General features: G+C 57.8%; 49 protein-coding genes and 3 tRNA genes (1 of these 52 running past the window's edge). 15 read left to right on the top strand and 37 right to left on the bottom strand.

What is annotated here, in order from left to right; all coding sequences use genetic code 11:
- Positions 1–1,199: 1,199 nt before the first annotated feature.
- The 5 genes from GJV78_RS12375 to tamA form a co-directional block, all read right to left on the bottom strand.
- Positions 1,200–1,844 (bottom strand): helix-turn-helix transcriptional regulator, encoded by a 645-nt coding sequence (locus GJV78_RS12375; protein WP_155108650.1) that lies wholly within the window; start codon positions 1,842–1,844, stop codon positions 1,200–1,202.
- 504 nt (positions 1,845–2,348) lie between these two features.
- The gene (locus GJV78_RS23615) at positions 2,349–2,762 is read right to left on the bottom strand and encodes a hypothetical protein (RefSeq protein WP_230979126.1); all 414 of its coding nucleotides are present in this window, start codon (positions 2,760–2,762) and stop codon (positions 2,349–2,351) included.
- 1,602 nt (positions 2,763–4,364) lie between these two features.
- Positions 4,365–4,709 carry a gamma-glutamylcyclotransferase family protein gene (locus GJV78_RS12385; protein ID WP_155108651.1) on the bottom strand — a complete coding sequence of 115 codons (345 nt, stop codon included), beginning with the start codon at positions 4,707–4,709 and terminating at the stop codon, positions 4,365–4,367.
- A gap of 2 nt (positions 4,710–4,711) precedes the next feature.
- Positions 4,712–8,488 carry an autotransporter assembly complex protein TamB gene (gene tamB / locus GJV78_RS12390; RefSeq protein ID WP_155108652.1) on the bottom strand — a complete coding sequence of 1,259 codons (3,777 nt, stop codon included), beginning with the start codon at positions 8,486–8,488 and terminating at the stop codon, positions 4,712–4,714.
- Positions 8,485–10,218: an autotransporter assembly complex protein TamA gene (tamA, locus tag GJV78_RS12395; protein WP_167519538.1), complete on the bottom strand. Its 1,734-nt coding sequence runs from the start codon at positions 10,216–10,218 to the stop codon at positions 8,485–8,487. Before tamA ends, tamB begins: the two co-directional genes overlap by 4 nt.
- Before the next feature lie 660 nt (positions 10,219–10,878).
- Between tamA and msrA the strand changes: the two genes are divergently transcribed.
- Together msrA and GJV78_RS12405 are read left to right on the top strand one after the other, a co-directional pair.
- Positions 10,879–11,517, top strand: coding sequence for a peptide-methionine (S)-S-oxide reductase MsrA (msrA, locus tag GJV78_RS12400; RefSeq protein WP_155108654.1), 639 nt, complete (start codon positions 10,879–10,881; stop codon positions 11,515–11,517).
- A 323-nt stretch (positions 11,518–11,840) separates the two neighbouring features.
- Positions 11,841–13,178 carry a hemolysin family protein gene (locus GJV78_RS12405; RefSeq protein WP_155108655.1) on the top strand — a complete coding sequence of 446 codons (1,338 nt, stop codon included), beginning with the start codon at positions 11,841–11,843 and terminating at the stop codon, positions 13,176–13,178.
- A gap of 71 nt (positions 13,179–13,249) precedes the next feature.
- Here GJV78_RS12405 and GJV78_RS12410 read toward each other — a convergent pair whose 3' ends face one another.
- On the bottom strand, positions 13,250–13,456 hold the full coding sequence (locus tag GJV78_RS12410; protein WP_003856054.1) for a DUF1107 domain-containing protein: 207 nt from the start codon (positions 13,454–13,456) through the stop codon (positions 13,250–13,252).
- 323 nt (positions 13,457–13,779) lie between these two features.
- On the opposite strand from GJV78_RS12410, the gene GJV78_RS12415 reads away from it, so the two are divergent.
- Both GJV78_RS12415 and GJV78_RS12420 read left to right on the top strand, forming a co-directional pair.
- Positions 13,780–14,334, top strand: coding sequence for a YtfJ family protein (locus GJV78_RS12415; protein WP_155108656.1), 555 nt, complete (start codon positions 13,780–13,782; stop codon positions 14,332–14,334).
- 603 nt (positions 14,335–14,937) lie between these two features.
- The gene (locus GJV78_RS12420; RefSeq protein ID WP_155108657.1) at positions 14,938–16,350 is read left to right on the top strand and encodes a sodium:solute symporter family protein; all 1,413 of its coding nucleotides are present in this window, start codon (positions 14,938–14,940) and stop codon (positions 16,348–16,350) included.
- A 65-nt stretch (positions 16,351–16,415) separates the two neighbouring features.
- On the opposite strand, the gene cysQ is transcribed toward GJV78_RS12420, so the two are convergent.
- Positions 16,416–17,159: a 3'(2'),5'-bisphosphate nucleotidase CysQ gene (gene cysQ, locus GJV78_RS12425; RefSeq protein WP_155108658.1), complete on the bottom strand. Its 744-nt coding sequence runs from the start codon at positions 17,157–17,159 to the stop codon at positions 16,416–16,418.
- A 233-nt stretch (positions 17,160–17,392) separates the two neighbouring features.
- On the bottom strand, positions 17,393–17,773 hold the full coding sequence (locus tag GJV78_RS12430) for a winged helix-turn-helix transcriptional regulator (protein ID WP_155108659.1): 381 nt from the start codon (positions 17,771–17,773) through the stop codon (positions 17,393–17,395).
- A gap of 90 nt (positions 17,774–17,863) precedes the next feature.
- On the opposite strand from GJV78_RS12430, the gene GJV78_RS12435 reads away from it, so the two are divergent.
- The 3 genes from GJV78_RS12435 (at position 17,864) to ytfE (ending at position 20,739) form a co-directional block, all read left to right on the top strand.
- A complete protein-coding gene (locus GJV78_RS12435) occupies positions 17,864–18,718 on the top strand; it encodes an SDR family oxidoreductase (RefSeq protein WP_155108660.1) in 855 nt (284 codons plus the stop codon).
- A gap of 260 nt (positions 18,719–18,978) precedes the next feature.
- Positions 18,979–19,944: a DMT family transporter gene (locus tag GJV78_RS12440; protein WP_155108661.1), complete on the top strand. Its 966-nt coding sequence runs from the start codon at positions 18,979–18,981 to the stop codon at positions 19,942–19,944.
- A gap of 132 nt (positions 19,945–20,076) precedes the next feature.
- Positions 20,077–20,739: an iron-sulfur cluster repair protein YtfE gene (gene ytfE / locus GJV78_RS12445; protein ID WP_155108662.1), complete on the top strand. Its 663-nt coding sequence runs from the start codon at positions 20,077–20,079 to the stop codon at positions 20,737–20,739.
- A 127-nt stretch (positions 20,740–20,866) separates the two neighbouring features.
- On the opposite strand, the gene cycA is transcribed toward ytfE, so the two are convergent.
- Together cycA and fklB are read right to left on the bottom strand one after the other, a co-directional pair.
- Positions 20,867–22,279, bottom strand: coding sequence for a D-serine/D-alanine/glycine transporter (cycA, locus tag GJV78_RS12450; protein ID WP_155108663.1), 1,413 nt, complete (start codon positions 22,277–22,279; stop codon positions 20,867–20,869).
- 312 nt (positions 22,280–22,591) lie between these two features.
- Complete coding sequence (gene fklB, locus GJV78_RS12455) at positions 22,592–23,212, bottom strand: FKBP-type peptidyl-prolyl cis-trans isomerase (RefSeq protein WP_167519539.1); 621 nt, start codon at positions 23,210–23,212, stop codon at positions 22,592–22,594.
- 214 nt (positions 23,213–23,426) lie between these two features.
- Between fklB and GJV78_RS12460 the strand changes: the two genes are divergently transcribed.
- Positions 23,427–24,059, top strand: a complete 633-nt coding sequence (locus GJV78_RS12460; RefSeq protein WP_155108665.1) for a LysM-like peptidoglycan-binding domain-containing protein — start codon at positions 23,427–23,429, stop codon at positions 24,057–24,059.
- 59 nt (positions 24,060–24,118) lie between these two features.
- On the opposite strand, the gene GJV78_RS12465 is transcribed toward GJV78_RS12460, so the two are convergent.
- The 6 genes from GJV78_RS12465 to yjfP form a co-directional block, all read right to left on the bottom strand.
- Complete coding sequence (locus GJV78_RS12465) at positions 24,119–25,051, bottom strand: DMT family transporter (protein ID WP_155108666.1); 933 nt, start codon at positions 25,049–25,051, stop codon at positions 24,119–24,121.
- Between the two features lie 148 nt (positions 25,052–25,199).
- Positions 25,200–25,649, bottom strand: a complete 450-nt coding sequence (rplI, locus tag GJV78_RS12470) for a 50S ribosomal protein L9 (RefSeq protein WP_155108667.1) — start codon at positions 25,647–25,649, stop codon at positions 25,200–25,202.
- Positions 25,650–25,690: 41 nt separating this feature from the next.
- Positions 25,691–25,918: a 30S ribosomal protein S18 gene (gene rpsR, locus GJV78_RS12475; protein WP_000135199.1), complete on the bottom strand. Its 228-nt coding sequence runs from the start codon at positions 25,916–25,918 to the stop codon at positions 25,691–25,693.
- Positions 25,919–25,922: 4 nt separating this feature from the next.
- Positions 25,923–26,237, bottom strand: coding sequence for a primosomal replication protein N (gene priB / locus GJV78_RS12480; protein WP_155108668.1), 315 nt, complete (start codon positions 26,235–26,237; stop codon positions 25,923–25,925).
- A gap of 5 nt (positions 26,238–26,242) precedes the next feature.
- Complete coding sequence (gene rpsF, locus GJV78_RS12485) at positions 26,243–26,638, bottom strand: 30S ribosomal protein S6 (RefSeq protein ID WP_155108669.1); 396 nt, start codon at positions 26,636–26,638, stop codon at positions 26,243–26,245.
- Positions 26,639–26,888: 250 nt separating this feature from the next.
- Positions 26,889–27,638: an esterase gene (yjfP, locus tag GJV78_RS12490; RefSeq protein ID WP_155108670.1), complete on the bottom strand. Its 750-nt coding sequence runs from the start codon at positions 27,636–27,638 to the stop codon at positions 26,889–26,891.
- A 217-nt stretch (positions 27,639–27,855) separates the two neighbouring features.
- On the opposite strand from yjfP, the gene bsmA reads away from it, so the two are divergent.
- Both bsmA and yjfN read left to right on the top strand, forming a co-directional pair.
- A complete protein-coding gene (gene bsmA / locus GJV78_RS12495) occupies positions 27,856–28,158 on the top strand; it encodes a biofilm peroxide resistance protein BsmA (protein WP_155108671.1) in 303 nt (100 codons plus the stop codon).
- A 251-nt stretch (positions 28,159–28,409) separates the two neighbouring features.
- Positions 28,410–28,685, top strand: coding sequence for a DUF1471 family protease activator YjfN (yjfN, locus tag GJV78_RS12500; protein WP_155108672.1), 276 nt, complete (start codon positions 28,410–28,412; stop codon positions 28,683–28,685).
- Between the two features lie 162 nt (positions 28,686–28,847).
- Here yjfN and GJV78_RS12505 read toward each other — a convergent pair whose 3' ends face one another.
- From GJV78_RS12505 to nnr, 15 genes are all read right to left on the bottom strand, one after another.
- Positions 28,848–30,467, bottom strand: a complete 1,620-nt coding sequence (locus tag GJV78_RS12505; RefSeq protein WP_155108744.1) for an isovaleryl-CoA dehydrogenase — start codon at positions 30,465–30,467, stop codon at positions 28,848–28,850.
- Positions 30,468–30,685: 218 nt separating this feature from the next.
- A complete protein-coding gene (gene rlmB / locus GJV78_RS12510; RefSeq protein ID WP_155108673.1) occupies positions 30,686–31,417 on the bottom strand; it encodes a 23S rRNA (guanosine(2251)-2'-O)-methyltransferase RlmB in 732 nt (243 codons plus the stop codon).
- A 67-nt stretch (positions 31,418–31,484) separates the two neighbouring features.
- Complete coding sequence (rnr, locus tag GJV78_RS12515; RefSeq protein WP_155108674.1) at positions 31,485–33,935, bottom strand: ribonuclease R; 2,451 nt, start codon at positions 33,933–33,935, stop codon at positions 31,485–31,487.
- Between the two features lie 142 nt (positions 33,936–34,077).
- Positions 34,078–34,545, bottom strand: a complete 468-nt coding sequence (gene nsrR / locus GJV78_RS12520; RefSeq protein ID WP_167519540.1) for a nitric oxide-sensing transcriptional repressor NsrR — start codon at positions 34,543–34,545, stop codon at positions 34,078–34,080.
- 170 nt (positions 34,546–34,715) lie between these two features.
- Positions 34,716–36,014, bottom strand: a complete 1,299-nt coding sequence (gene purA / locus GJV78_RS12525) for an adenylosuccinate synthase (RefSeq protein WP_155108675.1) — start codon at positions 36,012–36,014, stop codon at positions 34,716–34,718.
- Positions 36,015–36,117: 103 nt separating this feature from the next.
- A complete protein-coding gene (locus tag GJV78_RS12530; protein ID WP_155108676.1) occupies positions 36,118–36,315 on the bottom strand; it encodes a DUF2065 domain-containing protein in 198 nt (65 codons plus the stop codon).
- Between the two features lie 74 nt (positions 36,316–36,389).
- The gene (gene hflC / locus GJV78_RS12535; RefSeq protein ID WP_155108677.1) at positions 36,390–37,394 is read right to left on the bottom strand and encodes a protease modulator HflC; all 1,005 of its coding nucleotides are present in this window, start codon (positions 37,392–37,394) and stop codon (positions 36,390–36,392) included.
- Between the two features lie 2 nt (positions 37,395–37,396).
- Positions 37,397–38,653 (bottom strand): FtsH protease activity modulator HflK, encoded by a 1,257-nt coding sequence (gene hflK, locus GJV78_RS12540; protein ID WP_155108678.1) that lies wholly within the window; start codon positions 38,651–38,653, stop codon positions 37,397–37,399.
- A gap of 137 nt (positions 38,654–38,790) precedes the next feature.
- Entirely contained in the window at positions 38,791–40,071 is a 1,281-nt protein-coding gene (hflX, locus tag GJV78_RS12545; protein ID WP_155108679.1) for a ribosome rescue GTPase HflX, read from the bottom strand.
- A 74-nt stretch (positions 40,072–40,145) separates the two neighbouring features.
- Positions 40,146–40,448 (bottom strand): RNA chaperone Hfq, encoded by a 303-nt coding sequence (gene hfq / locus GJV78_RS12550; protein WP_155108680.1) that lies wholly within the window; start codon positions 40,446–40,448, stop codon positions 40,146–40,148.
- A gap of 137 nt (positions 40,449–40,585) precedes the next feature.
- Complete coding sequence (gene miaA, locus GJV78_RS12555; RefSeq protein ID WP_155108681.1) at positions 40,586–41,536, bottom strand: tRNA (adenosine(37)-N6)-dimethylallyltransferase MiaA; 951 nt, start codon at positions 41,534–41,536, stop codon at positions 40,586–40,588.
- Positions 41,529–43,394 carry a DNA mismatch repair endonuclease MutL gene (gene mutL / locus GJV78_RS12560; RefSeq protein ID WP_155108682.1) on the bottom strand — a complete coding sequence of 622 codons (1,866 nt, stop codon included), beginning with the start codon at positions 43,392–43,394 and terminating at the stop codon, positions 41,529–41,531. The genes miaA and mutL overlap by 8 nt, the downstream gene beginning before the upstream one ends.
- A 9-nt stretch (positions 43,395–43,403) precedes the next feature.
- Entirely contained in the window at positions 43,404–44,714 is a 1,311-nt protein-coding gene (gene amiB / locus GJV78_RS12565; protein ID WP_155108683.1) for an N-acetylmuramoyl-L-alanine amidase AmiB, read from the bottom strand.
- A 16-nt stretch (positions 44,715–44,730) separates the two neighbouring features.
- Positions 44,731–45,192 (bottom strand): tRNA (adenosine(37)-N6)-threonylcarbamoyltransferase complex ATPase subunit type 1 TsaE, encoded by a 462-nt coding sequence (gene tsaE / locus GJV78_RS12570; protein WP_155108684.1) that lies wholly within the window; start codon positions 45,190–45,192, stop codon positions 44,731–44,733.
- A 124-nt stretch (positions 45,193–45,316) separates the two neighbouring features.
- Entirely contained in the window at positions 45,317–46,834 is a 1,518-nt protein-coding gene (gene nnr, locus GJV78_RS12575) for a bifunctional ADP-dependent NAD(P)H-hydrate dehydratase/NAD(P)H-hydrate epimerase (protein ID WP_155108685.1), read from the bottom strand.
- Here nnr and queG point away from each other — a divergent pair.
- A complete protein-coding gene (queG, locus tag GJV78_RS12580; protein WP_155108686.1) occupies positions 46,833–47,972 on the top strand; it encodes a tRNA epoxyqueuosine(34) reductase QueG in 1,140 nt (379 codons plus the stop codon). The two genes, nnr and queG, sit on opposite strands and share 2 nt — an antisense overlap.
- Before the next feature lie 269 nt (positions 47,973–48,241).
- On the opposite strand, the gene GJV78_RS12585 is transcribed toward queG, so the two are convergent.
- The 3 genes from GJV78_RS12585 to GJV78_RS12595 form a co-directional block, all read right to left on the bottom strand.
- Positions 48,242–48,317, bottom strand: a tRNA-Gly gene (locus GJV78_RS12585).
- Positions 48,318–48,482: 165 nt separating this feature from the next.
- Positions 48,483–48,558, bottom strand: a tRNA-Gly gene (locus GJV78_RS12590).
- Positions 48,559–48,658: 100 nt separating this feature from the next.
- A tRNA-Gly gene (locus tag GJV78_RS12595) sits at positions 48,659–48,734 on the bottom strand.
- 411 nt (positions 48,735–49,145) lie between these two features.
- Between GJV78_RS12595 and GJV78_RS12600 the strand changes: the two genes are divergently transcribed.
- Entirely contained in the window at positions 49,146–49,886 is a 741-nt protein-coding gene (locus tag GJV78_RS12600) for an arginine ABC transporter substrate-binding protein (protein WP_167519541.1), read from the top strand.
- A 181-nt stretch (positions 49,887–50,067) separates the two neighbouring features.
- On the opposite strand, the gene orn is transcribed toward GJV78_RS12600, so the two are convergent.
- Positions 50,068–50,613: an oligoribonuclease gene (gene orn / locus GJV78_RS12605; RefSeq protein WP_155108687.1), complete on the bottom strand. Its 546-nt coding sequence runs from the start codon at positions 50,611–50,613 to the stop codon at positions 50,068–50,070.
- A 360-nt stretch (positions 50,614–50,973) separates the two neighbouring features.
- Here orn and rsgA point away from each other — a divergent pair, with 360 nt between their 5' ends.
- The 3 genes from rsgA (at position 50,974) to mscM (ending at position 56,845) form a co-directional block, all read left to right on the top strand.
- Complete coding sequence (gene rsgA, locus GJV78_RS12610) at positions 50,974–52,026, top strand: small ribosomal subunit biogenesis GTPase RsgA (RefSeq protein ID WP_167519542.1); 1,053 nt, start codon at positions 50,974–50,976, stop codon at positions 52,024–52,026.
- A gap of 434 nt (positions 52,027–52,460) precedes the next feature.
- Entirely contained in the window at positions 52,461–53,429 is a 969-nt protein-coding gene (asd, locus tag GJV78_RS12615; protein ID WP_155108689.1) for an archaetidylserine decarboxylase, read from the top strand.
- A gap of 89 nt (positions 53,430–53,518) precedes the next feature.
- A complete protein-coding gene (gene mscM / locus GJV78_RS12620) occupies positions 53,519–56,845 on the top strand; it encodes a miniconductance mechanosensitive channel MscM (protein ID WP_167519543.1) in 3,327 nt (1,108 codons plus the stop codon).
- A 19-nt stretch (positions 56,846–56,864) separates the two neighbouring features.
- On the opposite strand, the gene GJV78_RS23620 is transcribed toward mscM, so the two are convergent.
- Together GJV78_RS23620 and epmA are read right to left on the bottom strand one after the other, a co-directional pair.
- Entirely contained in the window at positions 56,865–56,969 is a 105-nt protein-coding gene (locus tag GJV78_RS23620) for a hypothetical protein (protein ID WP_230979127.1), read from the bottom strand.
- Between the two features lie 103 nt (positions 56,970–57,072).
- A protein-coding gene (gene epmA, locus GJV78_RS12625) for an elongation factor P--(R)-beta-lysine ligase (protein WP_155108690.1) crosses the window boundary here: on the bottom strand, positions 57,073–57,671 show its 3' portion. Its footprint extends 379 nt past the window's final position; the window shows 599 of its 978 coding nt (coding positions 380–978); its start codon lies beyond the right edge, outside the window; its stop codon occupies positions 57,073–57,075.

Here is a 57,671-nt window from a genome sequence, read left to right on the forward strand (position 1 = left end):
TTTTTCCGGTATCACTCGCATAGTTTCATCCTTAAAATTAAAGCCAGACCATCAGAGTTTTATTTACCTGCTGTTATTATTCCGGGCAGCCCTCAATAAAACAGGCAACGAAGTTGAATGTAGTAAGAGTGCATTTATTGGTTCACTCCTTACGGGTTCTCTTCCGCACCATCTATGCTCAGAGATATCTGGCCAATACCAGATATCTCTGACAGACCAGGCACTTAATCCATAGAAGCCTGGTTAAAATTAAAGTAGAGGGCTTAAATATTATAAGACGCATTATTTATACTAACCAGCCTGTAAGATTTCCGGAGCAATGGTGAAAGGTCCGCACACAGACAAAAACAGATTATTTAACCTTCGTCTGCCATCCTGAAAAACAGTATTTTTATCCATAAAAAAGATGATAACAGAATAAACCACCACACAATAAAAAAGCAAATTACAAACATAGTAATAAAGTATGTTTAAGAAGAGGCGTAAAATACACAATCTTAATAAGAACACCACATCTTATATGTTAAAAATCTCATACAAATAAAACTTTGCAAGTCGTAAAGCCAACCTTCTGAGAAGGCTCTTTTAACCCTCCCACAACAATCCGATAGCCATCATCCCCAGAACGTAAAAACACATTTCCCGGTCAATTGTTAAGCACAGCACATCAATTCTACGTTTATCAAAATTGCAATCAACTGCCTCATTACAAATAACTCATGGTGATACGCTTTAGTTCATTAATATGCACTTCAAACTTCAATTAATTACTTTGACAAATAATTATCGTTCAGAATGCAGATACAGAAAAAAGCGCAAAGATCATAAATTTATTTCGATATTGTGGAACTAATAGAGTAATTTCATGACGCTGTCAGGCCCGCCGTTGCCCTCGGCGATCCTATAAACCAGCGTCATCGGCAGACATAAGCTCTCTGGCTATAATATTTTACAAATATGTAACTTGAATAATTGTGTCTTCGTTTGTAGGAATCTCAGGATAAAGCTAATGGCCTCATTAAGACAGAAAACGACGACAAATCTGTTCTAAAACAGATTTGATCGCCGCCGGGCGGTAGCCCGAAAAATGAGAAGGATGGAAGAATCGGAAACTCCTGTCGCCAGTATACCTGCCACCTGAAGTATAACGGATATTTTTAGCCATGATAGCGTTACAGAAGATAGTAGAGCGGCAGTAGTCAAGTACTACCTGCGCGGGGCAATCTTTTTATCGAGCAATTAAACTTTTTTTCTATTTTACTTTTATTCGCATAGATGACATTAACGCTGGTCTGAAAGAAAGCAGCCATTCGCTTTGGCGAAACACCACGATAGAGTAGTCGTAGTATGGCAAACTCATTAATGGTAATTCGGGGCTTATTACTATTGGGAAGAATAATACTACCACCAACAATAGATATAATCTTCCTGATTATCTGCGTTATCGTATCGTCTGCGTAAATTATCCCTCCAGAAATTTCCAACGTTCTCATTTGGTCGAACCAGTAATTAGCAAAAGGTGCCATCGGCGTATCTACAATGAAAATAACCGTTGAATTCTTAAAAGACCAAAGCCAGCCGTCTGAAATAAAGTACTCAAAATTATTCATTGAAAAATCGATAAAAACGATTTGTTGTCCTGCCATATTCCGCGTTTTTTGCGGAGAAAGTTTCTCAATGAGCGTACTGACGCCCAGGCATAGCCAGGTATTTGTTGCGGGCCAGACGCAGTAAGGCGTTGTTGAACAAGCTTGCCATTCAGAAAGGCAGTGATGGTCTTTACCATAGGTGCATTTTTTTTCACTTCCGAAGTAATACTCTGTATTGGAATCGCGATCTAGCATTTTGACTTCTCCATTATCAGCCATCCTTTTATTCGCGTATATTTATGCGGCTATCCCGTCATATTACAGGCCACATACATACTGACTACCTGACTATCCGGCTCATTCATGAGCCTCGCCCTTGCGGCTCATAATACGGAGGCGTTCCAGGCGGTTCCCCAGCGATTTAACGCGCCTCCCAGCCATAGCGTTAGCTATACCCGTCATACTTCAGATTTCATCTGCGCTGACCCTACGGGCCACCCCCTGAAGGGCCGCCGCCAGCGGCGTTCAGGTCAGCCAGGCCGGCTTGCCCGGTCACTGACGCCGGAAAGCTCCCGGTGATTCATGAGGGGCATCCTTGCCCCTCACCAGAGACGACCTGTGGCTGTTCAAATTCGTTCCTGACGAATTTGTCACCTCCGCCACTTTCCTGCAGCCCGACTCATTCAGGACATATCTATTTTTGCTGACGACTCATTAACCGGAATATGTTTCGCCCTGTTGTAAGTCCAGCGCATCAGTTCAGATTTTTGAAATCGTATTCATCCGGTTACGGATTTCAATAAATGTCTGACTTTTTACCCGATCGCAGATCAGGTTCAGCTTATCGTTAAGGGTCAGGGTCATCACCTCTTTGGGATCTTTTTCCATTAGATCTTCATTTTCACTGTAATAACTATAGGAGGCGTTAATAGAATCAAACTGCGACCGGTATATTGAAAATGCCGTAGGGTTAAGTTTTTTGAGCAGATCAAAATTATCCGTACACTGCCGACTCTCAGTTTTAGCGATAGAGGCTCCCTGCACCGCCGCGGGCGAAGGCTTGTTGGCTGTTGCTTTCTTGCCCATTGAGGTTGTACAACCGGAGAGCGATACCACAGTAGCAATAAGGGTTGCGGAAAAAAAGACGGATTTTTTGCTGAGAATTGTGAACATATTTCATCCTTAAAATTTATAAATTGACTGCAGGACAGAGTGTATCCCGCCCCGACAGCTTCGGTGCTTACCATCTGGCAAGCCGACGTGAGAAAAGTTAATACAAGGGATATTCCCGCTATCTTTCAATTTGCAGATGTGTAGTTTTACCCAATCTTTGATCTTACCCCTTCAGGATCACGTTCAAGCCGTCCCCTGATAATTTCTCCAGACAATAACCAGTTTCCGGGAATCCATAAAGGGTGACGCTGCCTAAGGCAAAGGCTGCCTGGGGCTACTCAAATTCACTTCTGACGAATTTCTTTCTACTGCCATTGTTCCTCTACCGTTCAAATAACGTCAAACTGCATGTGCGTTGGCTTTTGTGTTACTCGTCTCACTTCATGAAACTCAACCTGACGAACCACTGCCATACGGTGTTCAAGAATGGTTTTCGGCCAGGTTGCCGTCCCTCCGATCGGAAACTCCCAGGGATGAAATGAGATACATCCTTATCCATCACTAAAGGGGGCATACGATTATGCAAGTTCGTAACCTGACGAATTTACCGCTCGCTTGCCGGGTGATTCGGCCCTTAGCGCCTTCCGCCTTCGGGATCCACTCTATGGCTGTTCAAAACAGCTTTGCGTTTTGTCATGCAACTCAAATTATTTAGGATATATATTCTATATCTACCTATAATTTGGGTAATAAATCATAAGTAAAATAGCGGAATTAATATAAACTAAATTATTCACCTGAGACAATCGGGTATTTTTCTTACGGGATACGAATCACTGTCCGGAATCAGACAAAAGAAATTTAGTTTTTGTTTTATTTATTGATAATAAAGCACAAGTCCCTGGATACATAAAAAAAACAGGATTTAACAGTAGGCAATCACAAATGAATAGTGAAAAAGTCAGTAGACGGCTGATGCGATACAAGCGTTATGCCCCCTCAACAATTTAGGATTGCACCGGGTTTAGCAATGAGATTCTTACATACAAACACGATAAACACTTAGCTACAGGATGTACTGTAAATCTGGCAGCTTATAACGGACACGCCCTTCTACAAAGCACAATGAAGCGATTTAAATAAAACAACCAGCAGCACCAGTAAATGTTATTGTTCATTCAATAGAATCTTCTCATGCCGACAAAAACAACAATAGCGCCGGGGTGCCCCCGCTAACGGGGTTATCCATCCTCCGATCGAGCGGCGTCTCTTAACCGGACGTGGCGTCGACGCTGAGCCAGAAGTCGCGCAGGTCCTTATGAAAAGCGGCGGCCCGTGCGCCGGAGCGTAAAACCTCGCCCCGGCGGTAACCGTGCGATTAAAAAACGGTATCTTCTGAATGCGGTGATGATGACCCGACGCGGGTCGTGAGATCGGATGAACGATACGCGCGACCCGCGACGGCGCGATAGCCGCCCGCCGGATCGCCGGGTAAAAAGGTATAGGGTAGCGTCGTCAGCGCCTGGCAGAGGCCAATTTCCGACGCCCGACGCTCAGGGCGCGCATTACCGGCTCAACGTAAGCGGCCACGCCCAGCGGAGCTGCTTTCCCACAGCGCTTTCCGGGCCGCTAACGCGGCCCCACGGGCGGGAAACGCCGGTTTCAGAAGCGGTCCCTGTCAAGCCAGTTGCCGGTTTCAATCCGCGTTAATCCCGCTACCGAACGCTGGTAGACGTACATCCAGGCGCTGCCGTAGGGCGTCTGGATTAACTGACGGGCGTATTCGCCACCCCTGGTGCGCAGGGCATCAAGTTCGGCCAGCGTGGCGTTATCAATACGATAAACTTCCCCCTGTACCGTTCCGTTACCCGGAACCGCGCCTGGATAGTGGCCCAGACTGTACAGCTGATAATTATCAATACTGTAATTCCCCAGCAGCTGGGCGTTGGTCATCCAGTGGCTGTTGCCTTGATTGATTCGTAAACTGCCATAGACAAATATTCGCATCGCTAAAACTCGAACTGATAGAGCAAATCCAGTGCCTGATCTACGCCAGACACGGCTTCCAGATACAGCTTAGGCATCAGGCGATAACGTAACGTGAGCGTCGCCAGGGAGTCAAATATACCTACGCCATATTTTACCTGCAGACCGGGCAGAACATAGCCGCTGACCACCACCTGGGACGAATCACCGACCCCCTGCGTGTCCAGCGCCAGGTTGCTGACGCCAAAGGTTTCCCCGATTTTACCCACAACCTGGCCACTTTGTGCAACGCCCAGACCAATCAGCATCGAGGTCATCGCCTCGCTGTCGCTTTGGTTGCTGTCCAGCCCCTGGCCGCGCAGCAAATAGGAGAGCGCCTCCTGCTGCGACATCGCCGGATCGGAGAAGATCTCCGCCTTCGGCTCATCGGCGGAACCGGTGACGCGCACCCCAGCGATAACGTCATTTTCCGTCGACTCCGGATTACGAATGGCCTCAATGTTCAGCAGCGGCTGATCCGGCGGACCGGAGAACAGCAGCTCGCCTTTACGCACCAGCAGATCCTGGCCATAGGCGTGGAACCGGCCTTCCGGGATGGTAATCTGCCCGTTCAGCCCCAGCCCCTGTTTATCCTGGGCGACCTTCAGATCGCCGGTCAGCCGCGCCTTCAGACCAAACGCATCTATCCGCACGTTATTGCCGACGTGCACAGTCAGATTGCTGTTGATGGGAATAGCGGCGGTCCGGGCCTCCTCCGGCTGGAGATCGCGGTTCAGCATCACCTCATCGCTGGAGACCCCGACCGCGCTTTCCGGCAGCTCTTTCACCTGAATGCGCGCCCAGGGCACGTCCACGCGCCCGTCAAGGGTGAACAGGGCCGGCGTCGCCTCAAAGACCACGTCCGGCGAAACATCCAGACGCACCATCGGCGGCACGGTTATCCGCACCCGGCTGCCTTTCGCCGCCACCCGCGCCCGCCAGTTGTCGATCTGGCTCCAGTCGGCATCGCCGCTCAGATCGATCTGCCCCTGAACGGTACGCACCACGCCCGTCAGCGTGGAGCGCGTGCCGTTGAAGTTCATGGCAAGCTGGCTCGGCTGCATATCAAACGGCATAAAATTCCCGTCGATATCAAGACCGTTAAGCTGCAGCTGGCCAAACAGCTGCGGGCTTTGCAGGTTGCCGCCCAGACGCAGACCCGCGTTCAGCGCTCCCGCCGCCTTCTCACCGCGCTCGAAGATGGGGTTGATCATCGCCAGATTAACGTTGCGGATCGTGACGTTGCCGCCAAGATTGCGCCGCCCCTGCGGATCGGTGACCTGCACCTGGCCGTCCAGCTCACCGCTGTTAGCCAGGCGGATCGTCCAGCCCAGCTGCGCCCGGTTATTATGCAGGTCGGCGCTCAGGTTCAGGGTGTCGAAAGCCAGCGGCAGCGGCGCGTTATTGACCGTCTGAGTGACCTTCACGTTACGCCCGGAAAGGGTGACGCTGCCCTGGGGAAGCCCCTCTTTCCCGGCGTCCCACGCGAGGTCCGCTTTGCCGCTGAAAACGCCGCTGGCGCGGGTGGCTTCCGGCATAAACGGCCGCAGCATCGCCAGATCGAAACGGTTAAGATTAACCACCGCCCGCCCTTCGGCGCCGGCGTCGATAGTCTGCGGCACGCACAGCTCCGCGTTCGGGTTTGTCCAGCAGTGCGGGCCGATGCTGATTTTCTGCAGCCGGCTGCGGTAATCAAGGGCCACGTCGCGGGTCTGGGACCACGGGCCAACCGGCGTCCGGAAGCGGGCGTTGCTCAGGGCTCCCTTCCAGCGCCCCTCCTGCCGATCGAAGCTGCCCGCCAGATCCAGCTGGCCGGAGACCGGCTCGCCCGTCACGCGCAGCTGCAGCTGGTGCTGCTGCTCGCTGCCCTTCACGTTCAGAGTCACAAGGCTAATATCGACGTCGGGCTGCGCGATCCGCTCCACGCGGACGCTGAGATCGCCGGCGATCCGATCGGTGGACTTAATATCGCCCTGGACGCGCACCTGGGCCACGGAGAGTTCCTGCCAGCGCAGGCCGTGCGCGGTAATATCCGCCAGCAGCTGCGGCGCTTCCACCGTCCCACGCACGTTAATGCGCCCCTTCGCCGTTCCGCCAAGCCCCGGCAGCGCGTTGTCCAGCCCCGGCGCGTCGATAACGGCGTCGAGATTGAGATCCTTCACGCCCAGCTCGCCCTTCACGTCGGCGCGGTTGGCACCCAGCGCCAGCTGCAGCCCCGGAATAGTCCACTGCATATAACTGTTGCCCTTCAGGGCTCCGTCCACGCTAACCTTATTCTGCTTAACGTTACCGGCCAGCTTCAGCTCCGGCACCTCCATCTGCCAGCTGCCGCCGTACAGGCTGCCCCGCGTTTTCACCAGGCCGTTAAGTTTCGACGGCCATTCGGGAAAGGCCTTTGCGGTGTTGATACCGTTCAGCGTCAGCTCGCCGCGCCAGCTAATCGCCTGCTGCCAGTCGAGCAGCGCCTTCAGCTCGGTTTTCCCTTCCAGAGCCGCCACCGTCAGCTTGTCGAGATTAAGCTGCAGCTCGTTGCCCTTCGCATCAAGGGTGATGGCGGCAGGCGGCAGATCCTGCCCCTTCACCGCCGCGCGCAGCGACAGCGTATAGTCGGTCATCCTGCCGCTCATTTTGAGCTTCAGATCGTCGGCCTGAAACTGCTTCGCACCGCTGAAGGGCCAGGAGATCCGTTTGCTGGCCACCTCAAGGTTCAGCGGCAGCCCGGCCTCCGCTAGCCGGGTCTGAGCGCGCAGATCGACGTCCAGCGGGCCGGAGAGGTTAATCCCCATCTCCAGCCGATCGCGCAGCGCCCCGCCCACCTTGAGTTTCACCTTCTCGCCCTTCAGCGGATCGATATTCAGCGTGCCGTTCAGAGTGATATCCAGCGGCCAGCTGTTGGTCAACTGCGCCGTTCCCGTCGCCTTGATGGCTCCCTCATTGGCGTCGATATCCAGCGTCTCCAGCTTCATGTTGCCGTCGATGCTGCTGACCTTCAGCAGCATACTGCGCACCGTCAGCTCGGTGTCGCCGGTCAGGCGCAGCTGCTCGCCCTTAAAGGCTTCAATATTAAGGTTCAGCGGCAGATGCACGTCGGTCATCTCCGGCAGCACCGGCCTGGAGAAGAGATCCTTCAGCGTTTCGCCAAGCGGCTTTTCATCCGGCTGCGGGTTCTGGATCTTCGGCTCCACCACCTCTTCCTGGGCAACTTCCGCCACCTTCGGCAGGGCGATCAGCAGCCCCTGCAGCGAGGTCGGCTTCAGGGTCAGATTTTTCTCCTGCCAGCTCAGGCCGGAGGTGAAATCCATTATGGAAACGGTGGTGTCATCAATCCTGATATTGACGTTATTCAGCGCCACCCTGGAGAGGGTTACGGGCCAGGGCGTCGAGAGATCCAGCGGACCGCTCTCCTCTTCTTCCTCCTGGGCGGCGGGGGGCATTTTTTTACTGTCGATGACAACGTTAATATCCTTCAGCGCCAGGTCGTTAACGCACAGGCTGCTGTGCCACAGGCAGTTAAGCCCAACCGCCAGATGAACATCGCCCGCGCTGACCGCCACGCCGGGCTGGGTATAGCGAATATTTTTCAGCGACAGATCGCGCCAGCCGCCGGTGACCTGACCAATCTCCAGCCCTGGCACCCAGCGATTTGCCGCGCCAAACAGCAGATGCAGACCGCTGGTGGTGCCCACCAGAAACGCCGCTGCGCCCAGCAGCAGCAGAAGAAAAATCAGCACGCCGAGGCTTACTTTCCGCCATAAACTCATAATTCCGGCCCCAGACCGATATAAAACTGTAAACCGTGTTTATCTTTATCGCCGAGCGGCACGGCGAGATCGAACTTGATCGGGCCGACCGGAGACTGCCAGCGTACGCCCACCCCGGTGCCGGTTTTAACGTCGCTTTTACGGATGTCGCTGACCGCTTCGCCGCCGTCGACGAATACCGCCCCCCACCATTTACCGCTGACGTTGTACTGATACTCCAGCGAGCCGGTCGCCAGCTTCGAGGCCCCTTTCAGATCGCCGTTGCTGTCCTTCGGAGCAATAGATTTGTACTTATAGCCGCGTATGCTGCGATCGCCGCCGGCGAAGAAGCGCAGGTCCGGCGGCACCCGGTCGAAATCGCCGGTCTCAATCCAGCCCAGGTTGCCGCGCACCACGAAACGGTGGCGATCGTACAGCGTACGGATCCAGACGTTTTGCGCCTGCAGCACTGAGAAATCAACGTCAGAACCCCAGGCGGTGTTGGAATAGTCAACGGAATAGCGCTGGGAGTCGCCCCAGGTCGGCATCAGCCCGCCGCGCGAGCGGGTGCGGCTGACCGATACGCCGGGATAGAACAGCATGGTGGTATGGGTGACCTCCCCCTGGGTAAAATGGTCGAAGCTCCAGCGCAGATTGATGGCCCGCTGCCAGCCGCTGGAGAGATCCCAGTAGCGCGAAACCGCCAGGGTGGTGGAATCGGCTTCGGTATCGTTCAGATCGGTACGCTTAAATCCGCCCTGCACCAGGTAGTATTGCTCCAGCGGATTTTTTAACAGCGGAATTTTATAGCTGAAGTCGAGGATCTGCTCCGGGGCCGAAACGCTGGTGCTGGTCACCAGACTGTGGCCGTAAGCGTTGACCCACGGCTTCTTCCACGTCGCCTTCACCCGCGGCCCGACGTCGGTAGAGTAGCCGACCCCGGTCTCAATGGTGTTTTCGGCGCGCGGCGATACCACCCCCTTCAGCGGCAGCACCCTGGTCTGGCGGGCCTTCTCAAATTCCGGGGCCACCACCACCGAATTAAACCAGCCGGTCGCGGAGAGACGCCGGTTCAGCTCCGCCATCTCTTTTGAGGTGTATTCATCGCCTTCGTCGAACGGCACCAGATGCTGCAGGTATTCGTCGCGGATCTGCGAGCCTTCAAAGGTGACGTGGCCGAAGCGATAGCGCTCGCCGCTGTTATAGTCAATGTCCCAGAAAGCCTGGCGGCGGTCGAGGGCGACCCCAAGCTGGCTTTTATTGAATTCACTGTCGAAATAGCCTTTCCGCAGCGCTATCCGGGTTAACGACTTTTTAAAATCATCGTACTCCCCATGATTAAGCACCTTCCCGTTAGCCGGCCGCATTTTCAGCAGATCGAGGTAATCCCTGTCGCTCCGCGCGCCGCCGCGTAAAATCACCGTCGTGCCAGCGATGCGCACCGGCTCCCCTGGCCTGACGCTGACGCGCAGCTCCTGGCGTCCCTTCGCCGGAGGCGGACGTAAATCAAAATCGATAGTTGGCTCGTAATAGCCCAACGCCTTCAACCCCTCGCGGATAGCGTCATCAACGCGCGCGCGAAAACGCCGGTCGGGCGTTACCTCGTCGCTTTCAATGGTGGAGAGCTGGGCGCGTACGTTTTTCTCCAGCTCGCCCGACAGCCCTTCGACCTTCAGGCGGATGTTCGCGGCCAGGGCTGAGCCGCTTAAGCACAACAGGCCGACCCAGCATAACTGACGGATATATGCCACTTTTACTCCTGTCTGTCCCCTATTCCCACCCCAGGAAAGAGATGATAATGCCGCTCCACGGCTTAACAAAAACCCAATAATTGGGATTAAAAAAAGTACGACTACCCAAATATTTCTTATGTTTAATGTAGACGCATTATTTTTCGTTATTGTGTGCAAATATGCGCCTTGATACAACCTGTACCCATTAGTTTTCACGTTGTATTACGGCGACAAACCGGCGTATACCCTAAATAATTCGAGTTGCAGGACAAAACGCAGCGCGTTTTGAACAGCCCAGAGCTGGCCCCGAAGGGGTGAGGTCCCTGGGCTGAATAAAGCCAACGCACATACAACCTGAAGTATGACGGGTATAGTTCGCTGAAACTTACCGTAATAAGAGGCCAGGCGGTCTTCTTTCACCGTCCGTGAGCGTCCCCAGGGGACATTCAGGCGCGCGGCGTACAGATAAGATCGACGAATGATTCGCGACGCTCCCCCCAACGGGGCCGCCCCCGCGAACGTTCACAACGCGATGCGTTTTGTGTAAGCGCAATCCGACTTCAGATGGCAGGTAAAACGGGCCGACGGGACAGCCTCTGCGCCGTTCGGATAAGCAAAGGCGGGCCGCACCGGCAAGACGACGCCTGGCCCCATGACCCTTTTCGGGAGAGCGATACCATGAGTTTATTTGATAAGAACCACCTGATTTCACAGGCCGATGCCCTGCCGGGACGCAATACGCCGATGCCCGTGGCGACGCTTCACGCGGTTAACCAGCACTCCATGACCAACGTGCCTGACGGTATGGAGATCGCCCTGTTCGCAATGGGCTGCTTCTGGGGCGTGGAGCGGCTGTTCTGGCAGCTCCCCGGCGTTTACAGTACCGCCGCGGGCTACGCCGGAGGCTATACGCCTAATCCCACCTACCGGGAGGTCTGCTCCGGCGAAACCGGCCACGCCGAGGCGGTGCGGGTGGTTTACGATCCGGCGGTTATCCGCTATGAACAGCTGCTGCAGGTCTTCTGGGAAAACCACGACCCGGCGCAGGGCATGCGCCAGGGCAACGATCGCGGTACTCAGTATCGCTCGGCGATCTATCCGCTGACGCCCGAACAGGAGAGCGCCGCCCGCGCCACGCTTTCACGCTTCCAGACGGCGATGGCCGCCGCCGGAGACCAACGTGCTGTCACCACAGAAATCTGCCCCGCCATGCCGTTCTACTATGCCGAGGACGAGCATCAGCAGTATCTGCATAAAAATCCGTACGGCTACTGCGGCATCGGCGGCATTGGCGTCTGCCTGCCGCCGGAGGCTTAACGCCCCTGCGGCCGGACGCGACGGGCCTGCCCTGCGCCATCATACCTGGCTCACGACGCGCTCCTGGGCAGGCGCTAAGCCTCTGGCGGCGTTACAGCGCCTTACGCTATACTAGCGTCGCTGGCGACTATTCGGGCCTGGTGCAAGGCGCAAGCCGTGAACGTCTGGTAATGCCAGACGCACAGCGAGTCACGCGGCAGCGGTCCTGAATGGCCCTGGCCCCTGAACTTACCGGCTCACTGCTACGGGCCGGTTTTCACTGTGTTTTCACACAAATGGTATCAACTTCCCTTCCGAGGATCTGGCAATAGGCCGGATAAACTATGTTAAACAGTATCTTAGTAATACTTTGTCTTATTGCGGTCAGTGCATTTTTTTCAATATCGGAAATCTCGCTGGCCGCATCCCGTAAAATTAAGCTGAAGCTGCTGGCCGATGAAGGCAACCTTAACGCGCAGCGGGTCCTGAAGATGCAGGAAAACCCCGGCATGTTCTTTACCGTGGTGCAGATCGGCCTGAACGCGGTGGCGATTCTTGGCGGTATCGTCGGCGATGCGGCCTTTTCTCCGGCGTTTTACTCCCTTTTCTCGCGCTATCTGTCGCCTGAGCTTTCCGAACAGCTGAGCTTTATTCTCTCCTTCTCGCTGGTCACCGGCCTGTTTATTCTCTTTGCGGACCTTACCCCGAAACGCATCGGTATGATTGCGCCAGAAGTCGTGGCTTTGCGCATCATCAACCCCATGCGCTTCTGCCTGTTTGTCTTCACTCCGCTGGTGTGGTTCTTTAACGGGCTGGCAAACGTGATCTTCCGCATCTTTAAGCTGCCGATGGTGCGCAAAGACGATATTACCTCCGATGACATTTACGCCGTGGTCGAGGCGGGAGCGCTGGCGGGCGTGCTGCGCAAGCAGGAGCACGAATTGATTGAGAACGTGTTTGAACTGGAGTCCCGCACGGTGCCCTCCTCTATGACCTCACGCGAAAACATTATCTGGTTTGATCTCCACGAGGACGAACAGAGCCTGAAAACCAAGGTCGCAGAGCATCCGCACTCTAAGTTCCTGGTCTGCAACGAGGATATCGACCATATCATCGGCTATGTTGACTCGAAAGATCTGCTTAACCGCGTGCTGGCCAACCAAAGCATGGCCCTCAACAGCGGGGTGCAGATCCGCAACACGCTCATCGTTCCGGACACGCTGACCCTTTCTGAAGCGCTGGAAAGCTTTAAGGCTGCGGGGGAAGACTTTGCGGTGATTATGAACGAGTATGCGCTGGTGGTCGGGGTAATTACGCTCAATGACGTCATGACCACCCTGATGGGCGACCTGGTGGGTCAGGGGCTGGAGGAGCAGATCGTGGCGCGCGATGAAAATTCATGGCTGGTTGACGGCGGCACGCCGATTGACGACGTGATGCGCGTGCTGGACATCGACGAGTTTCCGCAGTCCGGGAACTATGAAACTATCGGCGGCTTTATGATGTTTATGCTGCGTAAAATCCCGAAACGCACCGACTCGGTGAAGTTCTCCGGCTATAAGTTTGAAGTGGTCGACATCGACAACTATCGAATCGATCAGCTGCTGGTGACGCGCCTGGACAGCAAGCCCGGCGTGCTGACGCCAAAGCTGCCGGACGCAAAGGAGAAGAGCGGGGAGTAAGCCCTGAAAACATCAACGGCTCCCTCGGGAGCCGTTTGTACACTGCAGCAAACTTCTGCCCAGCGCTTCGGTTAAGCCATCTCGGTTTGTAGACGCATAACCTGACGATTCACTTCTGACATGACGGACAGATGCTGTTTATCTTTCACTTTTGGGATAAGGATTTTTCCCTTATCGAACTCAAAAGCGCCCACGTCCTTGATGTATAGCCGTCCACGGAACAGGATCTTCACGTACTTCGCCACCTGAAGCGGGTTGTAGCGTTGGAAAATTTTCATTGTTGTCTCCTGCTAAATCTTACGCCCCTGCGGTGCCACAATCGGCCCAGCGTTCTGAAGCGCAAATTTTAATGCCATTTGACTATAGACTATCTGCTTAATGTTTCCAGTTTGTATAAGTTTATTTACCATTAAATTACATTTATTCAGAATAATCTTTCTGGCCGACCCTTCGCTTCAGTATATGACGCTATTTTTCCCGGAAATTGTGCGCCCGTCCGCAAACTGGCGCAGCGCGTGCAGGAAAAGCCGCCGCTCCCTACATATGCTTACCCTTTGACCCCGGTGGTCGGATCGCCTGCACATAACCCTAAGGAAACACCATGACCCTACAAAAACTGATGGCCCTGTCATGCCTGCTGCTGCCAATGCTGGCCTCCGCGCACGGTTTTGAAAAAGACCAGCGGGTACCGCCGGTGGGGATTACCGATCGCGGCGAGCTGATGCTGAACCACGATACCTTCAGCTATAAAAGCTGGAACAGCGCGCAGCTCCCCGGCAAAGTGCGCATTCTGCAACACATCGCCGGGCGCAGCTCCGCCAAAGAGAAAAACGCCGGCCTGATTGAGGCAATCAAATCAGCAAAGCTGCCCCATGACCGCTATCAGACGACCACCATCGTCAACGCTGACGACGCCATACCCGGCACCGGCATGTTTGTGCGCAGTAGCCTTGAAAGCAATAAGAAGCTTTACCCCTGGTCGCAGATTATCGTCGACAGCAACGGCGTGGCGCGTAAAGCCTGGCAGCTTGACGCAGGAAGCTCGGCCGTGGTAGTGCTCGATAAAGACGGGCGCGTGCGGTGGGCAAAAGATGGCGCACTCACTCAGGAAGAGGTGCAGCAGGTTATCTCCCTGCTGCATACGCTACTTAAATAGTTTCCCGGCGCACGCTATTCCCCTCCAGCGCGGCGGAAATAGCGTGACGTTGCGGGCAAACATCGTCCAGGGAAACGACTCAGACCAGCTACGATATTTTATGCTTTATTTGTCGGCGGACGTTCTTATTTAACCGGCGGGGTCGCTCCTGTGCCGCCGCGCCAGTTTTTTATCTTCGCCACAGCCTCTTTATCTTTAAGAAAAGTCATCTTTTATCGTGAGCGAAGGCTTTACTTTAGTTCAGTAAAAATAGCCGGACAAAGAGGTGAATAATATTATCCGGTAAAAAGTTACCCGGCTGCGATAATGACCGCCGCGCGGAGCCTGTCGGAAACGCCGGAGGCGGTTTCAGCAGAGACAGCGGTAGTCAGCGCCCCGCGATAAGCCGCTGAAAAAAAGAAAACAAGGGGAGACGGGGGCCATTCGGACTCCGCTTTTCATGGCCGGGAATGTATAAATTGATACGCCCGTTATCAAAATGAGTTCCCGTTATCATTTTTGAATAAATAACAGTGACGGATTTCTCACTTATTTTACATAACTATCCGCCGCACTGGCACAGGAATTGAATAAAAAGAACTTTCACCGTTACAGGAGAAAGTCATGGATCATAAAACTACTATTTATATTATTATAGTAATATATATGATATCAATGATTGGCATTGGACTTTATGCCAAAACAAAAATTAAAAACGTTGAGGATTATCACCTGGCCGGACGCCGTCTCGGCCCGGTAATGCTGGCCGGTACGCTGGCCGCAACGGAGATCGGCGGCGGCAGCTCGGTCGGCGTTGCGGCGAAAGCCTACGGTGCCTGGGGGCTTTCCGCCGGCTGGTACGTGATCGCCACCGGACTGGGCATTTTTCTGGTCTCGTTTATCGCCCCCTATATGCGCCGGGCGATGGCGACCACCGTTCCGGAAATCATCGGACGCCGGTACGGCACCGGCAGCTACCTGATTACCACCTGCCTCTCTCTGCTGGCGTTAGTCACGCTGGGGGCGGCGCAGATCACCGCCACGGCGACTATCGTCCACGTGCTGACCGGCTTTAACACCCAGTACGCCATTATTATCTCCGGCGTGGTGGTGGTTTTTTATACGTGGATTGGCGGCATGTGGAGCGTCACGCTGACCGACTTTGTTCAGTTCTTTCTCATTATTTTCGGCTTCGCCATCGCCGTTCCGGTGTCGCTCTCAATGCTGGACGGCGGCTGGAGCTATGTGGTGGAAAGCGTCCCCGCCGAACAGTTTGAGATGACCCGGCTGGGCTGGAAAACCATTCTGGGCCTGACGGTCATGTACTTTATGACCTTCTCCACCGGGCAGGAAGCCGTACAGCGCTACTATTCAGCAAAGAACGAACGGGTCGCCATCGGCGGTTCGCTGCTGTGCAGCCTGTTTATGGCTATCTACGCCTTCATTCCGGCGGTGCTGGGGCTGATCGCGCTGGCCGCCTTTCCTGATATCGACCCGAATAACGCGCTGGCGACCGTGTCCGTTCATCTGCTGCCGCCGCTGGTGTCGGGGCTGCTGCTGTCGGCGGTGATATCCGCCACCCTCTCCAGCGCCTCCGGGGATCTGCTGGGGGCGGCCAGCACCTGGGTGAAGGATATTCACGAACCTTATTTTCAGAAAAAAGAGGTCGATACGCTGAAGATGAGCCGCTGGGTGGTGCTGGTGGTCGGTATTTTCTCCATTCTGATCGCCCTGTGGAGCGGCGAGATCATCAGCCTGCTGATGTTTGCCTTTACGCTGCGCGCCACCGGTCCCTTCGCCGCCTATCTGTTCGGCCTGCTGTGGGAAGGCGCAACGCCGAAGGCGGGACTGTGGTCGATTATTACAGGTTCGCTGGCCGGACTTGGCTGGCAGCTGGCGGGAGAGCCATGGGGTATTATGGCTATTATCGCCGGGTCGCTGGTCAGCGTGACCTTTTTTGTGCTGGTCGCCTGGGCTGAACGTCGGGCTGGCGTAGCGCCTGCCCCCTCCGCCTATCCGGACGGCGACGAGCGCTAGCTTTCGCCCGCGCTTCGTTTAGGCCCGTAACCGGGCGGCGTCAACGCCCGGTTACGGGACACAGCCTAGTAGATGGACACCCGAAAGCCGGGGTTAAGGAACGATTCACGCGGCGTGTAATCCAGCGTTTTCCCCTGCCAGTCGTGAATGTGCGCTCCGGCGGCGGCGGCGACCGCATGGCCTGCGGCGGTGTCCCAGACGTTGGTCGGCCCAAAGCGCGGATAGAGCTGCGCCTGCCCCTCGGCCACCAGACAAAACTTCAGGGAAGAGCCAATCGAGGTGGTCTGATGGTCGCCCAACTGCTGTAAATACTCCTTTAGCTCCTCGTCATCGGCATGTGAGCGGCTGATAACGACCAGAGGCGGGCGGGCGTCGCGCACCTGAATCGGCTTGCGCACGCCGCACTCCTCCTTCCACGCTTTCCCCTCCGCCGCGCCGTACATCACCTTCATCACCGGCGCATACACCACCCCCAGCACCGGCCTGCCCTGGTCGATCAGCGCAATGTTGACGGTAAACTCGCCGTTACGCTTAATAAACTCTTTAGTTCCGTCCAGCGGGTCCACCAGCCAGTAGCGCTGCCAGCGTTGGCGCACCTCCCAGGCGGGCGGATCCTCTTCCGACAGCACCGGGATCGCCGGCGTCAGCGCCTGTAACCCCGCGACAATAACGGCATGGGCGGCAAGATCCGCCGCGGTAACCGGAGAGTCGTCCGCCTTGCTGGCGATCTCTATAGGGCTGGCTCCCTCATAGACCTGCATAATGGCATCGCCTGCGCTTCGGGCCAGCTGGCATATCTGTTCTAACATTCTCCACCTCGCTTCTGTCAGTGGGGTTAACTTATTGTTTTATTTATACCCGATCGTCGGGAGATCCGCCAACTGTGAAAGCCTTTGCGGTTTTAGCAGACGACCTTATGGCATGATTCACGGTGCTGTAAGCAGGAAACCGCGGTGTAAAGGATTTCAGGCTACATCAGAGAGGCAACGCTACGGTAAATTCGTCAACTGCGGGTCTGAACGACCGACACCACTTCACGCCGCTACGCCGCCCGCACATCCCGCTGCGCCAGCACCTGTGGCAGGTTCATCTCGATCCAGTCCGCCAGCGCGGCGACTCTGTCGCTCACCTGCTCGCCCAGCGGGGTCAGGCTGTACTCTACGTGGGGCGGCACCACCGGATAGGACACCCGATTAATAAAGCCATCGTACTCCAGCGCCTGCAGCGACTGCGCCAGCATTTTTTCGCTGACGCCGCCCATTTTGCGCCGCAGATCGCTGAAGCGGTGCGTGCCGTCGCGCAGCGCCACCAGAATCAGCACGCCCCAGCGGCTGGTCACATGTTTTAACACCTCGCGGGAAGGGCACTGCTCGGCGAACAGATTGCCACTGCGCAGCTGTTCAGAAAGGGAGCGATTCGTCATCTTCATACTTACCTTTTTGTGCGTACTTACTAAAAGTAAGTTTAGGTGCTAACGTTATCCAATACAAGCCACCCGTTAAGGAGACAGACTATGATTGCGATTACCGGAGCCACCGGCCAGCTGGGCCAACACGTTATTGAAAACCTGCTGAAAAGCATCCCCGCGAGCGGGATCGTCGCCATTGTGCGTAACCCGGCAAAAGCGGCCGGCCTGAGCCAGCGGGGGATCGCCGTGCGTCAGGCAGACTATAGCGACGAGGCGGCGTTTACCGACGCCCTGACGGGCGTCGACAGGCTGTTGCTGATATCGTCAAGCGAAGTGGGACAGCGCGCCGCCCAGCACCGCAATGTGATTAACGCCGCGCGCCGCGCCGGGGTAAAATTTATCGCCTATACCAGCCTGCTGCATAGCGATCGCTCCCCGCTGGCCCTGGCAGGCGAGCATCAGGAGACCGAAAAAATGCTGGCGGACTCCGGTATCGCCTTCGCCCTGCTGCGCAACGGCTGGTATACGGAAAACTATCTGGCCAGCGTCCCCGTCGCCCTTGAGCACGGCGTTTTTATTGGTGCCGCCGGGGAAGGTAAAATTGCCTCCGCCACCCGCGCCGACTACGCCGCCGCCGCCGCGCGCGTGGTCAGCGAAGAGGGACACGCCGGTAAGATTTATGAACTGGCGGGCGACGAGGCCTGGACGCTGAGCCAGCTGGTCGCCGGGCTGAACGGGCAGAGCGGGAAAGCGGTGGTTTATCAGAATCTGAGCGAAGCCGATTTCGCCGCCGCGCTGAAGGAGGCGGGGCTGCCCGCCGGGCTGGCGGAGATGCTGGCCAACTCCGACGCCGGGGCCGCAAAAGGCGGCCTGTTTGACGACAGCCATACGCTGAGCAGGCTGATTGGCCGTCCAACCACCCCGCTAGCAGAGAGCCTTAACGCGCTGCTCGGAAAGTAATTTCACCGCTCCTGCGGACCTTCACTGTATAACGCCGCACGGCCCACAGGAGCCAGAGCGTGCCGGGCATCCCCGCCCGGTTTAGCGGCGACAAGTCCCCCTTTTTGCTACCGCGCGGCGTTTCTCCGCCTGCGGAAGCAATCCACCGGCAAGGCGCGGCTCCCGATACCTCTTCGCACATCAGGCGCAGCCTTAAACAATACATACGATTTTTTTCTGCCTACACTTTGCGCAACCTTAAGCGATACGGAAGTGAAAAGATGATTAGCGGCGTGCTGTATGCTCTGCTGGCGGGGCTGATGTGGGGATTAATTTTTGTCGGGCCGCTGATCGTACCGGACTACCCGGCGGTGCTGCAGTCGATGGGGCGCTATCTGGCACTGGGCCTGATCGCGTTGCCGCTGGCGTGGTGCGGACGCGCGCGGCTGCGCCAGCTGTCGCGCAGGGACTGGCTGACCGCCCTGGCGCTGACGATGATGGGCAATCTGATCTACTACCTCTGCCTTGCCAGCGCTATTCAGCGCACCGGCGCGCCGGTTTCAACCATGATCGTCGGCACGCTGCCGGTGGTGCTGCCCCTCTTCGCCAATCTGCTCTACAGTCGCCGGGACGGCAAACTTCCCTGGCGACGCCTGGTCCCCGCGCTGCTGCTGCCCGGCATGGGCCTGCTGTGCGTCAACGCCGCCGAGCTGAGTCACGGGCCTTCCGGCGTCGGCGGCTGGCGCTACGCTTCAGGTATCGGGCTGGCGGTGGGGTCCGTGGCGTGCTGGACGTGGTACGCGCTGCGCAACGCCCGCTGGCTACGGGAAAACCCGGATAAGCCGCCGATGATGTGGGCAACGGCCCAGGCGCTGGTTACGCTGCCGGTGTCGCTGTTGGGCTACGCGGCGGCCTGCTTCTGGCTGCACAGCCGGATGCCGGCGTTCGCCCTGCCCTTTGGCCCGCGGCCGGCGGTATTTATCGGGCTGATGGTGACTATCGCCATCCTCTGCTCGTGGTCAGGCGCGCTGTGCTGGAACATCGCCAGCCAGCGTCTGCCGACGGTAATACTCGGTCCGCTGATCGTTTTTGAAACCCTGGCGGGGCTGCTTTATACCTTTATTATGCGCCAGGCGTTCCCGCCGTCGTTGACGCTGTTTGGCATTCTGCTGCTGGTGACCGGAGTGGCGATCGCCGTCAGAGCACGCCCGGAAAAACCACTCACCACAAGACTTTCCAGCCAATAATGTGTTTATTCAGTCAGTTATTAATAATAAGAGGCGGCCATAATAAAAGACTTCTGCCCCTAAAGGGTTATAGCCTGCGCTAAAAGATGTATTTAAAATACATCTTATATTATTGAGAATGAGGTAACGGCAATGTCTTATCGCGATCAACCCTTAGGTGAACTGGCGCTTACTATTCCTCGCGCTTCAGCGCTGTTTCGTAAGTACGACATGGATTACTGCTGCGGCGGCAAGCAGACGCTGGAACGCGCCGCGGCCCGTAAAGAGCTGGATGTTGAGGCGATCGAAGCTCAGCTGGCGCAGCTGGCCGAGCAGCCAATTGAAAAAGACTGGCACGCCGCGCCGCTGGCCGAAATCATCGACCATATCATCGTGCGCTACCATGACCGGCACCGCGAACAGCTGCCGGAGCTGATCGTGCAGGCCACCAAGGTTGAACGTGTCCATGCCGACAAACCTAACGTGCCAAAAGGTCTGACTAAATACCTGACCATGCTGCACCAGGAGCTGTCCAACCATATGATGAAAGAGGAGCAGATCCTGTTCCCGATGATCAAACAGGGCATGGGCAACCAGGCGATGGGGCCAATCAGCGTGATGGAGAGCGAGCACGACGAAGCGGGCGAGCTGCTGGAGGTGATCAAGCACATCACCAACAACGTTACCATTCCGCCGGAAGCGTGCACCACCTGGAAAGCCATGTACAACGGCATTAACGAAATGATTGACGATCTGATGGAGCACATCAGCCTCGAAAACAACGTGCTTTTTCCGCGTGCCCTCGCAGGTGAATAAAAAAGACGCCCGAGAGCGTTATGACTGATGAAACATTGAGCCGCTCAGCGGCTCTTTTTTTCGCCCGCCTCCGCCCCGCGAGAGTGGCTTACGGGATTGGCGCGCCCGTTTCGGGCGCGCCAACGGGCTACTTGCCTGCCGCAGCCATGCGCTTCCGACCAACAAACAGCCAGCCCAGCCCCAGCATAATAAACCACAGCGGCGTCACGATTAGCGCCTGACGGGTATCCGCCTCCAGGGTCAGCAGCACCACCACAAAGGCGAAGAACGCCATGCATACCCAGCACATCAGCTTGCCAAGCGGCATCCGGTAGATCGATTGTTCATGCAGATGCGGACGCCGTTTGCGGTACACCAGGTACGAACAGAGAATGATCGTCCAGACGAACATAAACAGGATCGCCGATACCGTCGTGATCATGGTAAATGCGCCGATCACGCTCGGATTCACGTAGAGCATCACCACTCCGCCCAGCAGACAGATACAGGAGAAGGTCAGCCCTTTCGCCGGCACCGCGCGCTTAGAGAGCTTCGCGAACGCCTTCGGCGCCACGCCCTCCTGGGCCAGGCCGAACAGCATACGGCTGGTGGAAAAGACGCCGCTGTTAGCGGACGAGGCCGCGGAGGTGAGCACCACAAAGTTAATCAGGCTGGCAGCGGCGGGAAGGCCAACCAGCACAAACAGCTCGACGAACGGGCTTTTGGCCGGAGAGACGGAGCTCCACGGGGTGACCGACATAATGACGATCAGCGCCAGCACATAAAAGGTGATAATGCGTACCGGAATGGAGTTAATCGCGCGCGGCAGTGATTTCTCCGGATCTTTGGTTTCCGCCGCCGTGGTGCCCACCAGCTCAATGCCGACAAAGGCGAATACCGCTATCTGGAAGCCGGCAAAGAAACCGCTAACCCCTTTCGGGAACCAGCCGCCATCGTTCCACAGATGGGTGAATGAGGCCTCAACTCCGGTGGGGGAAGTAAAGTGCATCATCACCATCACCAGCCCGACCACAATCAGCGCCACGATGGCGACGATTTTGATCATCGCGAACCAGAACTCCATCTCGCCGAACATCTTTACGGTCGCCAGGTTCAGGCTCAGCAGCAGGACCACCACCGCCAGCGAGGCGACCCAGTCGGAGAGGCCGGGAAACCAGAACTGGGCATAGGCGGTAATGGCCACCACATCGGCCATGCCGGTCACCACCCAGCAGAACCAGTAGGTCCAGCCGGTAAAATAACCCGCCCACGGGCCGAGCAGGTCCGAGGCAAAGTCGCTGAATGATTTATATTCCAGATTAGAGAGCAGCAGCTCACCCATTGCCCGCATAACGAAAAAGAGCATAAAGCCGATGATCATATAAACAAAAATAATCGACGGCCCGGCGAGGCTGATGGTTTTGCCGGACCCCATAAACAGGCCCGTACCGATAGCGCCGCCGATAGCGATAAGCTGAATATGCCGGTTCGTGAGATTACGTCGTAGCGACTGCTCAGCCGGAGCCGGGCTGTCGGCAGCGACTTTTACCTGATCTACCATGTTTTTCTTCCTGTACCTGTCTGTCAGTTGTGTTTGGACTCTGCGGCCCTTGGTGCGTCTATGATACGACGATCCTGTCATCAGGACTTATCGATATTAGGTAACAATCGGCGGGTTGAATACAATGATTTAAATACAATGTTAATTATATGTTTAATTTGAGTGACACATCACTCTGTTACCGCGAATTAGTTCACAAAGCCACGCGCAGCGCTTATCTTACAAAACAAAAGGCGAGGCTCGATCCCGTGAAGAAGTTAATGACCTTATAGCTGCTCCTCTCCCGGCCGGGAGAGGAGCAGAAGCCGCCGCTTATAAAATATCCAGCAGCTCAACCTCAAACACCAGAGTGCTGAACGGCGGGATAGACGCGCCGGCACCGCGCTCGCCATAGGCCAGCTCCTGCGGAATCGTCAGTTCCCATTTGGAGCCTACCGGCATCAGGGTAAGCGCCTCGATCCAGCCGGGGATCACGCCGTTCACCGGGAACTCCGCCGGTTCGCCGCGCGCCACGGAGCTGTCGAACACCGTGCCGTCGATCAGCTTGCCGGTATAGTGTACGCGAACGCGATCGGTACGCGCCGGGATTGTCCCTTCGCCCTGGGTCAGTATGCGGAACTGCAGCCCGGATTCCGTGCTGTTGACGCCCTCTTTCTCACGGTTCTCTTCCAGGTATTTTACGCCGTCGGCGGCCATCGACTGGAAACGCTCGCGGCGCGCGGCGTCGGCGCGTTCATGAATTTCACGCAGCGCACGGTGCACGACGTCAACCGGCACGGCAGGCTGCTTGCCTTCCAGCGCGTCGGCGATACCGGCAACCAGCGCTTCAGGCAGCAGCCCCTGCAGCCCGGATTCGCTCAGCTGCTGTCCTACCTGCAAACCAATGCCATAGCTCGCTTGCGCTTCGATCGTCTCAAAAGTGGGGGTGGCCATCATATTTCCTTTCATCGGAGGTAAAGTAGCGGGCAGCATATCAGCCGAGCCACCTGGGGTAAAACTTTGTCGCAGGAAGGATGACAAATCGCGGGGAAAAAGAAACAATAGCATAACCGTTGTCGGGTCACGAAAGCGGACGGTACAAAAGCATCATAACGTTAGCTCGCATACGCTATGATTGAGGAACGCAACGCGGAGCAGGAGGAAAGCCATGCCCGGGCGCTTTGAACTGAAACCAACCCTGGCGAAAATCTGGCATGCGCCGGACGATTTTCGCCTTATGGACCCGCTGCCGCCGATGCACCGACGCGGCATTATCGTGGCCGCTATCGCCCTGATTATCGGCTTTCTGCTTCCTTCCGATAACACCCGCAACGCGCCCGTTGTGACGCGCGAGGCGCAGCTGGATCTCTCTTCCCCCTCTCCGTCAGCAGAAGCACAGCCGGTTGTCCCGCAGAACGATATGGATCGGCTCGCACCTGTCGCCCCGGAGCCGGTTGATGAGGGCGAGCCGGAAGCGGCCTCGTCCCAGGCCCAGCCTTTCCAGCAGGCGGATGACGTTGACCAGCAGTGGCGTTCGTACCGCGTCGAGGCCGGTAAAACCCTGGCGCAGCTGTTTCGCGATCGCGGCCTGCCGCCAACGGACGTATACGCCATGGCAAAGGTGGAAGGCGCGGGCAAGCCGCTAAGCAACCTGAAAGAGGGGCAGAAGGTGAAAATCCGCCAGAACGCCAGCGGCGTGGTGACGGGCCTGATTATTGAAGCCGGAAACGACGCGCAGGTGCTGTTCATCCGCCAGCCGGACGGCAGCTTTATCCGGGCGCACCAGGGCCGCACCCCTTAACCGAACGGCGCGCCGCCAGCTTCTGCTTCCCTGGCGGGCGCGCCAGAAGCGGCCGGCGTCTATCCTTTGCGCACCTTATTGACCCACCAGATCCCCGAACAGACCAGCACCAGCGCAACCGCATATTTCGGCTCAAAAATATTCTCGCTGAGGAAGATGGCCGACAGCACGCTTCCCGCTACCGGGATCAGGAAGTTAAACGGCGCAATCATCCCCACGCGATTGTATTTCAGCAGAATGCTCCACAGCGCAAAGGCCACCGAAGAGAGCAGGGTCAGATAGCCGAGGATCGCAATCGAAGAGAAGCCGTGCACGGTAAGCGTGCCGCCGCAGGCATAGCCGCCGGCCACCAGCACCAGCCCGCCGAGGCCCAGCTGCCAGCCGGTCATCACCGTCGGGTCGATGGTCTGCGAGATGCGCTTACCGTACAGGGTGGCGGCGGAAAGAATAAAGGCCGCCAGCACCACCGAACCATCACCCGGCAGGCTAAAGCTGAAGTCCATTAATCCACCGTTAAGGTTCACCACCATTACCCCCACGAAGCCGAGAATACAGCCAAGGGTTTTGTTATAGCTGAGTTTATCGTTCTGGTAGATAAAGTGCGCCAGTAGCACGCTGAAGAACGTTCCGGTGGCGTTCATGATCGAGCCCTTCACCCCGGTAGTAAACGCCAGGCCCATGTAAAAGAAGGTGTATTGCAGCGAGGTCTGGGTCAGCCCCAGCAGCGTCACCTGCCCGAACTGACGCGGGCTGAGTCGGCAGATGGGCTTACGCTGGATCAACGCCAGCAATAGCAGCAGCAGCCCTGCAAACAGGAAGCGGTAGCCGGCAAAAACAATTTTGGAGGCGATATCGTCCGTTGCAATATGGAATATCTCATAGCCACTCTTGATGGCCGGATAGGCGCTTCCCCATAGCAAACAGCACAAGGCTGCACTCAGATAAACAATATTTTTACGGGCAAAAACCGAGGGCGTAAGAGGGGTATCCATGTAATTTACCGGAAATAAAATTATGTTTTATTTTATTATCCAGAATCTTGCCATGAAAGCTACCATACAAGGAAAAGATTTAGCGGTACGGAAAAGCAAAACGCCGGCGCGAGGCCGGCGTTTTGACGCTATCACAGCGTGGAGTCGATTACTCAGCAACCACGTTGATGATAACTTTAGCGAAGACTTCGCTGTGAACCTGGAAGTTCACTTCGTGTTCGCCGGTAGTGCGCAGAACGCCGTTCGGCAGACGAACTTCGCTCTTAGCCACTTCAACGCCAGCCGCAGAAACGGCGTCAGCGATGTCGCGAGTACCGATGGAACCGAACAGTTTACCTTCGTCGCCTGCTTTAGACGCGATGGTAACGGTTTCCAGGGCGTTGATTTTCTCGGCGCGGGCTTCTGCTGCGGTCAGAACGTCAGCCAGTTTAGCTTCCAGTTCAGCGCGGCGCGCTTCGAAATATTCAACGTTTTTCTTAGTAGCAGGAACAGCTTTACCCTGCGGTACCAGGAAGTTACGGGCATAGCCCGCTTTAACGTTAACCTGATCGCCCAGGCTACCCAGGTTTGCTACTTTATCAAGCAGAATAACTTGCATTACCTTATCCTCTCAAAGTCGTATTAATGGACCGTGACCGATTACTGATGACGATCAGTGTACGGCAGCAGGGACAGGTAGCGCGCGCGCTTGATAGCGCGAGCCAGCTGACGCTGGTATTTTGCACGGGTACCGGTGATACGGCTCGGGACAATCTTACCGCTTTCGGTGATGTAGTTTTTCAGCGTAGCGATATCTTTATAGTCGATCTCTTGAACGCCTTCCGCGGTGAAACGGCAGAACTTGCGACGACGGAAATAACGTGCCATTTGGCTAGTCTCCAGAATCTATCAATTCAATCTGCTCGGCATGCAGAACCATTTTGCTCAGGCCATTCTTTGCCTTATGGCAGGAGATGAATCCCTGAACGGTTATGCGGCTACCGACCGTTATACTGTGAGTAATGGCCTGGTTCTGGTGTCCGCTGACAATCACGGGCATCTGACACCATGCCTGCCGGTGAAAACCGGCTTCCTCCTGCACCGAACGATGCTCAAGCACGAACTGGCAGTGAGGAATTCCTGACGGACTGACCTTACGAAGGGGCATCCTGCACACGGTGCCGGACAACGCCAGACGGTTGGTCATCAGGATTACTCTTCAGAATCCCCAGCTTCAGCATCTTCAGCGGTTTCATTGGCGAAATCTTCGCGACGCTCACGGCGCTCGTCTTTCGCTTTAACCATCGGAGAGGCTTCGGTAACGGCGTGCTTAGTACGCATAACCATGCTGCGGATAACGGCATCGTTGAAGCGGAAGTTAGTTTCCAGCTCATCGATCGCTTCCTGCGGCGCTTCAACGTTCATCAGAACGTAGTGCGCTTTGTGCAGTTTGTTGATCGGATAAGCCAGCTGACGGCGGCCCCAGTCTTCCAGACGGTGGATCTTACCTTCTGCACCAGTGATTGCACCGGTGTAGCGCTCGATCATGCCCGGAACCTGTTCGCTCTGGTCAGGATGGACCATAAAAACGATTTCGTAATGACGCATCGAATTGCTCCTTACGGATTATTCAGCCTCCTGTCTGGGTCAGCCGAGGCCCGGGGAGGCAAGGAACGTGTTAAAGGTCGGCTGAAAAATGACGCATCATAATACTGGCGGCGGCCGCTAAACTCAAGGCGATTGTCTGATTATTTGTCAGGCCGCCGTTCTTGCGCACCGGACCGCCATAGTGATTCATCGTATCTGCGCCCTTCCGGCACGGCCGGCCGCGCGCCTCCGAAGACGCGGTATCGCATTGTTAAAGATGCTGGCGAAAAAAGCCGATTGTGGTCGCCAGCGCCTCCGGCGTGATGCGATGGCGAACCCCCGCCTCCCACACGCAGGTAAGATGCTGATCCAGCCCCGCCTGCCCCAGCGCCTGCTGCAGGCGGGAAGTTTCCACGGCGGGTACAACGTCATCCTCCTCACCGTGCCAGAGCAGCAGCGGCCTGCCGGCCAGCTGCGGCAGCCGATGCGTCACCTCCCAGTCGGCCAGCGGAGCAATGATGCGGGCAAATTCCGCCTGCCGGACGGGCGTATCCGGCTCCAGCGGCGGGAACAACGTACGGGCAAGCCGGGTGAAGTAACCTGAACCCATCAGGCTGGCGACGCACTTAACGTCCTGATGGCGTGCCATGATCCCCAGCGCCGTCATTCCGCCCATCGAGGCACCGCCAACCGCAAGCCGCCCCTCCGACAGCCAGTTTTCCGCCTCGATGGCCCTGCGCAGTCCGGCAAATTCCTGCATATTCTGCAGCAGTATCTGCCAGAACCGGCCCATCCGCCCCGGCGCGTCGCCGGTAAAACGCGCGCCGTGATCGGGCGCATCCGGCATAATGACCCGAAACCCCGCCTGCGCCAGCGCAACGGCAAAATAGCTGTAGACCAGCGCGGAGGAGGTGAAACCATGGTAGAAGACGAGGCAGGGGAGCGGCGTGCTCCCCTTCCCCGAAGGAAAAGCATGGAGGACATCGCGATCCGCAAGCTTACGTGTTTCAATTTCCGTCATAACTAACGCCCCTTTTTTCCGGCAAGCCACGGCATACGAAACAGCGCAGGCGGTTGGCTTTAGCCGTAATTCATAATGTTGAGAGCTGGATTACGCTTTCGCGATATTTTCATTCGAAAATCGCGTGAGGCATAACATTTTACGAACATTCATCCAAAGAATATTTAATGAGGTATTACAATAACGGCTACCAGGAAACAGGAAACGAGAAAGCGCTATGCGTCTGCTTGCCTCCGTACTGCTTGCCGCGCTTATCAGCGGCTGTAGCGTGCTTCAGGGGACACCACAGCCCCCGCCGGCGGCAGCCGATCGGCCACAGGAAATTCGTCGCGATCGGACGCAGGGACTACAGCGAATGGGCAGCGTCACCGCGCTGGTTCGGGGTTCTCCGGATGATGCGGTGGCTGAAATCCGGGCCAAAGCCGCTGCCGCACAGGCTGATTATTACGTTATTGTTATGGTGGATGAAACCATCGTAACAGGCCAGTGGTATGCACAGGCGATTCTGTATCGTCAATAGCGTTCTGTTTTACCGCGCGTTGCGCTTTTATACGTTCGCCTGAGCGCTTTATACCCTGAATAATTAGGGTTGCGGAACAAAAGGCCGCGCGGCGGCGGCCCGAATTTCATGGATGAGACGAGTAATCAAAGGCTAACGCCCATACGTGCCTGAAGTATGACGGATATAAACCGACAGCGGATAGAGTGGAGGTTTATACCCAGCGACGGAATGCCCTGCAGACCCCAGGGACTGAATTAAAGGAGCGAACAATGGAACCACCTCTTGCCACATCGCCACAGCTGCCATCGACCGGGCTGGCAAGCGCTACGGCACAATCTGCCGAGTTTGCCAGCGCCGACTGCGTGACCGGCCTGAATGAAATCGGGCTGATCTCGGTCAACAATATTTCTGGCGATCCGGATGATGTGGAGCGCATCGTAGCGCTAAAAGCGGATGAGCAGGGCGCTTCATGGTATCGCATTATTGAGATGTACGAAGGGCAGCAGCCGGGAAACTGGTCCGCCCAGGCCATTATTTATGCCTGAGCCAACCCGGCAAGACCGGGCACGGCCCAGAAAATACCCCTCTGAAGCGCGCTTTCCGGCAACCCCACGCCTTATCAGACGAGACACACGCCTGACCTCACCGGCCGGTAGCCGCGCACCAGCATGACGCCAGCCCGGACGTCGCCGCCGGATAACAGGTTATCAGACCTCCCCCGCCGCCCTCTGCAGCAGCGCACTTTGCACCTGCCCGTCAAGAGGCGCATCACCGCGCTCGCCCGGCATCATCTGACACCATGCCTGCGCCACCGGCGGGGAGGCGTAACGCAGCATTTGCTCCCCGCAGGCGAGCCGATACAGCAGCCCGGTTATCTCCCGCCCCTGCGCTTCTTCAGGCTTACGCAGCCACCGCTGCAGCTGGCTGACCGCGCGATCGAACCGGCGGTTTTGTCCTTTTACCTGCGCAAACGTCTCGCAGAGCAGCGCACGCGCGCCGGGCTGCCTGCCCAGCACCCGCAGCACGTCAAGACACATAATATTACCGGAGCCTTCCCAGATGCTGTTTACCGGCATTTCACGGTACAGCCGCGGCAGCTCGCTCTCTTCACAGTAGCCGATGCCGCCGAGCGTCTCCATCGCCTCAGCGACAAACGGCATCCCGCTTTTACACACGCCAAACTTCGCCACCGGGGTAAACAGACGCGCCCACAGCGCCTCCTGGGGCTGGTGCTGACGCTCCCAGGCTCGCGCCAGTCGAAAGAGCAGCGCCGTTTGCCCCTCAAGCTGTAGCGCCATGCGGCTTAATGTCTGGCGCATCATCGGCTGCTCCACCAGCGGCTTGCCGAATGCCTGTCGCCGGTGGGCATGATAAAGCGCAATGGAAAAGGCGCGGCGCATCATGCCGTGGCTGCCTAACGCACAGTCAAAGCGCGTCATCCCGCCCATCTGCAGGATATGACGCACGCCCTCCCCCTCCTCGCCCAGCAGCCAGCCAATAGCGCCGGGAAACTCAGCCTCCGCGCTGGCGTTAGAACGGTTTCCCAGCTTGTCCTTCAGCCGCTCAAGGCGGACGGCGTTGCGCTGACCATCCGGGAGAAGGCGCGGCACAAAGAAACAGGAAAGGCCGCCCGCCGCCTGCGCCAGCACCAGATGCGCGTCGCTTTGCGGGACGGAAAAAAACCATTTGTGCCCCACCAGCCGGTAAACGCCCTCCTCCAGCCGCTCCGCGCGGGTGGTATTACTGAACACATCGGATCCCCCCTGCTTTTCCGTCATGCCCATGCCGATCAGCAAACCGCGCTTTTGCCCGCCCGAAAGCAGGCGCGAGTCATAGCGGTCGCCGCGCAGCGGCGTCAGCCAGTCCAGAAAAGGGGCGGGAAGCATCTTCAGCAGCAGCGGCGTGGCGGCAAAGGTCATCGTCACCGGACACAGAGAGCCGGCTTCCACCTGCGCATGCAGAACGAAACGCGCCGCCCGCGCAACGAACGAGCCGTCCCGCGCCGTGGTCTCCCAGGGCAGATTATGCACCCGGTTAGCGAACAGCCCCTGCATCAGCTGGTGCCAGGCCGGGTGGAAGCGAACGTCGTCAAGCCGCTGCCCCTGCGCATCGTAGCGCAGCAGCTCCGGAGGATGGGCGTTGGCCAGTCTGCCCAGCTCCAGCGATCCGGCGTCGCCGAGCCGTTGACCAATGCTGGCCAGCAGCCCGCTGTCCCAGCCAGCGCCTTCACGCACTACCGCCTCGCAGAGGGCGGCATCAGAAAGATACAGATTGCCGTGGTTGAGCGGCGTCGGCTGGTTGAAGACGGTATGGGTTTGCCATGTCATGGCGTTTTCCTTCGGCGTGGCGGTGACGATAAGTATGGTCACCGCCGCGCCGCCGGCGGCGGAGGAAGATCACAAAAGCAGAATGTGCGCGCGGCTGGCCTCTTCTTCGGGCAGCCGGCCAGGGAAACGCGGGGGCGGCAACGTTATGCCGGCCAGGGGATATCCGCAGGCCGGTGAAAATAAACCCTCCCTGGAAGGAAGGTTTATTCAGCGCCGCGTTAACCTCTCTGGCGCACGGCCTCAAACAGGCAAATCCCCGTGGCGACGGAGACATTAAGCGACGAAACGCTGCCAGCCATCGGGATACTAATCAGCTCATCGCAGTGCTCCCGGGTCAGGCGGCGCATACCTTCGCCTTCCGCGCCCATCACCAGCGCCATCGGACCGGTCATTTTACTCTGATAGAGCGTATGGTCCGCTTCCCCCGCGGTGCCCACGATCCAGATATTCTCCTCCCGCAGCATACGCATGGTGCGCGCCAGGTTGGTGACGCGGATCAGCGGCACGCTCTCGGCGGCCCCGCAGGCGACCTTTTTCGCCGTGGCGTTGAGCTGTGCGGAGCGATCCTTCGGCACGATCACCGCGTGAACGCCGGCGGCGTCGGCGCTGCGCAGGCAGGCTCCCAGATTATGCGGATCGGTAACACCGTCAAGGATCAGCAGGAACGGCCGATCCAGCGTTGCGATCAGATCCGGCAGATCGTTCTCCTGATACTGACGCCCCGGCTTCACGCGGGCGATAATGCCCTGATGTACCGCACCCTCGCTTTTCTCGTCTAAAAACTGGCGGCTCGCCAGCTGAATAACCACGCCCTGCGCCTCCAGCGCGTGGATCAGCGGCAGCAGACGTTTGTCTTCACGCCCCTTGAGAATATAAACGTCCTGAAAACGTTCAGGCGCGCGCTCCAGCAGAGCCTGCACCGCGTGGATGCCGTAAATCATTTCACTCATGGATGTACTCGTTAATCATTAATCAGGCCGGACGGCGGCGCGCCGCCCGGCGTATCGCGTGTGGCCGCTATTTTGCGCCGTTTTTCTTCGCCGCGCGCTTTGCTTTGGTGGCGGCGGCGATTTTCAGCGTTTTTGCCGACGGCTTTTTCGCTTTCTTTTCGCCGTTTTTTCCGGCCTTTGCGCCGGCGGGTTTCGGTTTCTTCTCGTCGCGGAAGGCACTGTCCGGCTCGAAGTTCACCTTCTTGCCGACCTGCCGGCGACGGCCGCCCTTTTTCCCCGCGTCGCCCTTTTTCGCCTTCTCGCGCGCGGTTTTACCCACGTTGCGCGGCGCACGTTCGCTGGAAATCAGGCTGAAGTCGATTTTGCGCTCGTCCATATTCACCGCCTCGACGCGCACTTCCACCCGGTCGCCCAGGCGGTAGACCTGGCCGCTGGACTCGCCGGTCAGGCGCTGCCCGACCTGGTCAAAACGGTAGTAGTCATTATCCAGCGAGGAGACGTGCACCAGGCCATCAATGAACAGCTCGCTCAGGCGAACAAAGAAGCCAAAACCAGTGACGCTGGCAATGACGCCCTTGAAGACGTTGCCCACCTGGTCCAGCATAAAGTCGCACTTCAGCCAGTCGGACACATCGCGCGTGGCTTCATCGGCGCGGCGTTCGGCCATTGAGCACTGCTGGCCCAGCTGCAGCATCTCTTCCATCGAATAGTGATAGCCGCCGGTCTCCGTGGCGTTGCCTTTATGGCCCTGCTCCTTCGCCAGCAGATATTTAATCGCGCGATGCAGCGTCAGATCCGGATAGCGGCGGATCGGTGACGTAAAGTGGGCATAGGAGTGCAGCGCCAGGCCGAAGTGGCCGCGGTTTTCCGGATCGTAAATCGCCTGCTTCATCGAGCGCAGCAGCATGGTTTGCAGCATCTCGGCGTCGGGCCGATCGGCAACCGCCTCCAGTAGCTCCGCGTAGTCGCGCGGCTCCGGCTTATTGCCGCCCGGCAGCTCCAGCCCCAGCTCCGCCAGCACGGAGCGGAAGGAGGCGATCGCTTCGGTGGTCGGTTTATCGTGGATGCGGAACAGCGCCGGCTCTTTCGCCTTCTCCACGAAGCGCGCCGCCGAGATGTTCGCCAGGATCATGCACTCTTCAATCAGCTTATGGGCATCGTTACGCTGAGCCTGCTCAATGCGCTCAATGCGGCGCTCAGCGTTAAAGATAAACTTCGCCTCTTCGCTTTCAAAGGAGATGCCGCCGCGCTCTTCGCGGGCGTTTTCCAGCACTTTATAGAGGTTGTGCAGCTCTTCAAGGTGCTTAACCAGCGGCGCGTACTGCTCGCGCAGATCCCTGTCGCCCTGCAGAATATGCCAGACCTTGTTATAGGTCAGCCGCGCATGGGAGCTCATCACCGCTTCATAAAACCGATATCCCGTCAGCCGCCCTTTGGCGGAGACGGTCATTTCACAGACCATACATAGCCTGTCGACCTGCGGGTTTAGCGAGCAGAGGCCGTTTGAGAGCACTTCCGGCAGCATCGGCACTACCTGCGACGGGAAGTAGACGGAGGTGCCGCGGTTGCGCGCCTCGCGATCCAGCGGCTCAGGCGGGCGTACATAGTAGCTGACGTCGGCGATGGCCACCCACAGTCGCCAGCCGCCGCCGCGCTTCTTCTCGCAGTAGACCGCGTCGTCAAAGTCGCGGGCGTCTTCGCCGTCGATAGTCACCAGCGGCAGGGCGCGCAGATCCACGCGGCCCGCTTTCGCCTCTTCCGGCACCTCTTCCTTCATCCCGGCGACCTGCTGCTCAACGGCCTGCGGCCAGATATAGGGGATTTCATGGGTGCGGAGCGCCATATCAACCGCCATGCCGGTGCCCATGTTGTCGCCCAGCACTTCGACAATTTTTCCGACCGCCCTGGTGCGGCGGGTCGGGCGCTGGGTCAGCTCTACCACCACCACAAAGCCCATCCGCGCGCCCATAATCTCTTCCGGCGGGATCAGGATGTCAAAGCTCAGGCGGCTGTCGTCCGGCACCACGAAGCCAACGCCGGCCTCGGTAAAGTAGCGGCCGACAATCTGGCTGGTTTTGGGCACCAGTACGCGCACAATGCGCGCTTCGCGACGGCCTTTGCGATCGGCACCCAGCGGCTGTGCCAGCACCTGATCGCCATGAATGCAGGTTTTCATCTGCTCGCTGGAGAGGTAGAGATCGTCTTTACGCCCTTCAACGCGCAGAAAGCCGTAGCCGTCTCGGTGGCCAATAACGATCCCCTTCAGGAGATCGAGCCGCTCCGGCAGCGCGTAGCACTGGCGGCGGGTAAAGACCAGCTGCCCGTCGCGCTCCATCGCCCGCAGGCGGCGGCGCAGCGCTTCCTGCTGCTCTTCGCCTGTTATGTTCAGCTCAACGGCCAGCTCGTCGCGGCTGACCGGTTTTTCACGTTTAGTTAAATGTTCGAGAATAAATTCCCGACTCGGAATAGGATTCGCGTACTTTTCTGCTTCGCGTTCCTGAAAAGGATCTTGTGACATATCGGTTCCTCCGTTGTCATCTCTGATGGCGATGCCCTGACCTTTCACGCCGCCGCTCCGTCGTTTGCCGAACGACCAGGCGCTTCCATAAGCCCGGCCGTCGCTTTGCGAGGAGTAAATCTGCTGTTAACAAATTTATCGTTCAGCTGTTGTCGCGCTGCGGCGTGAAAATCTTCGGGTTACATTCATCCACCAGCAATAATTTATAAAGCGGTTGGTTTTCTACAACCAAATCGGCGAGCGTGTAGTTATCCAGCTCCCTGAGAAAACTTTGCACAGCGCTCGACAGCGCCTGTTTTAGTCGACAGGCCGGGGTGATGTGGCAAAATTCGCTGCTGCAGTTCACCAGCGACAAAGGCTCAAGCTCGCGCACCACGTCGCCGATACAAATAGCTTCCGCCGGCTTACCCAGGCGGATACCACCGTTTTTCCCCCGGAAAGCAGTCACGTAGCCCGCCCGGCTAAGCTGATTGATTATTTTGACCATATGATTACGCGACACGCCATAGACCTCGGTAACTTCGGAAATATTGGTCATGTGGCCATCCGGTAGCGATGCCATATAGATAAGCGCTCTTAATCCGTAATCGGTAAAACTCGTTAACTGCACATCAACCTCAGGAAAGGGGAGAAAAACGGGAAAATTGATTTACATTGATGATAAACCAGCCACCAGCAAGGTCGCTAATTTATTTCAGTTCCGGAAGGAAAAAAGCGAGGACACTACGCGATAACAATCAAATGCCCGACAATAGTAGCATTATCGGGCATCGCCATCAATTATGCGTCAAACGGGTCGCGCAGAATCATGGTTTCAGTACGATCCGGGCCGGTAGAGATGATATCAATCGGCACGCCGGTCACTTCTTCAATGCGCTTGATATAGTTCAGCGCCGCCTGGGGCAGGCCGCTGCGCTCTTTCACGCCGAAGGTGGATTCACTCCAGCCGGGCAGGGTTTCGTAAATCGGCTCGATACCTTCCCAGCTGTTCGCGGCCAGCGGAGTGGTGGTCACTTCACGACCGTCCGGCATACGGTAGGCTACGCAGATTTTCACCTCTTTGAGGCCGTCCAGCACGTCCAGTTTGGTCATACAGAAGCCGGACAGAGAGTTGAGCTGCACCGCACGGCGCACGGCGACGGTATCCAGCCAGCCGGTACGACGGCGGCGGCCGGTAGTGGCACCGTATTCGTTACCCTGCTTGCAAAGGAAATCGCCGGTTTCGTCAAACAGCTCCGTCGGGAACGGACCTGCGCCAACGCGCGTGGAGTAGGCTTTAATGATGCCGAGCACGTAGTCCACATAGCGCGGCCCCAGGCCGGAACCCGTCGCCACGCCGCCCGCGGTGGTGTTAGAGGAGGTGACGTACGGATAGGTGCCGTGGTCGATATCCAGCAGCGTACCCTGCGCGCCTTCAAACATGACGAAATCGCCACGCTTGCGCGCCTGATCCAGCAGATCGGAGACGTCCACCACCATCGCGGTCAGGACATCGGCGATGGCCATCACGTCATCCAGCACCTTCTGGTAGTCGACGGCGTCCACTTTATAGAAGTTCACCAGCTGGAAGTTGTGATATTCCATCACTTCTTTCAGTTTTTCAGCGAAGGTTGCTTTGTCGAACAGATCGCCTACGCGCAGGCCGCGACGCGCAACTTTATCTTCATAGGCCGGACCGATACCGCGTCCGGTGGTGCCAATCGCCTTCGCGCCGCGCGCTTTTTCGCGGGCGTTATCCAGCGCTACGTGATAGTCCAGGATCAGCGGGCAGGCTTCAGAGAGCAGCAGGCGCTCACGGACAGGGATACCGCGATCCTCCAGCGCTTTCATTTCCGTCATCAGCGCAGCCGGAGACAGCACGACACCGTTGCCGATGATGCTGGTGACGTTTTCACGAAGAATGCCTGATGGAATAAGATGGAGGACGGTTTTTTCACCGTTGATTACGAGAGTATGGCCCGCGTTGTGACCGCCCTGATAGCGTACAACATATTTAGCCCGTTCAGTCAGAAGATCGACGATCTTTCCTTTACCTTCGTCACCCCATTGGGTGCCCAGTACGACGACGTTGTTACCCATTTTTCAAAATCACCGTTTGCTTAAAAATGGATTCTACCACCGCTTTTTCAGAGATACAGCACTTTTTACCGGCCAATTTGCCCTAACTCTGGCTAATTTTTCATCAGCCAATCGTTTTCCTCAACATGTAGTAGACCACAACGCCGGCAACCACAAGTCCACCACCAAAGCGGCGCAAAGTATTGTCGGGCAGCTGCGTTATCACGAGGAGCATTCTCTTCCAGGCCTGCGGATAAAGCAGCGGCCCCAGCCCTTCCAGCACCAAAAACAGAGCAAGCGTCAGCCAGATTACAGCGTTCATCAGGTGTCCTTATAAAAAGAAAACCACCGTATCCCTCAAGATACCGGTGGTTTAGTCATTCTAAAACGTTGAGCTTAACGTGTAGCCGCTTTCGGCGTCTTCATATAACGGAAGAAATCGTTGTCCGGGCTGAGCACCATCACGTCCTGATTGCCTTCAAAGCTCTTTTCGTAGGCGCGCAGGCTGCGGATAAAGGCGTAGAAGTCGGGATCCTGGCTGAAGGTATCGGCAAACAGCTTCGCCGCTTCGGCATCCCCTTCACCGCGCATGATGCGCCCCTGACGCTCGGCTTCCGCCAGCGTTTTAGTCACCTCATAGTCGGCGGTCGCGCGCAGTTTTTCCGCTTCTTCCTGGCCCTGTGAACGGTGACGACGGGCAACCGCTTCACGTTCCGCGCGCATACGGTTGTAGATGGCTTCAGACACCTCCGCCGGCAGGTTGATCTGCTTGATCCGCACGTCCACCACCTCGATGCCTAACGCCGCCATACTGTTCGGGTTGATCGCCTGCACCTTACCGTTGGTTTCGGCGGTCACGCGCTCGGCGGCCTCGGCGATGGCGTTATCCGCCGCCGGGGTCGCGACCTCGTCTTCCGTACCGGCAGAGCCGGAGTTCAGCGCATCACGCACCTCCAGCGTCAGACGTCCGCGGGAATCGGTTACGATATCCTTCACGTCGAGACGACCGATCTCAGAGCGTAAACGGTCAGAGAACTTGCGCTTCAGCAGGACTTCCGCCTGAGAAACATCGCCGCCGCCCGTTGCCAGGAAGTAGCGACTAAAGTCGCTGATGCGCCACTTGATGTAGGAGTCGACGATCAGGTCTTTCTTCTCTTTGGTTACAAAGCGATCGGCCTGATTATCCATCGTCTGAATACGCGCATCGAGCATTTTCACCGACTGAATAAAAGGAACCTTAAAGTGCAGGCCCGGCGCATAGATCAACGGCTTCTTATCGCTATCACGCACGACGCTGTTGAACTGGAACTTAATCCCGCGCTCGCCTTCCTTAACCACAAAAATGGAAGTGTACAGCACTACCAGCACGATGATGATAATCGCGATAACTGACTTACGCATCGTTATTCCCCCTGACGCTGGTAGTCGTTACGCTGCGCGTTTGCGCGGCGTTGGTCCATAATGTCGCCCTGGCTGGTGGACGACGTCTTGCTTGTCCCGCTGGCGCTGGATGATGATGACGGCGGCAGACGCAGCAGATCGCTGGCCCCGCCGTCGCCTTTCGCCGCCGGCGCGTTGCCGCCCTTCAGCATTTGATCGAGGGGCAGCACCATCAGGTTACCGCCTTTGTCATTGACCAGCACCTTACGGGTATGGCTCAACACTTTTTCCATCGTCTCGATATACAGGCGCTCGCGGGTAATCTCCGGCGCAGCCTTATACTCTGGCAGGATCTTCGCGAAGCGCGCCACCTCACCCTGCGCTTCCAGGATGGTTTGCGTTCTGTAAGCACGCGCCTCTTCGAGGATACGCTGCGCCCGGCCGTTGGCGCGCGGCTGCACCTCGTTGGCGTAGGCTTCCGCTTCACGGATGTACTGCTGCTCGTTCTCGCGCGCGGCGATAGCATCATCAAACGCGGCCTTCACCTCTTCCGGCGGTCGCGCCGCCTGGAAGTTGACGTCCAGCAGAGTAATACCCATGTTGTATGGGCGGATGGTTTCCTCCAGCTCACGCTGGGTATCGCTACGAATAACGGTACGACCTTCGGTCAGAATGCGGTCCATGGTGTACTTGCCGATCACCCCGCGCAGGGCGCTGTCGGTCGCCTGGCGCAGGCTGTCGTCGGGGCTGGTCACGCTGAACAGGTAGCGCTGTGGATCGGTAACCCGGTACTGCACGTTCATCTCAACGCGCACCACGTTTTCATCAGAGGTCAGCATCACGCCGGAGGCCGCCAGCTCGCGCACCGCCTCCACGTTCACCGGCCGCACTTCGTCAATAAACGTTGGCTTCCAGTTCAGGCCCGGCTCAACCAGATGGCTGAACTTGCCAAAGCGTGTCACCACACCGCGCTCGGCTTCTTTTATGGTATAAAAGCCGCTGGCCGCCCAGATAATGACGATCGCCGCAACGGCGATGGTCACCACGCGACCTCCCAGCTGCGGACGCGGCCCCTGGGATGAACCGCCACCTGAACCGGTACCTTTACCGCCGCCCAGGCCGCCGAGCTTTTTACTCAATTTGCGGAAGATATCGTCAAGATCGGGTGGCCCCTGCTCGCGCCCCCCTTTGTGTCCATTTCCCTCAGAGTTGCCGCCAGGTTTGCTGCTTCCCCACGGGTCGCGGTCCTGTCCGTTATTACCGGGCTGATTCCACGCCATGTTTGTGCTCCATATTGGTTATGCGGTGATATACCCTTTGTGCTCTGGACCGCGGATAAAATCGCTCAGGCGCTTTCATCCCATACTCCACAACGCGCAGGATATTAGGCAAAATATCTCCAGGCCTTTCCTCCCGGTCAGACAACGTAGTCCACCAGGGCTGGTTCTTGTTTACAGAGGCGACGCCAGTCGACGATCGGCAGACGAACCTGCAAACCGATGCTGCCGTCCTCCTCCATCCACTCTTTTTCTATTGCCTGAAGCTGATAAAAACGGCTTCTCAGTCGCCCCTCCTGCGGCGGCAGGCGCAGCGTATGCTGCGCCACCTCGCCGGAGAGACGCTCCGTCAAAGCCTGAAAAAGCTGTGGTATGCCAATCCCCGCCTGGGCAGAAAGCCAGACGCGGATGGGCCTGTTCTCTTCATCACGATCGATACGCGGCGCAAAGTCCTCCAGCATATCGATTTTATTCATCACCAGCAGGGTCGGGATCTCGTGAGCGTCGATCTCTTCAAGCACCGTATCCACCGCCTCGATGTTTTCCTGCATCCGTACGTCCGCCGCATCCACAACGTGCAGCAGCAGCGTGGCCTGTCGCGTTTCCTGCAGCGTGGCTTTAAAGGCCGCCACCAGGTCATGGGGCAGATGGCGAATAAATCCTACGGTATCCGCCAGCACCGTTTCTCCGACGTCCGCCACGTCGATCCGCCGCAGCGTCGGGTCCAGGGTCGCAAACAGCTGGTCTGCGGCATAAACCCGGGCTTCGGTTATCTGATTAAAAAGGGTGGATTTACCGGCGTTGGTATAGCCCACCAGCGACACGGTCGGCACATCCGCTTTGATACGCGACTGCCGCCCCTGCTCACGTTGCTTTTCAACTTTCTCCAGGCGCGACTGTATCTGCACAATGCGATTACGCAGTAAACGGCGGTCGGTTTCGAGCTGGGTTTCACCCGGACCGCGCAAACCAATCCCGCCTTTCTGTCTTTCCAGGTGGGTCCAGCCACGGACCAGACGTGTGGCCAGGTGACGCAGCTGCGCCAGCTCAACCTGCAGCTTACCCTCATGGGTACGCGCACGCTGAGCAAAAATGTCTAAGATAAGGCCCGTGCGATCGATGACGCGACACTCGCACAAGCGCTCCAGATTACGCTCCTGAGCCGGGCTCAACGCGTGATCGAAAAGCACGACCGCGGCATTAGTCGCTTTTACGGCTTCCGCTATTTCAACTGCTTTACCTTCACCTACAAAATACTTCGGGTGCGGTGCTTTACGGCTACCGGTAATCACCTGCATTGCTTCGACACCGGCGGAAGAGACCAGAGACTCAAACTCCTGGAGATCTTCCATATCTTTGTCTTGCGAAAAATAGATGTGTACCAGTACCGCCTGCTCACCAGCATCATAACGGTCAAACAAGCGTAAACCCTCAACTTAGATCTACGGGGAACGCAGAACGCCTGGCTCCCCGGATGTAAAAACAGCTAATAGTCTTATTCAGTCTCTTCGCTGTCCTGCTGCGCGGTAGAACTCTGCGCATTGTTGCCGTGATGATAATTACTGCCGCCGCCAGCGTTGTTGCTGTGATGAGAAACCGGGCGAGACGGGACAACAGTTGAAATCGCGTGCTTATAAACCATCTGGCTGACCGTGTTTTTTAACAGGATCACGAACTGATCGAAAGACTCGATTTGACCTTGCAGCTTAATACCATTCACCAAATAAATAGAAACCGGAACACGCTCCCGACGCAGTGCGTTCAGGAACGGATCTTGTAAAGATTGCCCCTTAGCCATTCTCTCTTTTCCTTATATGCTTATATGTACTTAATACGTTTCATCCCTCAGGCCGCCTTGATGCAACCTGAAAGATTCTGCGTATTGAACCTTTCGATTCTAAAAAATTGCGCACGATACGCCTCAATTGTACACATTCAGTCTGCGATAGCACCAACAACCTGTAATACTTCGCTTCGCGCCTGGTCGGGCTTTTCGCTGTCAAGCCAGCGAACCCCTTCCCAACCGCGTAGCCAGGTTATCTGGCGCTTCGCCAACTGTCTCGTGGCGCAAACACCTCTATAAACCATTTCATCGTATGTAATGTCGCCTTCGAGGTATGCCCACATCTGGCGGTATCCGACACAACGAATGGAAGGCAAGTCCGTATGCAAATCTCCTCGGGCAAAGAGCGCCCGGACTTCTGCTTCAAAACCTGAAGCCAACATCTGATGAAAACGCTGCTCAATTCGCTGATGGAGCAGTTCACGGCTCGCCGGGGCGATGGCGAACTGATGCACCTGATACGGCAGAGCGTCTCCTGACGTTTGCGTCAGTTCCGTTAAAGTTTTACCCGAAATGAAAAAAACTTCCAGTGCCCGGGAAAGTCTTTGCGGATCGTTTGGGTGAATACGCGCAGCCGCAGCCGGATCGATCTCCTGCAGCTGCCGGTGCAGCGCGTCCCACCCCTGCTCTGCCGCCTGACGTTCTATTTTGGCTCTGACCTGCGGATCTGCCGACGGCAGCGGCGAAAGCCCCTCAAGCAGCGCCTTGAAATACAACATCGTACCGCCCACCAGCAGCGGAATACGCCCCGCTGCGGCGATCTCCGCCATCTCCGCCAGCGCGTCGCGACGAAAATCCGCCGCCGAGTACGCCTGCGCCGGATCGCGAATATCCAGCAGCCGATGCGGAGCGGCCTTTAGCTCTGCCGCGCTCGGTTTCGCCGTACCGATATTCATTTCCCGATAAATAAGGGCAGAATCAACGCTTATCAACTCTACCGGCAAAACTTTACGCAATTCAATGGCTAATGCCGTTTTACCCGAGGCCGTCGGCCCCATTAAGAAAATCGCCTTAGGCAGGCTCGCCTTGCTTACGTCACTCATGTTTCAGGGCGTTCATCGCCGAAAGTAAATCAACAGGTTGCAATAAACCACCCGGCGGCGCTTTCACAAGCTGCGGACAGAGCCGCTCAACGTCGGCCAGCAGGCCAATGGCCTGGGCCATGGTCCACTGGGTATGTTCACTGGCCAGACCGCGCGCGATCCACTGTGCGACGTCACCCGCCTCCTGCGCCGAACGCTGCGTCAGGTAGCCTATCAGTTCAGGAATCAAGATTTGTAAATTTTGTTGGCGTAAGGGTAAAGGCACCGCACGAACGGTTACGTGCTGGGTATCCAGCTCGAATTCGATACCCAGCTCCGCCAGCAGGGGCTGCGACTGCTGAAGGGCCGCCTTTTCATCGGCGACAATCTTCAGGCGTAAAGGAATCAGCAGCGGCTGGGCACAGATTGGCTCACGGCCCGGCGTAAGCTGGGTCTGGCGCAGCCAGCGTTCGGCCACCGGCAGCGCCAGCAGCTGGATCCGCTCGCCGCACTCCAGCAGCGCGCAGTCGCTGCCAACAATAGTCAGCACCCGGCCGAAGCCCTGCTCCTGCCCGGCCAGCGCCGGAGACGCAGGCTGCGGCGCGGCGGAAGGCGGTGCGGTGGTTTTTGGCTCCGGGGCGGGCGTTTGCAACAGCCGTCGATAAACCTCGCCCTGCTGTTTCTGGTAGCCCGGCTGCGCGTGTGGCCAGGCCGCCGCCGGGCGTCCGCCACCGCCTGCAGAGGCGGAAGAGGCGGCGTAGCGCGGTGCCAGCGGCTCCTGCGCCGCGGCGGGTGTGGCGAAATGGTTACCCCCGGCCGCCACGCGGTTTTCCGGAAGCTGTACCGTCCCGTCATCGTTCAGGGGCAGCTCTGGTGCCGTCTGCTGTTGCAGCACGCTCAACACCCCCTGATAAATGAAATCATGCACCAGCCGCGACTGATGAAAACGGACCTCGTGCTTCGCGGGATGCACGTTGACGTCCACCTGGTGTGGATCAATTTCCAGATAGAGGACAAACGCCGGCTGGCGATCGGCCCCCAGCTTGTCCTCACAGGCCTGACGGATGGCGTGATTAATCAGCCGGTCGCGCATCATGCGGCCGTTAACATAGCTGTACTGGATCTCCGCCAGCGAAGCGTTGGTATGTCGGGGATCGGCCACCCAGCCGCTCAGGCGCAGATCGCCGTGCTGCCACTCAATGGCCAGCGCCTGCCCGAGAAAGGGTGCTCCACAGATAGCGCCCAGCCGACGCTCTTTCTGTCCGCCCTGCGCCACCGCGCGATACTGACGCATCATCTTACCGTTGTGCGACAGGTTGAGCGTGACGTCAAAACGCGCCAGCGCAATGCGGCGCACCACTTCATCAATATGATTAAATTCGGTTTTCTCAGTGCGCATAAATTTGCGCCGCGCCGGCGTGTTGTAAAACAGGTCCAGCACCTCGATGGTGGTGCCCACCGGATGCGCCGCCGGCTTTACCGTCACGTCCATATCCCGCCCCTCAGCATAGGCCTGCCAGGCCTCCTGCTGCGCCTCGGTGCGGGAAGTGAGGGTCAGACGGGAAACGGAGCTGATGCTCGCCAGCGCTTCGCCGCGAAAGCCGAGGCTGACAATCGCCTCCAGATCGTCAAGCGAGGCGATTTTGCTGGTCGCATGGCGCGCCAGAGCCAGGGCCAGCTCGTCTTTTTTAATTCCGCAGCCGTTGTCGCGGATCCGAATCAGCCTGGCACCGCCGCGCTCAATATCAATATCGATACGTGTCGCACCGGCATCAAGACTGTTTTCCACCAGCTCCTTAACCACCGACGCAGGTCGTTCGACCACCTCTCCGGCGGCAATCTGGTTCGCCAGCTGTGGCGGTAGAACCTGAATCGGCATGCCTGCTCCTTAATCAATTAACAACTCGCCCGGCGACGCAACGCGGGCGGTTTGCGCCGGCACATTCTGCGGCGCAGACTGCATGGGATGGGCGCGAAAATAATCGCGTAACCCCTGGTAAATCGCTTCCGCCAGCTGCTGCTGATACTCCTCGCTGGCCAGCAGACGTTCTTCTCCGCTATTGCTGATGAAACCGGTTTCCACCAACACCGAAGGGATATCCGGCGAGCGAAGTACGCCAAGGCTGGCGTGCTCCGGACGGCGCTTGTGCAGCGAACCGATACGCTGCAGCTGGCCTAATACCTTCGTTGCCACATCATACCCTACGCGCTGAGAATGACCGAACTGCAAATCGAGCACCGCCTGGCTCAGGTAAGGATCGGCCTGGCTGTTAGCCAGCACGTCGCCCGCCCCGCCCAGCAGCTCGGACTGCTTTTCATGCTGCTCCAGCCAGTTGGCCATTTCGCTGTTAGCGCGGCGATTGGAGAGCACCCAGACGGAAGCGCCGGTGGCTTCGCGGTTCGGCGCGGCGTCGGCGTGAATCGACACAAGGAAGTTCGCATTCTGCTTCCGCGCCACGTCGGAACGCCCCAGTACCGAGATAAAGTAGTCGCCGTCGCGGGTTAATACCCCTTTAAACATGGGATCGTCGTTGAGCAACGCGCGCAGCTTCCGCGCCACCGCAAGGGTAATATTTTTTTCCCGCATGCCGCCCGGCCCGATGGCTCCGGGGTCCTGACCGCCATGCCCGGCGTCAATGGCGATCGTCACCTTATCGCCGCTCCCGCCGACGGCTCGCGCTGCGGGCCGGGAGGATGTCGCGCTGCTGATGACGCCGGTGCTGCGCTCGTTATCTCGTTTAAACGGGTTTCGGGCGGGCTGCGCCGGACGCGGCGTCTCCACGCGCTTCACCACCGCCGGAGGCGGCGGAGGCGCATCGGCGCTGAGGGTAAAAATCACGGTATAAATGCCGTTACTCTGGCGCTTCACCGCCCCGGCTCTGCCGTTTTCGGTAAGATCGACGATCAGCCGCAGGAACCGGGTATCTCCCGGCCTACCGGCGCGGATCGACTTCACCAGGTTGTTACCGCTGAACAGCAGCGGCAGCCCCTGAATCACCCCGGTCTGTTGGATATCCAGCGCCACGGTGCGTTTTCCCAGCTGAGAAAACGCATACTCCGGATCGCCAGTAAAGCTGAGGGTAATGCGCGCCTGCCGCTCACCGTTGGAAACCTGAATATCGGAAAGGCTGGCCGCCCCCGCCTGCGCGCTTAGCAGGATAAGGGTTGCCAGTAGCCAGATTCTGAAGCGATACATCATCCCGTCACCCTTACGGTTAGCCGGCTAAACGTGCCAGCAGCGATTCGCCCGAGGCCGACACTGCGCTAACGCGCGCCTCGCGCCCCTGCGCCTGATAGTCGAGGTGAACTTCGATATCCGGCTCCGGAAGGACGCCCTTTCCCTGCTGGGGCCACTCAACGAGGCATACGGCATCGTCGGTAAAGTAGTCACGGATGCCCATAAACTCCAGCTCCTCGGGGTCCGCCAGGCGGTACAGGTCGAAGTGATAGACCCTCATCCCCGCCAGCACGTAAGGCTCGACCAGGGTATAGGTGGGGCTTTTTACGTTGCCCTTATGCCCTGAGGCCTGCAGGAATCCCCGGCTGAAGGTGGTTTTCCCCGCGCCCAGGTCGCCGTAAAGATAGATAACGGTCGCACCGGCGCAGGCTTTCGCTATGCGCTCGCCCAGTTCTAAGGTCGCCTGCTCATCGGCCAGGGGGATTACTCGATTCATCATGGTTATACACGTTATCCTTCAGATTGCCTTGTTATTGGCGATATGCTGAAACCCCGGCCGCAGAGCGATCTGCCAGCCAGAGCTGTATTTGCCTGCCGCCCCGATGCATCCTGAATGATTTTGTTTATTCGTCAATCGCATCAGGATTAACCATGCGCCGGAGCGGGGAAAAAAGATCGCTTGCCAGCATACCGCGAGTACCCAACTCCGCCGCAAGCGCATCCGCCGCCGCGCCGTGGGCGACGCATCCCGCGCAGGCCGCGTCGTATGGCGCAAGCTTTTGACCAAGAAATGCGCCGATAATTCCGCTGAGCACATCCCCCATCCCGCCGCTGGCCATTCCGGCATTACCGGCGTCCACAACGGCCAGCGCGCCGGACTCATCGGCCACGATGGTGCCCGCACCTTTTAGCACCACCACGCCGCCGTATCGTTTTACCAGGCGGCGCGCCGCATCAAGGCGATCGTTTTCCACCTCCGCCACCGGGCATCCCAGCAGCCGCGCGGCCTCGCCCGGATGCGGCGTAATCAGGCGATTGTGACGTTTATCAGGGTTGATTGCCAGCAGGTTAAGCGCATCGGCGTCCCAGAGCATAGGCTGGCGAAAATTTTCGATTTTTTGCAGCGCCTTCTTGCCCCACTCCTGTTGACCAAGGCCGGGGCCGACCACCACAACGTCGGCCCAGGCCAGGCTCTCTTCAAGGGTGCGCGGCGTCAGTTCGTGCACCATCAGCTCTGGTCTGGCGGCAAGCAGCGGCGCGATATTTTCACGGCGCGTCAGCACCCTGACCAGGCCTGCACCGGCGCGCAGCGCCGCCTCACCGGCCATACGGATCGCCCCGCCCGTGCCGCGATCGCCACCGACGATAACCAACCGCCCGTGATCGCCCTTGTGCGATGCCGGACGCCGCGGCGTCAACCAGCGCGCCAACTGCGACACCTCCACGCGCCGGAACGGCGCTTCCTGCCCCGTCAGCCACGCTTCCAGGCCGAGCGCATCGTAATGCAGATGTCCCGTATAGTTGCGCGCTTTTCCGGTCAGCAGGCCTGGCTTCAAGGCGATAAAGGTGATGGTGTGCGCCGCGTCGATGACCGCGCCGGGCGCAGCCCCGGTTTGTGCCAGCAGCCCGGAGGGGATGTCTATTGCCACTATCGGCGCAGGATAGTCATTGGCCCGCTCAATACACCCGGCAACCGGCGCGCGCGGCGCGTGCTGCAGCCCGGTGCCCAACAGCGCGTCGATAATCACCCCGGCCCCCTTCGGCCAGACAATATCCGCCGAATGGATCTCCCCGCCCGCGTTCAGCCAGGCCTCGCGCGCCTGCGCCGCCTCTTCTGGCAACGGCCTGTCGCTCTCCAGCGCCAGCAGCGTCACCTCAATGCCCGCCGCTTTCGCCAGCCTCGCAGCCACGTAGCCATCGCCGCCGTTATTGCCATGGCCACAGAGCACCAGCCAACTGCGGGCGTCGGGATAAGCGCGCTGCGCCGCCTGAAACACGGCGTCGCCCGCGCACAGCATCAGTTCATACAGGGTTAGCCCACAGGCGTCGGCAGCCGCACGCTCCAGCGGGCCGATCGCCTCGGCGGGCCAGACGGAGTGTGGTATACTGCCGGGGTTTTTCTTCATTTTATGGTCCATCATGACAGAGCCCCTCGATCTTAATCAGTTAGCGCAAAATATTAAGCAGTGGGGCCTGGAACTGGGCTTTCAGCAGGTCGGCATTGCCGATACCGATCTGAGCGCAGCCGAACCCAGACTACAGGCGTGGCTGAATGAGCGCTACCATGGCGAGATGGAGTGGATGGCGCGCCACGGCATGATGCGCGCCAGGCCACACGAACTTCTGCCGGGAACGCTGCGCGTTATCAGCGTACGCATGAACTATCTTCCCGCCAACGCCGCGTTTGCCAGCACCCTGAAGGATCCTGCTCTCGGCTACATCAGCCGCTACGCGCTGGGCCGGGATTACCATAAGCTTCTGCGCAATCGCCTGAAAAAGCTGGGCGAGAGGATTCAGCAGCACTGCGTTTCGCTGAATTTTAGACCTTTTGTCGATTCTGCGCCCGTTCTTGAACGCCCGCTGGCGGAAAAAGCCGGACTTGGCTGGACAGGTAAGCACTCACTTATTCTTAGTCGCGAGGCGGGGTCCTTTTTCTTTCTTGGCGAGCTGTTAATCGATCTCCCCCTGCCCGTTGACCGGCCCGTTGAGGAGGGATGCGGTAAGTGCGTGGCCTGTATCACTACCTGCCCGACCGGCGCAATCGTGGCACCCGGCACGGTGGACGCCCGCCGCTGCATCTCTTATCTCACCATTGAACTGGAAGGCGCGATCCCTGAAGAATTTCGCCCGCTGATGGGAAACCGCATCTACGGCTGTGACGACTGCCAGCTTACCTGCCCCTGGAACCGTTATTCGCAGCTTACCGACGAGGCGGACTTCAGCGCACGCCGGCCGCTGCATGCCCCGCAGCTGATTACCCTGTTCGGCTGGAGCGAGACGCAGTTTCTGAAAGAAACCGAGGGTTCGCCGATTCGCCGCATTGGACACCTGCGCTGGCTACGCAATATTGCCGTCGCCCTCGGCAATGCCCCGTGGGATACGGCGATCGTAAGTGCGCTGGAGAGCCGCCTGGGCGAACACCCGCTGCTTGACGAGCATATTACGTGGGCGCTCGCACAGCAGAAGGCGCGGAGAGCAACGTGCGTAGTGGAGGTACAGGCGGCGAAGAAACAGCGCCTGGTCCGGGTGATTGAAAAGGGCCTGCCGCGCGATGCCTGAATCATCCACAGCTTGTGCATAAAAATAAAAACACATTGAGATTCAAAGGGGAAATATCTGGCACAGGGACGGAATAACCACGGGAATTTTAAATTATTTCAAATAATTCAATCAATTATAAAAAGAAAATTAAACAGATGCAGCGCTCAGGCATCCAGGATTTTTACCCGAACCTGTGGATAACTCTGTTTACAAGAGTTTGTTAAAAGCTGAAGAAGAGTGCGCCAGAGCGGCGGTACGCGGTGGATAAGTGTCCGGAGAAGTGAAACTGGAGCGGGAAACGAGACTCGAACTCGCGACCCCGACCTTGGCAAGGTCGTGCTCTACCAACTGAACTATTCCCGCTTATCTTTTGTCTTCCGAACCGCCACTGTGGTGACATCCGGAATGAACTGAATGGTGTCTGTCGGCGATACCGGCAAATTCTAAATCTGGAGCGGGAAACGAGACTCGAACTCGCGACCCCGACCTTGGCAAGGTCGTGCTCTACCAACTGAGCTATTCCNAATCTGGAGCGGGAAACGAGACTCGAACTCGCGACCCCGACCTTGGCAAGGTCGTGCTCTACCAACTGAGCTATTCCCGCTTAATCTTAGGCTTTCGCACCGCCGTCGCGTTACCGCTCTGCCTGCCATACGAAATTCTGCGATTGGGTGATGCTATTTTTTTACTGCTGCGGCAAATTCTGGAGCGGGAAACGAGACTCGAACTCGCGACCCCGACCTTGGCAAGGTCGTGCTCTACCAACTGAGCTATTCCCGCTTAACCTTTTACTTTCAGGTAGTAACAGCGTCACACCCTGAAATTCAGCGATTAAACTTGCTGCTGTCGCACTTCGCATTTCTGCGTCGTTACGGGAGGCGCATTATACGAGAAATCCATTCGGCTGCAAGCCCCCAAACGATTTTTTTCACGTTTTTTGGTTAAGTGCCGATTTAATCAGCAAACCCGGTAAAAAACGAGCAAAACGCCAGCAAACATGAGAAAAAACTTTTCTCTGCCTCGCTGACGTAACAAAATCAGTGCTGCATCCTGCGTACAGAAAAGCATAGCAAGATGCGGGCGCAAAGTCATTAAACAGCCTGCGGCCCTCCGGCGAGCCGGGTACGGACGTTAGGGAAAGGGCCACGCGCCGCGGGAAATCAACGACACAACAGATTATCAGGGATCAAGATGAAACAAAGCCTTCTCGTCATGCTTTTAGCCGGCCTGGCTCTCCACGCCGTTCCAACGTCTGCCAGAACGCTCCATTTCGGCACCTCGGCCACCTATGAGCCATATGAATTCGTGGATGCCGCTAACCAGATTGTTGGCTTCGATATTGATATCGCCAACGCGGTTTGTAAGGAGATGCAGGCGAAGTGTACGTTCACTAACCAGAGCTTCGACAGCCTGATCCCCGGCCTGCGCTTTAAAAAATTCGATGCGGTAATCGCCGGGATGGATATGACGCCCAAACGCGAGCAGCAGGTCTCCTTCAGCCAGCCCTACTATGAGGGGTTGTCAGCGGTAGTGGTTACTCGCAAAGGGGCCTATCACAGCTTTGCCGATCTGAAAGGCAAGAAGATCGGCCTGGAAAACGGCACCACCCACCAGCGCTATCTGCAGGATAAGCACAAGGAGATCGTCTCCGCCGCCTACGATAGCTACCTGAACGCCTTTACCGACCTGAAAAGCAATCGCCTTGAGGGCGTTTTTGGCGATGTTGCGGCGATCGGCAAATGGCTGAAGAACAATCCGGACTACGCCATTATGGACGAACGCGCCAAAGATCCTGAGTACTACGGCAAAGGGCTGGGAATTGCGGTACGCAAAGGCAATGACGCGCTGCTGCAGGAGATCAACGCCGCGCTCGACAAGGTGAAGGCCTCGCCGGAGTATGCGCAGCTGCAGGAGAAGTGGTTTACGCCGTAACGCAGCGTCCGGCGTAGGGTTGCGATACCGGAGCAGCGAGAGTCCGCTGACGCGCGTTCGCGCCCCAGCGCCGGAACAATAAAAAATCAATTAATTGATCGTCAGTTGAAAAGCAAAAAGAGGGAAAACCGCGGTTTTCCCTCTTTTTCATCAATCTGGCGATGCCCTGCCGGGCCATCGTCTACAGCCTGATAAAATGTTCACGATACCAGGCCAGCTCGGCCACCGACTCGCGAATATCATCCATCGCCTGGTGCGTGCCCCGCTTGGTAAAGCCGTCCAGAACTTCCGGCTTCCAGCGGCGAGCCAGCTCCTTCAGGGTGCTCACGTCCAGGTAGCGGTAGTGGAACCAGGCCTCCAGCTCGGGCATATAGGTAAACAGGAAACGGCGATCCTGGGCGACGCTGTTGCCGCAGATCGGCGATTTGCCCGCCGGAACCCACTGCTTCAGAAAGGAAAGGGTCGCCAGCTCCGCTTCGCGCTCGCCCATTGTGCTGGCCTTCACCCGCTCCACCAGCCCGCTGCCGGTATGGGTACGAACGTTCCATTCGTCCATTAGCGCCAGCTGCGAATCCGGCTGGTGAACGGCAATCGTCGGCCCTTCGGCCAGGATATTCAGTGAGGAATCCGTCACCAGCGTGGCGATTTCAATAATACGATCGCGCTCTGGATCCAAGCCCGTCATTTCCAGATCGATCCAAATCAGATTGTTTTCATTGGCACTCATGCTATTTTCCACCCCTCATACGTGACTATACCCGTCCTACTTCAAGTTGCATGTGCGTTAGCTGCGGGTTACTCGTCTCATCCATGAGACTCGCCCTGACGGGCCACCGCTGTACGGCGTTCAAAACGCACTGCGTTTTGTCCTGCAACTCGAATTATTTAGGGTATATACAAAAATCATCCATGCCGCCGTGCAACGTCAGCCGGGACAGAAATCCCCTGGCCACGCGGAACAACGTAGCCCGGATTTCGCAACGCGGCCGACGCCGGGGCAGCCTGAAGGATGAAGCGTATATATTCATCTAAGATTGCGTGTATCATAAATGTTTTGCCCGTCAGGGGCGACCAGGAGCCAGTACGATTGAGTAAAAATAAACTCTCTAAGGGCCAGCAGCGCCGCGTGAACGCTAATCACCAGCGTCGTCTGAAAACGTCTAAAGAGAAGCCCGATTATGATGACAATCTGTTTGGCGAAACCGCTGAGGGCGTTGTCATTAGCCGTTTCGGCATGCATGCCGACGTGGAGTCCGCCGACGGCGACGTTCACCGCTGCAACATCCGCCGCACTATCCGCTCGCTGGTCACCGGCGATCGCGTGGTCTGGCGGCCGGGCAAAGCGGCCGCCGTTGGGGTTAACGTCAAAGGGATCGTCGAGGCGGTACACGAGCGCACCTCAGTGCTGACCCGCCCGGACTTTTATGACGGCGTAAAGCCCGTCGCGGCGAATATCAATCAGATCGTCATTGTCTCCGCTATTCTGCCGGAGCTGTCGCTGAACATTATCGATCGTTATCTGGTGGCCTGTGAGACGCTGCAGGTGGAGCCGCTGCTGGTGCTGAATAAAACGGATCTGCTGGACGACGAGGGCCTGGCCTTCGTTAACGAGCAGATGGCTATCTACCGCGACATCGGCTATCGCGTTCTGCTGGTCTCCAGCCAGACGCAGGAAGGGCTGAAGCCGCTGGAAGAGGCGCTGACCGACCGCATCTCTATTTTCGCCGGGCAGTCGGGCGTGGGCAAGTCAAGCCTGCTGAACGCTCTGCTGGGCCTGCGGGAGGAGATCCTCACCAACGATGTCTCCGATATCTCTGGCCTGGGCCAGCACACCACCACCGCCGCGCGGCTCTACCATTTTCCGCACGGCGGCGACGTGATTGACTCGCCGGGGGTGCGCGAATTCGGGCTGTGGCATCTGGAGCCGGAACAAATCACCCGCGGATTTGTCGAATTTCAGGACTATCTGGGCCACTGCAAATATCGCGACTGCAAGCATGACACCGATCCGGGATGCGCGATTCGGGAAGCGGTGGAGAGCGGGAAAATCGCGGAAAGCCGTTTCGAAAATTATCACCGGATCCTTGAAAGCATGGCGCAGGTAAAGACACGTAAAAACTTTTCTGATACAGACGGCTGACGGATACGCTATGCGCCCAAAGCACACTCTTTTTTCAGGATCCGCACATCCACGTTACCCTGCAAAATCTGCAGGCCTGCCCGGCATACTTTCGTCTGCGGGTGCGTTGGCGGCGTTTCCCTGCGGTTCATCCATAAGGCGTGCCTCCGGGAACCGCCGCGATGCGGTATGCAGATCGGTTTCTGACAGCGCTGTCACCCGACGCCCTTCTGGAAACCAGGCCGCCGCCAGCCCACTGCAATGCGAATTATGTCAGAATATACCCTAAATAATTCGAGTTGCAGGAAGGCGGCAAGCGAGCGAATCCCCGGGAGCATAGCAAACTATGTGACCGGGGTGAGAGAGCGCAGCCAACACACATGCAACTTGAAGTATGACGGGTATAGCGCCCGCAGGATATCGTGTGGAACGACAAAAAAAGCCTGGAGGCTACCTTGTTAAACTCATTTAAACTTTCGCTACAATACATTCTGCCAAAGCTGTGGCTCACTCGTCTGGCGGGCTGGGGCGCAAGCAAACGGGCAGGATGGCTGACTAAGCTGGTTATCGATCTGTTCGTAAAATACTACAAGGTCGATATGCGGGAGGCACAGAGACTGGACACCGCCAGCTATCGCACCTTCAATGATTTCTTCGTGCGCCCGCTGCGCGACGAGGCGCGCCCGCTGAATACCGATCCGAACGTGCTGGTGATGCCGGCGGATGGCGTCATCAGCCAACTGGGGCACATCGAGCAAGATAAAATACTGCAGGCCAAGGGCCATAACTACAGCCTGGAAGCGCTGCTGGCGGGCAACTATCAGATGGCAGATCGCTTCCGCAACGGCACCTTCGTCACCACCTATCTCTCCCCGCGCGACTACCACCGGGTGCATATGCCGTGTAACGGCATTCTGCGCGAAATGATCTATGTACCGGGCGATCTCTTCTCCGTCAACCATCTCACCGCGCAGAACGTGCCGAACCTCTTCGCCCGCAACGAGCGTGTCATTTGCCTGTTCGATACCGAATTTGGTCCGATGGCGCAAATTCTGGTGGGTGCCACCATTGTTGGCAGTATCGAAACCGTCTGGGCCGGCACCGTTACGCCGCCGCGTGAAGGGATAATTAAGCGCTGGACCTGGCCTGCGGGCGAAAGTGAGGGTGCCGTCGCGCTGCTGAAGGGCCAGGAGATGGGCCGCTTCAAGCTGGGTTCAACGGTGATCAACCTCTTTGCGCCGGGTAAAGTAAACCTGCCCGCGTCGTTACAGAGCCTGTCGGTAACGAAAATCGGCCAGCCGTTGGCAACCGCCAGCGAAGCCTTCGTCACGCCTGAGGCCGGGCCAGCGCCGCTGCCGGAAGCGGAAATTAGCGCCGAGCTTGAGGCCAGCCCGCTGGTCGACGACGGTAAAGCGCCTAACTGAGACTCTTCGGGCCGCTTCAGAGCGCCGCTTCTTAATGAGGAGCCAACGCTCAGGCGGCCTGCGGAATAACGCTTTGAGGGATTGCTGACGTGCGCCTGATTAACATTTTTCTGCTGGCCTGGTGTCTCAGCCAGGGGGCTTACGCCGCGACGGCTCCTGACGCCAGGCAGATCGCCCAGGAGCTGGAGCAGGTGAAGAGCACGAAGCCCGCCCAGCCGGAGGTTGTGGAGGCGCTTCAGTCCGCCCTCAACGCGCTTGAGGAGCGCAAAAACTCCCTTGAGCGCGCTCGTCAGTATCAACAGGTTATTGACCACTTTCCTGAACTCTCGGCCACGCTGCGCGCGCAGCTCGACGGCCTTCCCGACGAGCCGCGCAGCGTGCCGCCGGACATGACCCCCGATGCGCTCAGCCAGGAGAGCCTGCAGGTCAGCAGCCAACTGCTGGAGAAAAGCCGCCAGGCCCAGCAGGAGCAGGAGCGCGCCCGGGAGATTGCGGATTCGCTAAGCCAGCTCCCACAGCAGCAAACCGATGCCCGCCGCCAGCTAAACGAAATTGAACGCCGCCTGGGCACGGCGGCCAGCAGCACGCCGCTCGGCCAGGCGCAGAATTACGCCATGCAGGCGGAATCCGCCAGGCTGAAAGCGCTGGTAGACGAGCTTGAGCTGGCGCAGCTTTCCGCCAACAATCGCCAGGAGCTGGCGCGTATGCGCTCAGAGCTGGCGCAGAAGCAGAGCCAGCAGCTTGACGCCAGACTGCAGGCGCTGCGCAACCAGTTGAACAGCCTGCGCCAGCGCGAAGCGGAGCGGGCGCTGGAGAGCACCGAGCTGCTGGCGGAAAACAGCCCCGATCTGCCGCCGGATATCGTGGCGCAGTTTAAGGTCAACCGCGAACTGTCGGCGGCCCTCAACCAGCAGGCGCAGCGCATGGATCTGGTGACCTCCCAGCAGCGGCAGGCCACCGCTCAGACGCTACAGGTGCGCCAGGCGTTGAACACCCTGCGCGAGCAGTCGCAGTGGCTCGGCTCCTCTAACCTGCTCGGCGAGGCGCTGCGCGCCCAGGTGGCGCGGCTCCCCGAAACGCCGAAGCCCCAGCAGCTGGACACCGAAATGGCGCAGCTGCGCGTTCAGCGCCTGCGCTATGAGGATCGGCTGAACAAACAGCCCCAGCTGCGCCAGCTCCGCCGGGCGGACGGCCAGCCGCTGACCGCCGAGCAGAACCGTATCCTGGAGGCGCAGCTGCGCACCCAGCGCGAGCTGCTGAACTCGCTGCTGCAGGGCGGCGACACGCTGCTCCTGGAGCTGACCAAGCTGAAGGTTTCCAACAGCCAGCTGGAAGACGCCCTGAAGGAGGTGAACGAAGCCACCCACCGCTACCTGTTCTGGACCTCCGACGTCCGGCCAATGACCCTCGCCTGGCCCCTTGAGATCGTGCAGGATCTCCGCCGCCTGATCTCGCTCGATACCGTCAGCCAGCTGGGGAAAGCCGGGGTAATGATGCTCACCAGCAAAGAGACGCTGCTTCCGCTGTTCGGGGCGCTGATTCTGGTGGGCTTCAGCATCTACTCGCGCCGCTATTTCACCCGCTTCCTGGCGCGCTCGGCCGCCCGGGTCGGTAAGGTGACCCAGGATCACTTCTGGCTGACGCTGCGCACCGTCTTCTGGTCGATCCTGGTGGCCTCCCCACTGCCGGTGCTGTGGATGACGCTCGGCTACGGGCTGCGCGAGGCGTGGCCTTATCCGCTGGCGGTGGCCATCGGCGACGGCGTTACCGCAACGGTGCCGCTGCTGTGGGTCGTGATGATCTGCGCCACCTTCGCCCGCCCCGACGGCCTGTTTATCATCCACTTCAACTGGCCCCGCAGCCGCGTCTTGCGCGCCATGCGCTATTACCTGATGAGCATCGGGCTTATCGTGCCGCTGATCATGGCGCTGATCATGTTCGATAACCTTAACGATCGGGAGTTCTCCGCCTCGCTCGGCCGCCTGTGCTTTATGCTCATCTGCGGAGCGCTGGCGCTGGTCACCCTGAGCCTGAAAAAAGCGGGAATACCGCTGTGGCTCGATAAAGAGGGCAACGGCGATAATATGCTTAACAGCATATTGTGGAACATGCTGATCGGCGCGCCGCTGATTGCCATCCTCGCGGCGGCGATCGGCTATCTGGCAACCGCCCAGGCGCTGCTGGCACGGCTGGAAACCTCCGTCGCCATCTGGTTCCTGCTGCTGGTTATTTACCATATTATCCGCCGCTGGATGCTGATCCAGCGGCGACGGCTGGCGTTCGATCGCGCCAAGCATCGCCGGGCGGAAATGTTGGCCCAGCGCGCGCGCGGCGAAGAAGACGCGCTCCATACCAGCAGCCTGGAAGGCACCGTGGAAATAGATGAGAGCGAAGTGGATCTCGACGCCATCAGCGTGCAGTCGCTGCGGCTGGTGCGCTCGATTCTGATGCTTATCGCTCTGGTGTCGGTTATCGTGCTGTGGTCGGAGATCCACTCCGCCTTCGGCTTCCTGGAGAATATCTCGCTATGGGACGTCACCTCGACGGTGCAGGGCGTGGAAAACCTGGAGCCGATCACGCTGGGCGCGGTGCTGATTGCCATTCTGGTGTTTATCATCACCACCCAGCTGGTGCGCAACCTGCCCGCCCTGCTGGAGCTGGCGCTGCTGCAGCACCTGGATCTGACGCCGGGCACCGGTTACGCCATTACCACGATAACCAAATACCTGCTGATGCTGATTGGCGGGCTGGTGGGCTTCTCGATGATCGGCATCGAATGGTCGAAGCTGCAGTGGCTGGTCGCCGCGCTCGGCGTCGGCCTCGGCTTTGGCCTGCAGGAGATTTTCGCCAACTTTATCTCCGGCCTGATTATCCTGTTTGAAAAGCCTGTCCGCATTGGCGACACGGTCACCATTCGCGACCTCACCGGCAGCGTGACGAAGATCAACACCCGCGCCACGACCATCAGCGACTGGGATCGCAAAGAGATTATCGTGCCGAATAAGGCGTTTATTACCGAACAGTTTATCAACTGGTCGCTGTCTGATTCGGTCACCCGCGTGGTGCTGACCATCCCGGCCCCCGCCGACGCCAACAGCGAAGAGGTAACGCAGATCCTGCTGACCGCCGCCCGGCGCTGCTCGCTGGTCATCGATAATCCGCAGCCGGAGGTTTTTCTCGTCGACCTGCAGCAGGGGATTCAGCTCTTTGAGCTGCGCATCTATGCCGCTGAAATGGGCCATCGGATGCCGCTGCGCCATGAGATCCACCAGCTGATCCTGGCCGGCTTCCGCGAGCACGGCATCGATATGCCGTTCCCGCCGTTCCAGATGCGGCTGGAGAGCCTGAACGGCAGGCAGACGGGGAAAACGCTGGCTTCCGCCGGTCGGGGGCGGCGTCCGGCGGGAAGTTTATAAGCCCCGGCAACAGGGATAATTACGGACAGAGCTGGTAGCGGAAGATAAAGCGCCACGGCCAGAATCCCATGAGCGCGGCCGCAGTGGCATATTGCCAGACGGCGCGCTGATGTCTCCATACCATCGCGTAGAGAGTACTATCTTAGCGCCAACAGGCGAGCCGCAGCCATTCAGATAAGAGAGATAATATGGCGAACGGGCCGCCAGCTTCTGCCGCAGGCGGGAGATCAGGCGCGGTCGACGCTAAAAGCGATCACCTCGGAGAGGCGGTCGGCCCCCAGCGCCAGCATAATCAGCCGATCGACCCCCAGCGCCACCCCGGAGCAGTCCGGTAATCCTACCCTCAGCGCCTCCAGCAGATTGTTATCGATCGGCTGCTGGGGCAGGCCGCGCGCGGCGCGCTTGCGGTTGTCCTGCTCAAAGCGCTGCTGCTGCTCTCTGGCGTCCGTCAGCTCATGGAAGCCGTTCGCCAGCTCAATGCCCTTATAATACACCTCGAAGCGTTCGGCAACGCGGTGATCTTCGGTGCTAATCTGCGCCAGCGACGCCTGGCTTGCCGGGAAATGGTAGACGAAGGTCGGCTTATCTTTACCAATGTGCGGCTCCACGCCCATCGTAAACAGCAGCTGCAGCAGCGTATCGCGATCGTCTTCATTATCGGCAATGTTGCTCAGGTTCAGCTTCGCCGCCGCCTCGCGCAGTACGGTTTTATCCGCTGACAGCGGGTCGACCTCCAGATGGCGCTGGAACGCCTGCTGGTAGGAGAGGCTCTCCGCCGGCTGGCACTCAAGCACCTGCTGTAGCAGATCGTCCACCTCATTCATCA

Origin of the sequence: Intestinirhabdus alba, assembly GCF_009711095.1 — a bacterium.
In the GTDB taxonomy this organism is placed as follows: Bacteria; Pseudomonadota; Gammaproteobacteria; order Enterobacterales; family Enterobacteriaceae; genus Intestinirhabdus; species Intestinirhabdus alba.

Coding starts and splice junctions, on each gene's coding strand:
- GJV78_RS12375 (WP_155108650.1), bottom strand. CDS start 1,844: ATGCTAGATCGCGATTCCAATACAGAGTATTACTTCGGAAGTGAAAAA.
- GJV78_RS23615 (WP_230979126.1), bottom strand. CDS start 2,762: ATGTTCACAATTCTCAGCAAAAAATCCGTCTTTTTTTCCGCAACCCTT.
- GJV78_RS12385 (WP_155108651.1), bottom strand. CDS start 4,709: ATGCGAATATTTGTCTATGGCAGTTTACGAATCAATCAAGGCAACAGC.
- tamB (WP_155108652.1), bottom strand. CDS start 8,488: ATGAGTTTATGGCGGAAAGTAAGCCTCGGCGTGCTGATTTTTCTTCTG.
- msrA (WP_155108654.1), top strand. CDS start 10,879: ATGAGTTTATTTGATAAGAACCACCTGATTTCACAGGCCGATGCCCTG.
- GJV78_RS12405 (WP_155108655.1), top strand. CDS start 11,841: ATGTTAAACAGTATCTTAGTAATACTTTGTCTTATTGCGGTCAGTGCA.
- GJV78_RS12410 (WP_003856054.1), bottom strand. CDS start 13,456: ATGAAAATTTTCCAACGCTACAACCCGCTTCAGGTGGCGAAGTACGTG.
- GJV78_RS12415 (WP_155108656.1), top strand. CDS start 13,780: ATGACCCTACAAAAACTGATGGCCCTGTCATGCCTGCTGCTGCCAATG.
- GJV78_RS12420 (WP_155108657.1), top strand. CDS start 14,938: ATGGATCATAAAACTACTATTTATATTATTATAGTAATATATATGATA.
- cysQ (WP_155108658.1), bottom strand. CDS start 17,159: ATGTTAGAACAGATATGCCAGCTGGCCCGAAGCGCAGGCGATGCCATT.
- GJV78_RS12430 (WP_155108659.1), bottom strand. CDS start 17,773: ATGACGAATCGCTCCCTTTCTGAACAGCTGCGCAGTGGCAATCTGTTC.
- GJV78_RS12435 (WP_155108660.1), top strand. CDS start 17,864: ATGATTGCGATTACCGGAGCCACCGGCCAGCTGGGCCAACACGTTATT.
- GJV78_RS12440 (WP_155108661.1), top strand. CDS start 18,979: ATGATTAGCGGCGTGCTGTATGCTCTGCTGGCGGGGCTGATGTGGGGA.
- ytfE (WP_155108662.1), top strand. CDS start 20,077: ATGTCTTATCGCGATCAACCCTTAGGTGAACTGGCGCTTACTATTCCT.
- cycA (WP_155108663.1), bottom strand. CDS start 22,279: ATGGTAGATCAGGTAAAAGTCGCTGCCGACAGCCCGGCTCCGGCTGAG.
- fklB (WP_167519539.1), bottom strand. CDS start 23,212: ATGGCCACCCCCACTTTTGAGACGATCGAAGCGCAAGCGAGCTATGGC.
- GJV78_RS12460 (WP_155108665.1), top strand. CDS start 23,427: ATGCCCGGGCGCTTTGAACTGAAACCAACCCTGGCGAAAATCTGGCAT.
- GJV78_RS12465 (WP_155108666.1), bottom strand. CDS start 25,051: ATGGATACCCCTCTTACGCCCTCGGTTTTTGCCCGTAAAAATATTGTT.
- rplI (WP_155108667.1), bottom strand. CDS start 25,649: ATGCAAGTTATTCTGCTTGATAAAGTAGCAAACCTGGGTAGCCTGGGC.
- rpsR (WP_000135199.1), bottom strand. CDS start 25,918: ATGGCACGTTATTTCCGTCGTCGCAAGTTCTGCCGTTTCACCGCGGAA.
- priB (WP_155108668.1), bottom strand. CDS start 26,237: ATGACCAACCGTCTGGCGTTGTCCGGCACCGTGTGCAGGATGCCCCTT.
- rpsF (WP_155108669.1), bottom strand. CDS start 26,638: ATGCGTCATTACGAAATCGTTTTTATGGTCCATCCTGACCAGAGCGAA.
- yjfP (WP_155108670.1), bottom strand. CDS start 27,638: ATGACGGAAATTGAAACACGTAAGCTTGCGGATCGCGATGTCCTCCAT.
- bsmA (WP_155108671.1), top strand. CDS start 27,856: ATGCGTCTGCTTGCCTCCGTACTGCTTGCCGCGCTTATCAGCGGCTGT.
- yjfN (WP_155108672.1), top strand. CDS start 28,410: ATGGAACCACCTCTTGCCACATCGCCACAGCTGCCATCGACCGGGCTG.
- GJV78_RS12505 (WP_155108744.1), bottom strand. CDS start 30,467: ATGACATGGCAAACCCATACCGTCTTCAACCAGCCGACGCCGCTCAAC.
- rlmB (WP_155108673.1), bottom strand. CDS start 31,417: ATGAGTGAAATGATTTACGGCATCCACGCGGTGCAGGCTCTGCTGGAG.
- rnr (WP_155108674.1), bottom strand. CDS start 33,935: ATGTCACAAGATCCTTTTCAGGAACGCGAAGCAGAAAAGTACGCGAAT.
- purA (WP_155108675.1), bottom strand. CDS start 36,014: ATGGGTAACAACGTCGTCGTACTGGGCACCCAATGGGGTGACGAAGGT.
- GJV78_RS12530 (WP_155108676.1), bottom strand. CDS start 36,315: ATGAACGCTGTAATCTGGCTGACGCTTGCTCTGTTTTTGGTGCTGGAA.
- hflC (WP_155108677.1), bottom strand. CDS start 37,394: ATGCGTAAGTCAGTTATCGCGATTATCATCATCGTGCTGGTAGTGCTG.
- hflK (WP_155108678.1), bottom strand. CDS start 38,653: ATGGCGTGGAATCAGCCCGGTAATAACGGACAGGACCGCGACCCGTGG.
- hfq (WP_155108680.1), bottom strand. CDS start 40,448: ATGGCTAAGGGGCAATCTTTACAAGATCCGTTCCTGAACGCACTGCGT.
- miaA (WP_155108681.1), bottom strand. CDS start 41,536: ATGAGTGACGTAAGCAAGGCGAGCCTGCCTAAGGCGATTTTCTTAATG.
- mutL (WP_155108682.1), bottom strand. CDS start 43,394: ATGCCGATTCAGGTTCTACCGCCACAGCTGGCGAACCAGATTGCCGCC.
- amiB (WP_155108683.1), bottom strand. CDS start 44,714: ATGATGTATCGCTTCAGAATCTGGCTACTGGCAACCCTTATCCTGCTA.
- tsaE (WP_155108684.1), bottom strand. CDS start 45,192: ATGATGAATCGAGTAATCCCCCTGGCCGATGAGCAGGCGACCTTAGAA.
- queG (WP_155108686.1), top strand. CDS start 46,833: ATGACAGAGCCCCTCGATCTTAATCAGTTAGCGCAAAATATTAAGCAG.
- nnr (WP_155108685.1), bottom strand. CDS start 46,834: ATGATGGACCATAAAATGAAGAAAAACCCCGGCAGTATACCACACTCC.
- GJV78_RS12600 (WP_167519541.1), top strand. CDS start 49,146: ATGAAACAAAGCCTTCTCGTCATGCTTTTAGCCGGCCTGGCTCTCCAC.
- orn (WP_155108687.1), bottom strand. CDS start 50,613: ATGAGTGCCAATGAAAACAATCTGATTTGGATCGATCTGGAAATGACG.
- GJV78_RS23620 (WP_230979127.1), bottom strand. CDS start 56,969: ATGGTATGGAGACATCAGCGCGCCGTCTGGCAATATGCCACTGCGGCC.